Annotated in this window: 48 protein-coding genes and 1 pseudogene (1 of these 49 running past the window's edge); 28 read left to right on the top strand and 21 right to left on the bottom strand. The window is 66.3% G+C overall.

Annotation, left to right across the window (positions count from 1 at the left end; translation table 11 throughout):
* Positions 1-509, bottom strand: the 5' portion of a protein-coding gene (locus tag ABDW31_RS23475; protein ID WP_343699703.1) for a lipocalin family protein. 7 nt of this gene lie to the left of the window's left edge; only the first 509 of its 516 coding nucleotides appear in the window; it begins with the start codon at positions 507-509; its stop codon lies beyond the left edge, outside the window.
* Between the two features lie 54 nt (positions 510-563).
* The gene (locus tag ABDW31_RS23470; RefSeq protein ID WP_343699702.1) at positions 564-1,691 is read right to left on the bottom strand and encodes a ferritin-like domain-containing protein; all 1,128 of its coding nucleotides are present in this window, start codon (positions 1,689-1,691) and stop codon (positions 564-566) included.
* Between the two features lie 152 nt (positions 1,692-1,843).
* Between ABDW31_RS23470 and ABDW31_RS23465 the strand changes: the two genes are divergently transcribed.
* Both ABDW31_RS23465 and ABDW31_RS23460 read left to right on the top strand, forming a co-directional pair.
* On the top strand, positions 1,844-2,548 hold the full coding sequence (locus ABDW31_RS23465) for an NAD-dependent deacylase (protein ID WP_343699701.1): 705 nt from the start codon (positions 1,844-1,846) through the stop codon (positions 2,546-2,548).
* A gap of 25 nt (positions 2,549-2,573) precedes the next feature.
* The gene (locus tag ABDW31_RS23460; RefSeq protein WP_343699700.1) at positions 2,574-3,056 is read left to right on the top strand and encodes a GFA family protein; all 483 of its coding nucleotides are present in this window, start codon (positions 2,574-2,576) and stop codon (positions 3,054-3,056) included.
* Here the strand turns inward: ABDW31_RS23460 and ABDW31_RS23455 are convergent.
* Together ABDW31_RS23455 and ABDW31_RS23450 are read right to left on the bottom strand one after the other, a co-directional pair.
* The gene (locus tag ABDW31_RS23455; RefSeq protein ID WP_343699699.1) at positions 3,053-3,457 is read right to left on the bottom strand and encodes an SWIM zinc finger family protein; all 405 of its coding nucleotides are present in this window, start codon (positions 3,455-3,457) and stop codon (positions 3,053-3,055) included. The genes ABDW31_RS23460 and ABDW31_RS23455 overlap by 4 nt on opposite strands.
* Positions 3,454-3,519: pseudogene (locus ABDW31_RS23450) on the bottom strand (metallopeptidase family protein); the annotation flags it as partial. The pseudogene ABDW31_RS23450 and the gene ABDW31_RS23455, both read right to left, overlap by 4 nt.
* Before the next feature lie 157 nt (positions 3,520-3,676).
* Here ABDW31_RS23450 and ABDW31_RS23445 point away from each other — a divergent pair.
* The 9 genes from ABDW31_RS23445 (at position 3,677) to ABDW31_RS23405 (ending at position 16,206) form a co-directional block, all read left to right on the top strand.
* A complete protein-coding gene (locus ABDW31_RS23445; RefSeq protein WP_184714652.1) occupies positions 3,677-4,810 on the top strand; it encodes a tyrosine-type recombinase/integrase in 1,134 nt (377 codons plus the stop codon).
* 1 nt (position 4,811) lies between these two features.
* Positions 4,812-6,599 (top strand): site-specific integrase, encoded by a 1,788-nt coding sequence (locus tag ABDW31_RS23440; RefSeq protein ID WP_184714650.1) that lies wholly within the window; start codon positions 4,812-4,814, stop codon positions 6,597-6,599.
* A gap of 526 nt (positions 6,600-7,125) precedes the next feature.
* Entirely contained in the window at positions 7,126-8,454 is a 1,329-nt protein-coding gene (locus tag ABDW31_RS23435) for a hypothetical protein (protein WP_221444583.1), read from the top strand.
* A gap of 915 nt (positions 8,455-9,369) precedes the next feature.
* Positions 9,370-10,161 (top strand): DNA-binding response regulator, encoded by a 792-nt coding sequence (locus ABDW31_RS23430; RefSeq protein WP_343699698.1) that lies wholly within the window; start codon positions 9,370-9,372, stop codon positions 10,159-10,161.
* Positions 10,158-10,733, top strand: coding sequence for a hypothetical protein (locus ABDW31_RS23425; RefSeq protein ID WP_343699697.1), 576 nt, complete (start codon positions 10,158-10,160; stop codon positions 10,731-10,733). The genes ABDW31_RS23430 and ABDW31_RS23425 overlap by 4 nt, the downstream gene beginning before the upstream one ends.
* 1 nt (position 10,734) lies before the next feature.
* Complete coding sequence (locus tag ABDW31_RS23420; protein WP_343699696.1) at positions 10,735-14,130, top strand: UvrD-helicase domain-containing protein; 3,396 nt, start codon at positions 10,735-10,737, stop codon at positions 14,128-14,130.
* Positions 14,131-14,217: 87 nt separating this feature from the next.
* Positions 14,218-14,616: a multiubiquitin domain-containing protein gene (locus ABDW31_RS23415; RefSeq protein WP_343699695.1), complete on the top strand. Its 399-nt coding sequence runs from the start codon at positions 14,218-14,220 to the stop codon at positions 14,614-14,616.
* Positions 14,591-15,763: a ThiF family adenylyltransferase gene (locus ABDW31_RS23410; protein WP_343699694.1), complete on the top strand. Its 1,173-nt coding sequence runs from the start codon at positions 14,591-14,593 to the stop codon at positions 15,761-15,763. Before ABDW31_RS23415 ends, ABDW31_RS23410 begins: the two co-directional genes overlap by 26 nt.
* Positions 15,763-16,206 carry a DUF6527 family protein gene (locus tag ABDW31_RS23405; RefSeq protein ID WP_343699693.1) on the top strand — a complete coding sequence of 148 codons (444 nt, stop codon included), beginning with the start codon at positions 15,763-15,765 and terminating at the stop codon, positions 16,204-16,206. Before ABDW31_RS23410 ends, ABDW31_RS23405 begins: the two co-directional genes overlap by 1 nt.
* Before the next feature lie 87 nt (positions 16,207-16,293).
* On the opposite strand, the gene ABDW31_RS23400 is transcribed toward ABDW31_RS23405, so the two are convergent.
* A complete protein-coding gene (locus ABDW31_RS23400) occupies positions 16,294-17,535 on the bottom strand; it encodes a DNA cytosine methyltransferase (RefSeq protein WP_343699692.1) in 1,242 nt (413 codons plus the stop codon).
* 121 nt (positions 17,536-17,656) lie between these two features.
* Between ABDW31_RS23400 and ABDW31_RS23395 the strand changes: the two genes are divergently transcribed.
* Both ABDW31_RS23395 and ABDW31_RS23390 read left to right on the top strand, forming a co-directional pair.
* On the top strand, positions 17,657-18,217 hold the full coding sequence (locus tag ABDW31_RS23395; protein WP_343699691.1) for a hypothetical protein: 561 nt from the start codon (positions 17,657-17,659) through the stop codon (positions 18,215-18,217).
* 10 nt (positions 18,218-18,227) lie between these two features.
* On the top strand, positions 18,228-19,223 hold the full coding sequence (locus ABDW31_RS23390) for a DUF4928 family protein (RefSeq protein WP_343699690.1): 996 nt from the start codon (positions 18,228-18,230) through the stop codon (positions 19,221-19,223).
* On the opposite strand, the gene ABDW31_RS23385 is transcribed toward ABDW31_RS23390, so the two are convergent.
* Positions 19,215-19,685, bottom strand: a complete 471-nt coding sequence (locus ABDW31_RS23385; RefSeq protein ID WP_343699689.1) for a DUF4303 domain-containing protein — start codon at positions 19,683-19,685, stop codon at positions 19,215-19,217. The genes ABDW31_RS23390 and ABDW31_RS23385 overlap by 9 nt on opposite strands.
* Before the next feature lie 397 nt (positions 19,686-20,082).
* Here ABDW31_RS23385 and ABDW31_RS23380 point away from each other — a divergent pair, with 397 nt between their 5' ends.
* Complete coding sequence (locus tag ABDW31_RS23380) at positions 20,083-23,283, top strand: TonB-dependent receptor (protein WP_184721666.1); 3,201 nt, start codon at positions 20,083-20,085, stop codon at positions 23,281-23,283.
* Between the two features lie 181 nt (positions 23,284-23,464).
* Here ABDW31_RS23380 and ABDW31_RS23375 read toward each other — a convergent pair whose 3' ends face one another.
* The 13 genes from ABDW31_RS23375 to ABDW31_RS23315 form a co-directional block, all read right to left on the bottom strand.
* On the bottom strand, positions 23,465-23,938 hold the full coding sequence (locus tag ABDW31_RS23375) for a Rid family hydrolase (protein ID WP_184721664.1): 474 nt from the start codon (positions 23,936-23,938) through the stop codon (positions 23,465-23,467).
* A 100-nt stretch (positions 23,939-24,038) separates the two neighbouring features.
* Positions 24,039-25,931 carry an NAD(P)-binding protein gene (locus tag ABDW31_RS23370; protein ID WP_184721662.1) on the bottom strand — a complete coding sequence of 631 codons (1,893 nt, stop codon included), beginning with the start codon at positions 25,929-25,931 and terminating at the stop codon, positions 24,039-24,041.
* Positions 25,921-26,952 (bottom strand): FecR domain-containing protein, encoded by a 1,032-nt coding sequence (locus ABDW31_RS23365; protein ID WP_184721660.1) that lies wholly within the window; start codon positions 26,950-26,952, stop codon positions 25,921-25,923. The genes ABDW31_RS23370 and ABDW31_RS23365 overlap by 11 nt, the downstream gene beginning before the upstream one ends.
* 2 nt (positions 26,953-26,954) lie before the next feature.
* Positions 26,955-27,467, bottom strand: a complete 513-nt coding sequence (locus tag ABDW31_RS23360; protein WP_184721658.1) for a sigma-70 family RNA polymerase sigma factor — start codon at positions 27,465-27,467, stop codon at positions 26,955-26,957.
* Positions 27,468-27,679: 212 nt separating this feature from the next.
* Complete coding sequence (locus ABDW31_RS23355; RefSeq protein WP_343699688.1) at positions 27,680-28,477, bottom strand: HpcH/HpaI aldolase/citrate lyase family protein; 798 nt, start codon at positions 28,475-28,477, stop codon at positions 27,680-27,682.
* The gene (gene hpaH / locus ABDW31_RS23350) at positions 28,474-29,277 is read right to left on the bottom strand and encodes a 2-oxo-hept-4-ene-1,7-dioate hydratase (protein WP_343699687.1); all 804 of its coding nucleotides are present in this window, start codon (positions 29,275-29,277) and stop codon (positions 28,474-28,476) included. Before hpaH ends, ABDW31_RS23355 begins: the two co-directional genes overlap by 4 nt.
* 11 nt (positions 29,278-29,288) lie before the next feature.
* Entirely contained in the window at positions 29,289-30,773 is a 1,485-nt protein-coding gene (locus ABDW31_RS23345) for an NAD-dependent succinate-semialdehyde dehydrogenase (protein ID WP_343699686.1), read from the bottom strand.
* The gene (locus tag ABDW31_RS23340; protein ID WP_343699685.1) at positions 30,770-31,156 is read right to left on the bottom strand and encodes a 5-carboxymethyl-2-hydroxymuconate Delta-isomerase; all 387 of its coding nucleotides are present in this window, start codon (positions 31,154-31,156) and stop codon (positions 30,770-30,772) included. The genes ABDW31_RS23345 and ABDW31_RS23340 overlap by 4 nt, the downstream gene beginning before the upstream one ends.
* A gap of 1 nt (position 31,157) precedes the next feature.
* Positions 31,158-31,985: an extradiol ring-cleavage dioxygenase gene (locus tag ABDW31_RS23335; protein ID WP_343699684.1), complete on the bottom strand. Its 828-nt coding sequence runs from the start codon at positions 31,983-31,985 to the stop codon at positions 31,158-31,160.
* Positions 31,982-32,308, bottom strand: a complete 327-nt coding sequence (locus ABDW31_RS23330) for an aromatic ring-opening dioxygenase subunit LigA (RefSeq protein ID WP_343699683.1) — start codon at positions 32,306-32,308, stop codon at positions 31,982-31,984. Before ABDW31_RS23330 ends, ABDW31_RS23335 begins: the two co-directional genes overlap by 4 nt.
* A gap of 10 nt (positions 32,309-32,318) precedes the next feature.
* Entirely contained in the window at positions 32,319-33,785 is a 1,467-nt protein-coding gene (gene hpaE / locus ABDW31_RS23325) for a 5-carboxymethyl-2-hydroxymuconate semialdehyde dehydrogenase (RefSeq protein ID WP_343699682.1), read from the bottom strand.
* Positions 33,782-34,543, bottom strand: coding sequence for a fumarylacetoacetate hydrolase family protein (locus ABDW31_RS23320; protein WP_343699681.1), 762 nt, complete (start codon positions 34,541-34,543; stop codon positions 33,782-33,784). The genes hpaE and ABDW31_RS23320 overlap by 4 nt, the downstream gene beginning before the upstream one ends.
* On the bottom strand, positions 34,540-35,274 hold the full coding sequence (locus ABDW31_RS23315; RefSeq protein ID WP_343699680.1) for a fumarylacetoacetate hydrolase family protein: 735 nt from the start codon (positions 35,272-35,274) through the stop codon (positions 34,540-34,542). The genes ABDW31_RS23320 and ABDW31_RS23315 overlap by 4 nt, the downstream gene beginning before the upstream one ends.
* Positions 35,275-35,401: 127 nt before the next feature.
* On the opposite strand from ABDW31_RS23315, the gene hpaR reads away from it, so the two are divergent.
* The gene (gene hpaR / locus ABDW31_RS23310; RefSeq protein WP_343699679.1) at positions 35,402-35,878 is read left to right on the top strand and encodes a homoprotocatechuate degradation operon regulator HpaR; all 477 of its coding nucleotides are present in this window, start codon (positions 35,402-35,404) and stop codon (positions 35,876-35,878) included.
* On the opposite strand, the gene ABDW31_RS23305 is transcribed toward hpaR, so the two are convergent.
* Positions 35,875-36,333 carry a MarR family transcriptional regulator gene (locus ABDW31_RS23305; RefSeq protein ID WP_343699678.1) on the bottom strand — a complete coding sequence of 153 codons (459 nt, stop codon included), beginning with the start codon at positions 36,331-36,333 and terminating at the stop codon, positions 35,875-35,877. The two genes, hpaR and ABDW31_RS23305, sit on opposite strands and share 4 nt — an antisense overlap.
* Before the next feature lie 249 nt (positions 36,334-36,582).
* Here ABDW31_RS23305 and ABDW31_RS23300 point away from each other — a divergent pair, with 249 nt between their 5' ends.
* The 13 genes from ABDW31_RS23300 (at position 36,583) to nhaA (ending at position 57,031) form a co-directional block, all read left to right on the top strand.
* Entirely contained in the window at positions 36,583-37,533 is a 951-nt protein-coding gene (locus ABDW31_RS23300; protein WP_343699677.1) for a PDR/VanB family oxidoreductase, read from the top strand.
* Positions 37,534-37,547: 14 nt separating this feature from the next.
* The gene (locus ABDW31_RS23295) at positions 37,548-38,744 is read left to right on the top strand and encodes an aromatic ring-hydroxylating dioxygenase subunit alpha (RefSeq protein WP_343699676.1); all 1,197 of its coding nucleotides are present in this window, start codon (positions 37,548-37,550) and stop codon (positions 38,742-38,744) included.
* Positions 38,741-40,162 (top strand): aldehyde dehydrogenase family protein, encoded by a 1,422-nt coding sequence (locus tag ABDW31_RS23290; RefSeq protein ID WP_343699675.1) that lies wholly within the window; start codon positions 38,741-38,743, stop codon positions 40,160-40,162. The genes ABDW31_RS23295 and ABDW31_RS23290 overlap by 4 nt, the downstream gene beginning before the upstream one ends.
* 32 nt (positions 40,163-40,194) lie before the next feature.
* A complete protein-coding gene (gene hisC, locus ABDW31_RS23285; protein WP_343699674.1) occupies positions 40,195-41,310 on the top strand; it encodes a histidinol-phosphate transaminase in 1,116 nt (371 codons plus the stop codon).
* 2 nt (positions 41,311-41,312) lie between these two features.
* Positions 41,313-42,473 carry an acetylornithine deacetylase gene (gene argE / locus ABDW31_RS23280; protein WP_343699673.1) on the top strand — a complete coding sequence of 387 codons (1,161 nt, stop codon included), beginning with the start codon at positions 41,313-41,315 and terminating at the stop codon, positions 42,471-42,473.
* 90 nt (positions 42,474-42,563) lie between these two features.
* Complete coding sequence (locus ABDW31_RS23275) at positions 42,564-44,228, top strand: thiamine pyrophosphate-dependent enzyme (RefSeq protein ID WP_343699672.1); 1,665 nt, start codon at positions 42,564-42,566, stop codon at positions 44,226-44,228.
* Between the two features lie 2 nt (positions 44,229-44,230).
* Positions 44,231-45,571 (top strand): MFS transporter, encoded by a 1,341-nt coding sequence (locus ABDW31_RS23270; RefSeq protein ID WP_343699671.1) that lies wholly within the window; start codon positions 44,231-44,233, stop codon positions 45,569-45,571.
* A 23-nt stretch (positions 45,572-45,594) separates the two neighbouring features.
* The gene (locus tag ABDW31_RS23265; RefSeq protein ID WP_343699670.1) at positions 45,595-47,163 is read left to right on the top strand and encodes a peptidase S10; all 1,569 of its coding nucleotides are present in this window, start codon (positions 45,595-45,597) and stop codon (positions 47,161-47,163) included.
* 400 nt (positions 47,164-47,563) lie between these two features.
* On the top strand, positions 47,564-50,038 hold the full coding sequence (locus tag ABDW31_RS23260) for a TonB-dependent receptor (RefSeq protein WP_343699669.1): 2,475 nt from the start codon (positions 47,564-47,566) through the stop codon (positions 50,036-50,038).
* A gap of 68 nt (positions 50,039-50,106) precedes the next feature.
* Positions 50,107-52,185, top strand: coding sequence for a S9 family peptidase (locus ABDW31_RS23255; RefSeq protein ID WP_343699668.1), 2,079 nt, complete (start codon positions 50,107-50,109; stop codon positions 52,183-52,185).
* On the top strand, positions 52,182-53,708 hold the full coding sequence (locus ABDW31_RS23250; RefSeq protein WP_343699667.1) for a peptidase S10: 1,527 nt from the start codon (positions 52,182-52,184) through the stop codon (positions 53,706-53,708). The genes ABDW31_RS23255 and ABDW31_RS23250 overlap by 4 nt, the downstream gene beginning before the upstream one ends.
* On the top strand, positions 53,705-55,006 hold the full coding sequence (locus ABDW31_RS23245) for an amidohydrolase family protein (protein WP_343699666.1): 1,302 nt from the start codon (positions 53,705-53,707) through the stop codon (positions 55,004-55,006). Before ABDW31_RS23250 ends, ABDW31_RS23245 begins: the two co-directional genes overlap by 4 nt.
* A gap of 837 nt (positions 55,007-55,843) precedes the next feature.
* Positions 55,844-57,031: a Na+/H+ antiporter NhaA gene (gene nhaA / locus ABDW31_RS23240; protein WP_184714632.1), complete on the top strand. Its 1,188-nt coding sequence runs from the start codon at positions 55,844-55,846 to the stop codon at positions 57,029-57,031.
* A gap of 114 nt (positions 57,032-57,145) precedes the next feature.
* Here nhaA and ABDW31_RS23235 read toward each other — a convergent pair whose 3' ends face one another.
* Positions 57,146-57,550, bottom strand: a complete 405-nt coding sequence (locus tag ABDW31_RS23235) for a hypothetical protein (RefSeq protein ID WP_343699665.1) — start codon at positions 57,548-57,550, stop codon at positions 57,146-57,148.
* Positions 57,551-57,671: the final 121 nt, after the last annotated feature.

Here is a 57,671-nt window from a genome sequence, read left to right as displayed (position 1 = left end):
GGGTGCTCCGGGTATTCCAGCTTCTGGTAGCCGAGGGCCTTCACGCGCTCGATGGCCACGGCCTTGGTGGCGGCGGGCAGGTCGGGGGTGCGCGACAGCAGCCAGACATAGTTGCCGCCGGGCGTGGCCATGATGCCCCAGCTGTCGTCGGCGGCGCTGTCGAGGATCCAGTATTCCTGCTTCTTCAGCCCGCCCAAGAAGCTCATGGTGAAGCGGTTGTTCTGGCCGCCCGGCAGGATCCGCCCCTTGGTGCTGAACACCTTTTCAGCGCCGCGCGGGGACCCTCGGTGGCAGACCTGACGAACCCTGAAGTTCATGCCTTGGGCGGTAAAACTCGTCGTGGGCGCCTGACAGTTACGCTGGCCCGAGTTGGGTGTGCGCGCGATCTCATACCAGCGGCCAGAGAAGAAGGCGGCAGGAACGGGCTTTGTGGGCGGCTTGGCGGCGGCCCAGGCTGAGCCAGCGACGAGAACCGCCAAGGCGGGCAACACGATGAGGGAGAAGCGCATGGGCGAACCTCTGCTAGGTTCGCCCAAACGCCTGTCGATCAAATGATGTTCCGCCTACTCGGCGGCGATGCTGACTGCGCCGGCCGGTCGGTCCTTGAAGTTGATGGCCTGCAGATAGCGGATGCCGTCCTCGGCGATGTCGTCGCCGACCATGCGCTCGCCCTCGTTCTTCAGCTCGTTGAGGTCGACATACATGGCGTAGAACGCCTTGGTGCGGTCGGTGATGATGCCCGCGTTCAGCAGCGTCTTGACCAGCACCCGGAAGATGTTGGTCTGCTCCTTCATGTTCTCCCGACGCAGGTCGTCGGTCATGATCTTCCCGTACTCCTCGACCACCTTGTCGGGATCCAGGCCGAACTCGGCATAGAGGTCCAGCTGCTGGTGCGGCGAGACCAGGTTGAACAGCAGGGTCTGGAAGCAGTGCGCCGCCCAGTCCTCGATGATCGCGTGCTCTTCGGGCGTCAGCTTGGGCACGGTGCGGTCGGCCCAGATTTTCCCGAACTTGTGGTGGAAGGCCTCGTCGGTCATCACCAGCTGCAGCAGCTTCTTGCCGACTGGATCGTGGATGTTGTTGTAGAAGGTGGCGAAGGCGCCCATGGCCAGGCCTTCCACCAGCATCTGCATGCCGATGATCTTCTTGTAGACCTCGGGCGCGCCGATGATCTCGACCAGCAGGGTCTTCAGCGCCGGGCCGCATTCGACCGGGCGACCCCAGCGGGTGTTGATGTACTTGGCGAAAGCCGTGACGTGGCGGGCTTCCTCGCGGGTCTGGTTGGCGGCGTATTCCTGTGCGCCCTGGTCTTTCAGCACGTGGCACAGGCTGGCCGACAGGTTCAGCGCGCCCTGCTCGCCATGCAGGATCGACGAGAAGCTGCGCAGCACCGACTGGTTGATGAACCGGGTGCGCTGCTTGGGATCGGTCAGGTGGTTCGAGACGTAGTCGGTCGACAGAGCGATCACGAGATCTTCGGGAACCAGCGGCTGGTTCTCCATGTCGAACGGCTCGTCGAAATCGATATAGGTCTTGTCCAGCGGATCCCAGAAGTGGTCGTGGGTCGCGGCGATGATCTTGTCGAAGGCCGACGAGCGGTTGCCGTAGCGGTCGAGTTCGAGCATCGCTTCGAAGTCGTCCGGCGCCACGGCGTCGTACATGGCGTCCTTGGTGATGTTCTTGTCGGTCATGGCGGCGCTCCCTGTCGGCCGGGGGTGCAGGCGGGGCCGTCTGACGCGGCGGTGTCGCCTATCTGAACACTGTCAACTCAACGAACGGCGGTGGTCAAATTAAAAATGACGGCGGCGTCAAGTTTGCTGCAGTGCATTCATCAGGAGGCGGAATGAAGATCTTCGCGCTGACCGGGGCCGGGGTTTCGGCGGAGAGCGGCCTGGGCACCTTCCGCGACAAGGACGGGGTGTGGACGAAGTACGACCTGAGCGAGGTCGCCACGCCCGAGGGTTTCGCGCGCAATCCGGCCCTGGTGCGGGACTTCTACAACGCCCGCCGCGAGAACCTGGCCGGCGCGGTTCCCAATGCGGCGCATGAGGCCCTGGCGCGGCTCGAGGCCGGCCTCGCCGCGCAGGGCGGCGAGCTCTTCCTCTGCACCCAGAACGTCGACGACCTGCACGAGCGGGCCGGCTCGCAGCGCGTGGTGCACATGCACGGCGAACTGGCCGTCAGCCGCTGCCATGCCTGCGAAGCGACATGGCCCGACCCCGCGCCGCTGACGGCCGAGATCGTCTGCCAGGCCTGTGGACGCGAAGGCGTGGCGCGCCCGCACATCGTCTGGTTCGGTGAGATCCCGCTCTACATGGAAGAGATCGAGGACGCCCTGTCCGAGGCCGACCTTTTCGTCTCGATCGGCACCTCCGGCTCGGTCTATCCGGCCGCCGGCTTTGTCGAGATGGCCCGGGCCATGGGCGTGCCGACCTGCGAGATCAATCTGGAGCCGTCGGCCAACGCCTATGTCTTTGACGAGAAGCTGTACGGCCCGGCCAGCGAGGTCGTGCCGCAGTGGGTCGAGCGGGTGCTGACACAAGGCTGACAGCAGCTGCTGTAAAGGAGCCGCCATGGCCAAGACCTTGAAACCGCCCGCCGAGGAAGCCGAGGGATCGTGCGCCTGCGGGGCCGTGCGGATCGCCATCGGCGTGCCGGCCCGCTGGGCGTTCCACGATCACTCGGCCGCCAGCCGCCGCGCCCAGGGCTGCGCCTACGTCACCTATGTCGGCAGCTATCGCAGCCGTTTCCGCTGGCTAGAGGGCGAGGACCTGGTCACCCGCCATGAGCACGAAGGGACGACGCGCAGCTTCTGCAGCCGTTGCGGCGCGCCGCTGGCCATGGAGCGCAAGCGCGCCCCCACCATGATCAACCTGCCCCGCGCCCTGTTCGATGGTCGAACGGGTCGGGAGCCGCGCTATCACACTGCGCTCGATGAGGCGCCGGACTGGGCCTATACCGGCGGCAAGCTGGTTCCGCTGAAAGGCTATCCCGGCGTGATGTGGGAGCGGCCGAAGCCGAAGGTCAAGCGCAAGGCGCTGGACGACTTCCTCTAACGCCCCTCCAGCGCCGCCAGCACGCCGGGCTGGACGCGGGCCAGTTCGGCCAGGCGTTCGATCAGGGCGTCCTTGCTGTCCAGGGCCAGGCCGTCGCGTAGTTTCGCCATCCGCTCGCGGACCTTGGCGAGGTCGGCCGTATTGGCGGCGACGACCACAGCCGCCTGGTGCTTGCAGGCGCCGAACTTCTCGAAGCCCGGGCAGGTGCACGAGCCCTCGCCGGCCGGCGCGCGCAATGTCACCACATAGAGGTCGCCGACGCTGCCGGTGACATGGGCGGTGACCTTCTCGTCCTCGATGGCCACCAGGTCGACCGCGCCGGCCTCGGCCATGGTCGCGCCGGTGTCGAACCAGCGCTCGTCCATGCGTTCGCGCCAGGCTTCCTGATCGAACAGGCTCATTCCTCGTCCTCGATGCGGTGGATGTCGTCGTCCGACAGGCCGAAATGGTGGCCGATCTCGTGTTAGGGACTATCCCAATACCGTCATCGGTGTAATCGGCCCATGGCTTTCCAAAGCTCTTCTATTCGCTCACGCTGGCATTCGCGATCGGCCGTTGCGCGTAGCCCTTGCGCAGCGCAGCGCGGCGGTCGGTCGCGCTCCACCGTCCGGTGAGTTCGCATGGCCGAGCTGCTGTACACAACACGGGATTTCTCTCCACTCGGGCAACCGACAGCCGGCGTGCCGATGTTGCTCGACGGCGAGATGAAACTGATCGAACCGGCGTGCGCTTGGTTGCTGCATATCGCCCTCGTTAGAGGGCGCTCCAGAAGCCCTGAAACTTGGCGTACATATGCCGAGGCTCTGTTCGACTGGTGGCAAACCCTCGAAGCCAACGGCTGGCTTTGGGATGACATCGGCCCGGATGAACTGGCTGCCTATCGGAACGGGATGCTTGAGGGTGGCAGCCAAATAACCGGTCGCGCCTTTGCTCGATCGACTATCAACGCGCGGCTGAGAACGGTGAGCCGCTTCTACCGTTGGTGCGAAGCGGTCAAGTTAATTGATAAGGCGCCTGTGCTGACGGGACTCGGCCCTAGTCGAGGCCGGACCTTTCTGGCCCACGTAGATGCCAGGGGCGGCCGAGGCTCGATCAATGACCTGACATTGCGCACCGGACGACGGTTGCCACGCCCCGCAGAACTTGAGGCAGTTCGAACGATTCTTCGTTCCATGGGGCAACGGGACAGGCTCATCGCCGAATGGGCGCTAACAACCGGCATGCGACGGATGGAAATCGCCAACCTCCGCCTGGCTGAACTCCCAGCGCAATCGATGACCGCCGGAGCTGCGCTGATCCCTGTCGGGCTATCGACCACGAAAGGTGGAAAGCCTCGTCAAGTCTACCCGCCCCTGCCACTCATCGACCGGACCTGGTCGTATGTGAGGGAAGAGCGCGCCGTGGCGATAGAGCGTGCGCGCCGCCGCGGGCGAACGTCTGGGGACCGCGTGTTTCTGACTTCCCGCGCCACGGCTATGTCACCGCGAAGAGTGGGTTCAGTGTTCTATGAAGCGGCCCGGAAGATTGGTGACCCGGTCACATTTCACCGGCTGCGCCACCTCTTCGCGGCTACGATGCTCAGTATCCTGCAAAGGGAGGCGGTGGGGCGGTCCGACATAAAACCGCTACTCGCCCTCCAGACTCTGCTAGGTCACGAGAGCATCGAAACGACGATGATCTACCTCGACGTCATCGCAGCTGACATCGCGCATATCGATGTAACCATGGACGATCTGTTTCGGGATCTTTTCTAAGATGGCCCGCTCCAGAAAAAACTACACGATATCACAAAAGGTGGTGGCGCTTTCCCCGTCGCCTTCGGACCTTATAGTTCGGTTTTCGGCACCGGATGGTGGACCGCCGGAAACATTCGACTTCAACCGTTACGCGGGCAACGGCGATATACGCTGCGCATTCGTCGAAGCTTTTTACGAACACTATTTGTCGGCGGCATCTCAGACCCGCCGTACAGCTTTTTACACGATCAAGTATTTCTTTGATTTTCTTAATTTTCCGCAAAATGCGGCCATTACCGAAACCAAGCTAATAAGTACAGAAACGCTTCACGCATTCATATCCTGGATCGATCACCATCCAGGTTGGACAATTGGCACAAAGAGCGGTGTATGGACGCCGCCGAAGCTCCTTTTGCGATGGATGCAGATTAGACGCCCCGCATGGGTTAGTGACGATCTCGAACTTCCATTCAATCCATTTCCCAATCGCAACCTACATGCAAAGAGGCGCGAGGGTTTATCCAAGGCCGAAATCAAGCGCGTGTTGAATGCTTGTAGGCTTGAAATAAACGAAAGTTGGAATCTGTTCCTGTACGGTCAGTCTGCAATTGCTAGCGGTGAGTGCACCAGCAGAGTTGCGCCCAGAAACCTTGATTTAGCTTGTAGGGCCACTCTGATAAAGGCGCTTCACGATCGCTTTGGCCCAGAAGTGCCCAGTTGGTCGGTGCTCACGAGAAAGGGTGCAGGATTTACGCCCCTCGCTCGCGCTGTTCGGCTCGCCGGTGGTATCAGTTCAATGAGCCGGTACTTTCACATGACGCTGGAAGCGGTGATCCCTTACATGATCGCCATTGGCAGTCAGCTTTTCGCCAACCCTGACGCCCTGAGACTGATCCGCCGCGATTGCTTGTCCGAACACCTTTTTCTTGATGGCAGATCGATAGTTAGCTGGGAAAAGCCGAGGTCGGGACGAACTCAACGTCGGACATTTCTGCGCGACAAGGATATGTCCCCGCCGAGCTTGATCGATCGAGTTCTAGCGATGACCGAGCCGCTACTCGATCGCTGCGAGCCTCGCCATCGGGACCTTTTGTTCATCTATGGCGCGACCGAGCGGCATCGGCAGGTTCAACCGCCGCCAGGCTATCTCATCCTCAACAAACTGGCTGAGTTTGTTCAACGACACGATCTTGTCGATGACGAGGGCGCGCCTCTACGGCTCACGCTGGCCTCCCTCAGAACCACAGGCCTCTCCCTTGCGCATGCCGCGCTTGGCAATGACATCTTAAAGACCCAGGCTCTGGCCAACCACGCGAGCCCTGAGACGACAAGACTGTATGTTGACGCCCCGTCCGCCCGAAATGCCCGGGCTAGCGAGATCGGTAAGCTTCAGGCTCGATTTGTTGACGCGATCAGGGCCGGGCTCTTTGAGGCCCCGCCTGCACCGAGCCACCAAAGCGATGTCGATGCGAGCAGCGCCACCGCCTCTGGTTTCACCTGTTCGGACCCGCTGAACAGCCCCATGCCGGGGCAGCAAAAGGGCAGGCTCTGCACAGCATGGCTTGGTTGCTTTACTTGCCCTCACGCGGTTATTCCGCTGGAATCGCAGACCTTGGCGCGACTGCTCCAGACGCAAATAGCGCTAACGAATGCTAGGCGCACGGTCTCGCCCGATCGCTGGAATGCACTCTACGCTGACAAGTTGGCTATACTTGAGCGAGATATAATACCGCGCTTTCCGGCTGATGCACTTGAGGAAGCGCGCTCGATAATGGCCATGTTGCCACCCACAGTGGAGGTCGAGTGAGGACGTCATGGGCAACCCCTCGTTCGTCCAAAACGGGCTTCAAGCGCCCTTTTCTGCAACGGAGGCGGTCTCGAGCGTCAGCAAATTTGGCGACAACTCGTGGCGGCTAGACATTCCCACGGCCGGCCGGAGGCCCGATCAGTGCGTTATCAACTGGGCTGTGGAGTTGGACGACGGAACACTGCTCACTGACATCTCGCATCGCGCGATCCTAGAGTCGGCAAAAGCGTTCCTCTGGTCTCTTCGCACAAGAACATTGGATGGCCGCAAACGCTGTAGCGCCTCAACCATGTTTTCAAAATCCAGAATATTATTCGTAATAATTCGATGGCTTCTTTCCAATGGAGTTCGTAGATTAAAGGAAATAGAGCCGCATCATATTGATGCCCTCGTTTTGTACCTGAGAGCGAGGGGTGCCGCCTTTAAAAAGCGGGAGGCTCGGCCAACGATCCACAATCGAACTTTAACTACGTATCTTACTGCCGTGAAGGATATGTATAGGTATAGAAAATTTCTTGATGACCACTTGACGTTTGACCCTTTTCCCACAGAGACGACGTATGAAGCAGCGGGGATTACTCGGGAAGATCGAGATTCCATTCCATTTATTCCGGACGAAATTGCGGTCCACATCCTTCAGGATGCAATCAAATGGGTGGAAATCTACAGCGCCACCATTTTCCAGGCACGCTCGATAGCAAGTAACATCTATATCAGGAGCTATAGCAACAGCAAAGAAAGAAAGGCCCTCTCGAAAGCGATAAGGCACAGTAAGTTGCCTGCCGTTCCTGGGTGCGGGAAATACTCGATGAGGGATATTTGCCGATTAGAGCGGCAACTTTACAGCGCGTGCTTTATAGTGATCGCCGGACTCGTTGGAATGCGGGTCAGTGAAGTATTGTCCCTCCAACTCGGCTGCGTAGAACGGCACAAACTCGGCGACACCAGTCAGTCTCAGGCTTACATTAGAGCCATGCTGTTCAAGACCAGTGCGAACGCCACTGGCACGATGCAAACCTGGATTGCCCCCGAACCCGTCGTCGCGGCCGTTGCCGTTTTAGAGCAACTCAGTGGGAACCTGCGTCAAGCTGCTCAATGTCGGGAGCTATTTCTGGTAAAATACAGAGTAGACTCCCCGCCCATAGGCATCACGACAAACCGTATCACCGTTTGGATGGATGATTTTATAGAGGTCTCCGCGCCGCCATTGCACGAAGGGCGCCGGTGGGATTTTTCTACACACCAGTTTCGGAAAACGTTTGCTCGCTTCATCGCTCGGCAAGATCGAGCTCAACTGCTAGGGCTAGCCGAACACTTTAAGCATGCGTCGGTCGCCATGACCGCCAAAGGGTACATTGGCAGCGACTTCGACCTCCTCGCACTGGTGGACGCGGAGCGTCGCGCAGAAACAGCTGTCGCATTGGACGCCATGCTGTCGAACGGCGCCTTGGGAGGGAAGTTGGGCGACCGGATACGAAGCGGAAATTTCGCGTTCCGGGGTCGCGCCGGCGACCAGATACGCCGCGACTACCTGGATTTTGTGCTGCGCGAGACCGATCTCACAGTTCACTCGTGTGAGTATGGCTGGTGCGTCTTCCAGACCGAAACTTCCCGGTGCGACGGAGATGTCGCGCCCAATCCGGTCAATCGGAGCCCTTCGGTCTGCCTTAGCTGCTCCAACTTTGTCGTTGAGGAGCGCCACAGGGCCTATTGGACCGCTCGCCGTGAACGGAACGTCGCCTTGGCGGAAGGCGCTCCGCGCCTAACACAGGCGGTGCTAACGGACGTCATCGCGCAATGCGACACGGTGCTCGCGTCCTTGAACCGATCAGCCGAAGGGCTCGACAATGGGTGATGCGTCAACAAAGCAGGCTTACCTAGACGCGCTCGAGAGACTCCAAAACGCAAGCGGCGTTCACCCCGACCATCTTGGCAGGCTTATCCGGGTGACGCCGACCTCTGTCGCTCGCGAGGCGGGCCTGACCCGGAACCCCCTCTACACGACGCACCGGGATGTGTTGCAGCAGATCACCACATCGGCGACAGCGGATCGCGGCGCGGGACCGGTGACGTCACCATTGTCAGAGCTCAGAGATGAGATTTCGAAGCTCCGAGCAGAAGTCAAATCGCTGAGAGAAGACAGGTCTCGGCTCGCTAGCGAAAATCTATCTTTGCTTCATCGCGCTAGGCTGGCGGAAGGCAGAGCGGGGCGACGCGGTTGAGGTCGGGCCAGGATGTGACAACCGCGCGGAGTGGGGATCTAGGCTGAGGCGCTCCACAGAACCCACCAGCTGAGTTACAGCGTAGGAGATGGCGCTTCCTTGTCAGCGCGCCGCCGCCACAAGAGTTCGAGCCCCTCCGAAGCAATGGGCGGACCGGCGCGAGGCGAAGGCTTTCTAGCGGTTGGAGCCGAGGCGCAGGGGTATTCGAGTCTGCTCATGACTCATCGCTGACGTTGGGAAGGTCTGGTTGTCGCCGGTGGGCCGATCAGCTCAGGAACGTTGTCTGGACCGAGGCCTATCTCGCTTCTAGGCCCCACGTCGTTCGCGACCAGCTCATGAGCCGAGCAGCTAATAGATAAGCAAGGCCAAGACACACCTTGAGCGGGTGGTTCTCCTCCCACTAGTATTTGACGCGAAGCTTACCGGTTGGCCTTGTTGCCGCCGATTACCTCTTGGGATGGCCGACACAGCGGTACCCGACAGTTGAACGACGCCCGCCGTGTTCGCGCGCGGGTGAGGTTGGGAACCTGTAAGAGGCGGAGGATGAATTGATCTCAGCGCTGAGAAAGCAGAAGCCGGACAAGTCGCGATATCGCCGGCCCGCGAAGATCGAGGCATCGCTGCAGACGCTGGAGAGCCTGTCGCGCGACGAGCTTGTTGCTCGCGCCCAGATCCGCGCGCGCGACGATGCCCACTACATCCCGACCGAGTGTTTGGTATATTTCGTACGAGCGAGCCGGGCCGACAATTCGGACGCTTGGTTCGAACGGCTCTATAAGGTCTTGTCCGCGCGCGTGTTGCGCGCGCTGCCGACCGCTGACGCCGCCGACGGAACATCGCGCTTGCTGACGAGGGAGCGTATCCGCGAGAAGGTCTATGAGCGGTTCGTCGAGATGCTGGCGGGCGACCGCCAAGCCTACGATGACCGGCTCGACTTCTTCGAAATTCGGTTCGACATGGCGCTTAAGCGCCTGCGTCAGGACGCGCAGCGGCAAGCATGGCGCGATGAGAATCGCAGCCAGCCGCTCACCTACGACGACGATAACGGCGAGCTGACGCCCGAGATCGAACAGGCAGCGGGAAGCACCAATCCGTTCGAAGGGATGGAAATCGAGAACGCGGCTTTCCGGTTGCGCCTGGACGCAGCGATTGAGGCCCTGCCAACGGAACAAAGCAGGACCATCCAGATGCTTATGCTAGGATATCAAATCCAATCCGAGGATCCGGACGTCATCACGATCTGCAAGGTGCTGAACAAGACGCCCAAGACGATCTGGAACTACCGTGAGCGCGCGTTCAAGACGCTGCGCGAGGTGCTGATCGAAGGGGAAGATCAATGACCGATCCACGCACCAGCCGTCTCGAAGACGTGATTGACGCGTTCGCCATGGAGGAAACCCATGCGAAGGTAACCCTCGATCGCTACCTGACGGCCTATCCGCAGTTCGCGGGCGAGCTGATCGACCTGGCGCGCGAGCTTATGCAAGCCGAGCCTGCGGACGAAGAGCTGTCGGCCGCCGACCTGGCCATGATCGATGCCGGTTGGCTTAAGCACGCCGCCGCCCAGCCAAAAGCCGTGGCGGACCCGTTCGCGGCGCTGTCGCCGACGCGGAGCCGCGAAATCGCGACCGAAATGGGCGTCCCACGCCAGGTCGTGACGTCTTTCCGCGAGCGCCGGATTCAGCCGGCCTCGGTTCCCCGCGGCTTCATGCGGAGGCTCGCGGACGCGGTTTCGATCTCGCCCGACGATCTTTTCGCCTGGCTCTCACCCCCGCCCGCACCCGCCTTCGCCCGCAGTTATCGGGCTGATGCGCAACCGACGGCGGCGACCCAGGTGCCTTTTGAGCGCGTCCTGATCGACGCGGGCGTGTCCGAAGACGATCGGGCGCGGTTGTTAGCGGACGTCGACTGACATGGACGCTGCTGAACTAGGCCGTCGCCGGGCCGCCGATCTTCATGAGCAAGCGGTCTTGACCGGAAAGGATCCGCGGCAGCCCTATGCGTTCGTGCTCGCGGAAGCCAAGCGTCGCGGTCTGGACGTAGAAAAGGCGACTCCAGGGGCTGGGATCCTCGACGGCGGCCGGGCGACGTACGTACCCGCCGATGGCCTGATCATCCACGAGAACATCGGCTCTGACTTCGAGCAGGCGTTCCTCGTCGCGCACGAACTGGGCCACGTCGAGCTCGGTGATGAAACCGGGCCGGTGACTATCACTGAGGTCGACGCCGTGCGGCCGGCCGAGCCGTCCCCGGTCGGATTCGACCGGGTTGTCGACTACGGCCGCCACCAGCGCCGGGAGGTCCAGATGGACCTCTTCGCGCGTGAATTCCTGCTGCCGCGCGCGTTCGTCCGGCGACTTCACGTCGATGAAGGCCTGACCGCGTCGCAAATCGCGGCGCAGATGGGCGCGCCGGTCGATGTTGTCGCTCAGCAGTTGCTCGACTCCCTATTGCTCCCGGTTGAACCTCTGATCCCCGAGAAGCCGCACGTCGAGCGGCCACTCAACCCGCTCCAAGCCGCAGCGGCCCAGCATCGGGGCAAGGCCTATCTGCTCGAGGCGGGCCCCGGGACCGGCAAGACCCAGACGCTGACAGGACGGATCGAGGGCCTGCTCGCGGACGGGGTCGATCCGCGGCGCATCCTCGTCCTGACCTTCTCCAACAAGGCCGCCGGAGAAATGACCGAGCGGATCGCGCGCAAGAACCCTGACGCGGCCGCTGCGATGTGGATGGGCACGTTCCACGCCTTCGGCCTCGACATCGTGCGGCGTTTCGCGCCCCAGCTCGGCTTGCCGAAGGCCCCTCGAATGATGGACCGCACCGAGGCGGTCGAACTGCTCGAGCAGGAGTTTCCCCGCCTTCGCTTGAAGCACTACCAGGACCTCTACGACCCCACCCGCAACATCGCTGACATCCTGTCGGCGATCTCGCGCGCCAAGGACGAGGTGGTCGACGCGAGCGAATACGCCGCCTTGGCTGCGGCGATGCGCGCCAAGGCGGCGACGAGCGACCAGATCGATGAGGCCGATAAGGCGGCGGAAGTCGCCGTGGTCTACGACGCCTACGAACGGCTCAAGCGCCAGGCGCACTGCATCGATTTCGGCGATCTGGTGTCGATGCCGGTGCGGCTTCTCGAAAGCGACCCCGGGGTGCGCGCGAGCATCCAGGGCGCGTACGACCATGTGCTCGTCGACGAGTACCAGGACGTCAACCGGAGCAGTGTGCGCCTGTTGGAGGCGATCTGCCCGACGGGCGAGAATCTCTGGGTCGTCGGCGACGCCAAGCAGTCGATCTACCGGTTTCGAGGCGCTTCGTCGTTCAACACCGCGCGCTTCGGTAAGGACGACTTCCCGGGCGGCGCGCGCGGCCGCCTGGAGCGTAACTACCGGTCATTTAAGGAGGTGGTCGACACCTTTTCGGCTTTCGCGGCGCAGATGAAGGTGTCGGACGGCGACGCTGGGCTCGAGGCCGATCGCGGGGCGCTAGGCACCCCCGTCGAGCTCCACGCGGTCCGGCAAAGCGACGAACAGGTTGTCGCCATCGCCGACGCGATCGAGGCCATGAAAGCCGCCGGCCACAAGTACCGCGACCAGGCGGTGTTGTGCACGGGCAACGAGCGCTTGTCGTCGATCGGGCGGGACCTCGAACGCCTGGGCATTCCGGTGCTCTTCTTGGGCAGTCTGTTTGAACGGCCGGAGGTCAAGGACCTGCTGGCGATGTTGTCGCTGCTGGTCGACGCGCGCGCCATGGGCGTCGTCCGGGTCGGGACCTCGCCTCAGTTTTCGTTATCGCTTGGCGACGTCGCCCTGGTGCTCGGCGCGCTTCGTGACGCTGAAGAAGACGACGTGCCCGGCGGGTGGTCGAAGATCGACCCAGCGATCTTGAGCGAGCCCGGTCAGGCCGCCTGGGGACGCCTCCAGGCCGCGCTCGCGGGGTTCACCGAAGCATCCTCGCCATGGGACGTCCTGGCCGCGGTCCTGCTTGATCGGACGCGGATCGCCGCCGACATCGCCACCGCGACCTCGGTGTCTGATCGGTCGCGTGGGATCGCGATCTGGCAATTCATGAACTTCTTACGCGTCCAGCCGCGCGGGCGCGGGTGGCCTGTAAAGCGCCTGCTCGACCGCGTCCGGCGGCTCGTCCGGATCGGTGACGACCGCGACTTACGCCAGCTGCCGGCCGCCGCACAAACCCTCGACGCGGTTCGGCTCATGACCGTGCATGGGGCCAAGGGCTTGGAGTTCCCGGTGGTCCATCTGCCCGGGCTGAACCAGGACACCTTGCCCGGCAACGCCAAGTCCCCGGCCTGTCTGCCGCCTGACGGCATGGTCGCCGGCGGGGAGGGCGACGCCCTGACGGTGTTCCGCGCCGGCGACGCCGAAGAGCGCGAATGCTTGTTCTACGTCGCCGCCTCACGGGCGCGCGATCGCCTCTTCCTCTACGCGGTCACCCACAAGTCCAACGACGCGGCGCGGCCTTTGTCGCCGTTCCTCGATCGTCTCGGGACCCACCTGGCGCGCCGATCGATTACGCCCACTCGAACCCTTCCGCCCAAGCCCGAGGACGCACCGATCAGCTTGGTGGTCGCCGGCAGGCTCCAGTTCACCGGGTCGCAACTCTCGCTCTATGAGCCATGTCCGCGACGGTTCTTCTACACATATGTGCTTCAGATCGGCGGCCGGCGTTCCGAGACCGTCTACATGCTCATGCACGAGGCCGTGCGCGCGGTGACGCAAGCCGTCGTGGCGGGGACGATCGACATTACGACGGATGCGGACCTGGCCCGCCACGTCGCTCAGGCGTGCATCGACCATTGCCTTGCGGACTGCGGCGTTCTCCCTGAACTTCAAGCCGCCGCGATCGACATGGTCCGCTATTTTCGATCGACGCGGGCGGGCGCGAAGGCCGTGCCATCCACGCCGCTTCGCCTAACTTTGGACGGCGATGAACTGGTGTTTCGCGCTGAAGACGTGGTCACAGCGCCCGACGGGACGTTGGTGTTCCGGCGCGTGCGCACCGGGCGGATGCGCTCGAAGGAGGATTCGGACGTCGGTGCGGCCTCGTTGCTGTTGGCCGCGCAGCAGCATGGGTCTGGCGCCCGCGTCGAACTGGTCCATCTCACCGACCAGGCGATCACGGCCTTGAGCTTGAGCGCCACGGTGCTGCGTAACCGCCAAGAGAAGCTTTCGACCTATCTCGCCAGGATCAGGGCCGGCGCCTTCAGCGCCGTCCCGTCGGAGCGCACGTGCCCTGGGTGCCCGGCGTTTTTCGTCTGCGGCCCGGTCTCGCCCGGCGCCCTGAACATTTAGGTCCGACGCCTTACCGGTTCGCCGCCTTCGTATCGATTGACCCTTTGAAGCCCACGAGGCTGGTCAACAAGCGAAGGAAACCTACTTATGAATACCCCCAACAATGGCGGTGAACCGCCCAACCTCGAGCACGCGCTCGAAGACCTGAAGACGGCGGAGCACGACCTGGCGCTGGCCCACGAGGCCGAGCACCGCGCCGAGGACGAGATCCGCAAGGCCGAGCACGAGATCGAGGACGCCCTCGCGCACCGCGAGACCGAGATCATCGTCAACTCGCGCCCCCGCGAGATCCCTGGCAAGGTCGCCGGGTTCGAACAGGTCGTGCAGCTCGCCTTCCCGGGCGGCGCCGCCGACCAGAACACGGTCTACTCCATGACCTACCGCCACGCAGCGGCGCACCCGCACGCGGGCGAACTCGGCCCCGGCGGCAAGGTCGAAGTGAAGAACGGGACGGTCTTCAATGTCACCCGCACCGTTCGCTCGTAGCGCTGACCTGAAGCAGCTCCGCGAGGACGGTTACCTCGTGCAGATCAAGGGCAATCTCTTGGTCCTGCGCGAGGTGCCGTACCTCAACGCCAAGCAGGAGCTGAAGCGCGGCACCCTGGTCTCCACCCTTAACCTGGCTGGAGACCAGACCCAAGCGCCTGAAACGCATGTGATTCACTGGATCGGCGAGTTCCCGTGCAGCGTGGACGGCCGCTCGATCGAAGCGCTGCGTCACCAGGATAACCCGACGAACCTGGGCCATGGCCTGATCGTCAGTCACGGGTTCTCGAACAAGCCGGAAGGGGGCTACCGCGACTACCACCACAAGATGACGACCTACATCGCGGTGATTTCGGGCCCGGCGACGACCGTGTCGCCAGGCGTCACCGCCCGCGGCAACGCGGTCCCGGAAGAGGAGGAGGCGTCGGTGTTCAACTACACGGACACCGCCACTGGGCGGGCCGGCCTGGGCGCTCTGGCTGAAAAGCTGGCGCAGGAGACGGTCGCTATCATCGGCGTCGGCGGGACGGGCGGCTACATCCTCGACCTGGTGGCCAAAACGCCTGCGCCGGAGATCCGCCTGTTCGACGCGGACGACTTCATGTCGCACAACGCCTTCCGGGCACCCGGTGCGGCGTCCCTGGAGGACCTGCGTGAACTGCCGCTCAAGGTCGATTACTGGGCCCAAATCTATTCGCGCATGCGCAAAGGGATCGTGCCGCATCCGGTCGCCATCGACGCCACCAACGCCCACCTGTTGGACGGCGTGACCTTCGCCTTCATCTGCATCGACGATGGCCCGTCGAAAAAGGCGGTGATCGACAAGCTCGAGGCGATCGGCGCCTCGTTCATCGACGTCGGCATGGGCCTGCAGCTCGACGATGGCTCGCTCGGCGGCATCCTGCGCATCACCGCCAGCACGCCGGCCAAGCGCGACCACATCCATGCTGGCCGCATTGATTTCAGCGACGACAAGGGTGAGGACCTATACGCCACCAACATCCAGGTCGCCGACCTCAACGCCCTGAATGCGGTCATGGCCGTGATCAAGTGGAAGAAGCTGCGCGGCTTCTACCGGGACCTAGAAGGCGAGCACCACAGCACCTACACGACCGACGGCAACCTGCTGCTGAACGGGGATCAATAATGCTGAAGCACAAGCACCTGGATCATCAGTTTGTCCGGCACATGCCGGACAAGCTGAGCCCCGGCATCCTTTATATCTCGATGGAGTACGCCACGGCCTCGCACCTGTGCTGCTGCGGCTGCGGCGAGGAGGTGGTGACTCCGTTCGCGCCGGCGCAATGGAAAATGACCTTCGACGGCGACGCGGTCTCGCTGCATCCGTCGGTCGGCAACTGGCTGTTGAAGTGCCGGTCACACTACGTCCTGCGCGAAGGGCGAGTTGTGGATGCGGGATCGTGGTCAGATGCGGAAATCGCGGCTGGCATTCTGCGCGATGGGCGTGCGCGGGCTGAAATGTTTGATCCGCCGGCGCGAATGGTTGCCCACGCACCCGCGCCTGCCAATGCTTCGACCCAAAAGAGGAGCGCGTGGGCCCGCTTCACCGCTTGGCTCTCAGGGAGGTAGATCAGAGTCCAGAGCAGCATCGCGGTCGGTCGTACAGGTGCCAATGAGATCGATGAGGATCGAATAGCTGCTGTCGGCCGATGCAATCTATTCCGCGGCGAGTAGCACTCGCGCGGAATCGTCGAAGTCTAGGATCGGCTCCACCAAAGCGGAGGCAAGGTGGCTGACCACCGGCACTACAACGCCATCGCCGGCGACGTGATAGGCATCATTGTAGCGTGCGGGTAGCTTGTAGTCGTCATCCAGGCCCATCAGCCGGGCAGCTTCGCGCCCGGAAAGAAGGCGGGAGCGAACCTTGTTGCCGTCGACGACAAGAATGATTTGTCTTGAGCTTCCGCCGGCGGGCGTACGCAGGCAGCCGGCGACTTCATCGAACCGGACCTCGGCGCGTTGCACCTTCATTCCGCGGCTGTCGAGCCGCGTGCGCCGATAGACGCCGCCGACCATCCGGCGCCCCGCCTTTTTCGCCGCTTCGACCTTGGCGTGATTAACGGGGCTCATCATCGCCAGCAGCTTTGCGGTCTCAGCGCGCGTGTGCCAATCGACATCACCAGGGTGGTCCTCGATGAGCTCGGAGAACCGCGTCGGGGCGCCTTCCGGTTCGGGGAGAGCCCACCAGATGGCCTTTGAGCGCGTGGCCTCTGGCAGGGCGTCGTAGGCGGCGACAAGTCGTGGCGGCGACCAGGCCTGAGAAGGTTGATCCGAAACGAGCTCGGCGGGGACCGCAACCTCTTCGCGCACCGCGACGATGAAGAGGCGAGGGCGCGATTGAGCGACAAAGCGCTTAGCGTCGACCACCATGGCGCCGAACCGATAGCCGGCGTCGGCCAGCACCTGGCAGATCGCCGCAAAATCGCGGCCCTGATTGGAGGTGATGGCGCCGTAGACGTTCTCCAGGATCAGGGTCCGCGGCGCGCGTCCCTCGCCCCGGAGCGCTTCAAGCAGCGACCAGAACGGCCAGAAGGTGCCCGAGCGCGTGTGCTGCTCGGCATCGGCCGAGCCCAGCCCCCTGATCGTGCCGGCAAGCGAGAGGTCCTGGCAGGGGAAAGAGCCCCACACCAGATCAGCCTTGCCCGGCAGCTGCTCGGTTGTGACCTTTGCCACGTCGCCGCAGACCAAATGGTCGCCGCCCCAGTTGTCGCGGTAGACGGCCGCTTTCATCGGGTCGAAGTCGTTGGCGAAGGCGCAGCGCCACTGTTGCAGACCAGCGCGGGCCATGCCGCCGCCAGCAAAGAATTCGTAGAAAACGCGCGCGTCAGCGTCGGTCTGCGGCGCTTGGAGCGCCTCAACAGGGTGAGCCTGGTTCCTCGACGCGATGGATCGCTTCATGCCGGGTCCCTCTCAGATTCGTCGCAACGGCTAGACTAGTTCCACTTACGTTCCATTAACGTCAATAACCTTTAAGCACGAATCGTTGCAAAAATGCCCGCTCAGCGAGTTATGTTGCGATATGAAGCTGTTCGACATCGAGCCGGGGCAGGACATTGATCCTGCAAGGCTCTATCGACCTCACCGCTCAGAGGTCCAAGGCGAGGACGCCGCGCCCGGCGGCAATCAGCACTATCAAGACCTGCGCGCTTTTCGCTGGCCGGATGTCGCAAATGCGATCGCCGTTGAGGCTGGCCTGATCGCCCGGATCGAGGCGGCCGCCCAGCCTACGCAGGAAGAGGCACTGATCGTTGAGGAGCTCTGCCGCCTTGAAGACCTGTCGCCTGATCAAGCCTTGTATGGGCTCGACATTGGTGTTGGCTCCGCAGTGCTCACGGTTTCGGCCGCCGGTGCGACGCCGATCGCCAGCTGCAATGGCGGCGCGTTTGGTCACTTCCACCATGGGGCCAATCCGTTCGTGGCGTTCTACGCGCTGCCGCGGCGGATCCTGCCGATCATGCGATGGGCGCGACAGGCCGGGCTTCGGCTAGAGATCAACCCCGACGGCGTGGCTGTTCTGCATGCTCGCCACATCGCCGATTTCCTCGCATTTGCTAGAAGTGCGCTCGCAGAGCAGCAGTGAGGCCTAAAGGGTGACGGACGAGATTACCGCCAAGGGTTTTGAGATCGTCGAGGAGCCTCAAGCGCCCGCGACGCTCGAAGACGCGCTCTTGGCCTTTGCCGAGCAGCACGGCGTGCGCACCAAGGGGACCCTGTGTCTGCCCCTGGTGGTGACCGACCACGCGCGCTCCATGGGCATGCCGCTTGATCCGGCCAAGCTGCGCACCGGTCGAGAAGGCCAGGTTCTGGGTCTTGGGAAGGCCAAGGTGCAGACCATCCTCGGGCGTCACGGCATCACGCGGGTCCTGGCCGAGGAGGGCGGCCGCACCACGCGCGGATCGCTGGGCATGATGAGCGCCTATGTGAGTTTCCTAAACGCTCTGGCTGAAGGCGAGGCGTTTGACTTGGACCGCGTTGAGGCCTTCTGGATCGGTCGGGTTCGGCAATTCTTTGCGGCCAAACCGTTTGCGTTTCGCGTCGACCCGACGCTGAGCATCAGGTCCGCGCTGAGGCATTTGTTTGCTCAGGCCGAAGCGCGCCAGAAGGAGTTGCCCGGCACGATGGTGTTGGGCGCTATTCTGCAGCATCTCGTCGGGGCCAAGCTGGCTGGCGATTACGGCAAGCTTGTTGCGCACCATTCGGTCTCCACCAAAGACGAAGGCCAGGCGCGGCCGGGTGACTTTGATCTAGGGGATCTGGCGATCCACGTTTCTACGGCGCCAGGCGAGGCCCTCATCCGCAAATGCCAGGCCAACTTAGCCTCGGGCCAGCGGCCAATCATCTTCACGGTCGGGCGCGGCGTTGCGCTCGCCACAGGCCTTGCGGAGAACGCCGCGATCGGTGAACGCCTCGATGTGTTCGACATCGAGCAATGGCTCGCCGCTGACATCCTGTCGCGCCAGGGCGCGAGCAATGGTGAGCGCCTGGAGGTCATCCAGGCGCTGCTTGCCCGCTACAACGAGATCATCGATGCGGTGGAGACCGATCCTTCGCTGCGCATCGAGCTTGCGACTTTGAGCTCAAGATAGCCCTAGACGCTGCGGCGAAGGCGGTCGTGGTGGCCCGTGTAAAGTCACAGCTTCGAGCGCCTGTGCCCGCTCTGCCCGCAGATGGGCCAACGCGTCGATCATCGCGTGTATGAGATGGTCGAAATAGACGGCGAAATCATCGTGCGAAGTGGCGCTTGCCGCAGTGAGGTCGCGATTGATGTCCGCGAAAAACTCGTCGCCGGGCCCTTCGTATCCCCACTCGGCGGGCGCCCAGCGCAGATAGGCCGCGTAGTCAGAGCTCATGTTTTCGACCTTGGCCTCGGAGGCGTGCTTCTCGGCGTAGCTTTCCTCGGTATTGGCGCAGAAACCGACGCTCATGCCGTCATCCGCTGTCTGGAGACAGATCGCATAGAGCCGTCGCCCTTCGAGCGCGGAACTCAACATGTCGACGGCCGCGACCGCCGCCGCGCGAAGCTCTCCTGCTATTGCGGTCCAATCCACGCCAGCTGCCTTTCGGTCCAGGGAAGGCTAACATCCTAGTTCCCTCCGACAAGCTATCTCCCAAGGGGCAAGGGTTAGGAGGCGGAGACGGTCTCCCTATCCTAGGTGTTGAACGTCCGGTTCCTGGCGGTGCGACAACGGCAGAAACTGGCGCGTTGCTGCCTAGTGAAATCACTTTGGGACGTGGTGAAGCTCAGCCTACGGCCGCTCTGTTGCGAAGGAGGCGGTTCGCCCTGCGCTGATCGGCTCGAACGCTGGCGGCGCCCGCGCGATGGGCGAGGCGATCCGATTTGTATCGGATGTCGGCGCGAGTGAAACTTTTTTGGCGGGATTGTGACGGAGTTGCGTCCCCCGAAGTTGAAAAGGCCGCGAGCCTGTCAGCTATCGGGGATGCAACATGCGTAACAAGCTTTCGATCTATGGCGGCTGTTCGGCGACGGTGATCGCCCTGTCCATGGCCGCCACCTCGGTCGCAGCGGCGGAACAGGCGCGGGACTTCAACATCGCGCCGGGCGAGCTGGGCGGCGCCTTGAGCAGCTTCGCGCGCCAAGCCAACCAGGAGATGATGGTCCCAACAACGTTGGTGACTGGTCGCCGCACGGCCGGCGTGAAGGGCCGCCTGGAGCCTCGCGCGGCGCTGACCGCCTTGCTTAAGGGCACCGGATTGCGGGTCGGCTCGCAAGGCGCGATCCTGACCCTGGGGCAGGAGGTCTCCGCGGGCGAAAGCGCTCCGCCCGTCGTCACCGCGCGCAACGCGCCGTCGCTGCTGGAGAAGATCAGTTACGGCCAGGCTGGTGCGACAGCGCAGATCACGGCCGATCCCGCGCCCGAAGCCAGTGCGGCGCCGGCGCTGGTCGAGGAGGTGATGGTCACCGGCTCGCGGATCGTTCGCGACGGCTATCAGGCGCCGACTCCCACGACGGTGTTGGGCGCCGAGGCGCTGGAGCGCCGGGCGCCGACCAATGTCGCCGACTACATCAATCAGCTGCCGCAGATGGGCCAGCCGACCTCGCCGCGCACGACGACGCTGAGCGCCGGCACCACCGGCGGCGGCGCCAATCTGCTCAACGCCCGTAACCTGGGTCCAACGCGGACGCTCGTGCTGCTGGATGGTCGCCGCGTGGTGTCTGCCGGCCTCAACTCGGCCGTCGATATCAACCTCCTGCCGACCAACCTGCTGCAGCGGGTGGATATCGTCACTGGCGGCGCCTCGGCGGCCTATGGCTCCGACGCCGTGGCCGGGGTCGTCAATTTCGTCCTCGACACCAAGTTCACCGGCTTCAAGGGCTCGGCTAGCGCCGGCGTCACCGAGCAAGGTGACGCGGAGACCTACACGGCGGACATGGCGTTCGGCGCCAAGTTCGCCGGCGGGCGGGGTCATGTGCTGGTCAGCGCCAACTATTTCGAGGGCAAGGGCGTCGACTCCGTCATGAGCCGCGACTGGTATCAGCCCGGCTATCGGATGATCGCCAACCCGGCCTGGACCGCCACCAATGGTCAGCCGGGCCGCATCGTGCGCAACGACATCGGCTATGGCCGTGCGACCCCAGGCGGCCTGATCACCAGCGGCCCGTTGCGTGGCGTGATGTTCGGCGAGAACGCGCAGATCGGCCAGTTCACCTTCGGGCCGCTCCAGAGCGGCGACTACCAGGCCGGCGGCACGGTCGAGGACATCGCCCGTATCTGGCCGCTGTTGCCACCGGTCGAGAACTGGTCGGTCTATGGCCGGGCCAGCTACGAGCTGACCGACACCATAACCGCCGTCTTCGAGGCGTCGCGCGGCGGCTCCGACGCCTCCAACTGGTCGTCGCAGTACAACCGGATGGCCAACATCAATGTCAGCATCGACAACCCCTTCATCCCCACCACCATCCGTCAGGCGATGGTCGCCCAGAACCTGACTGGCTTCACCATGGGGCGCCTGAACTACGACCTGGTGACGCCCGGCGGTCACGGCGGGGAGGCCGGCTACTATCGTCGGCAGAACCGCTACCTCGCCGCCCTGGAAGGCCGCTTCCTGGAGACGGGCAAGTGGAGCGCCTACTACCAGCGCGGTGACAGCGACGTCTGGTACACGCGCGACAACAACCCGATCGTCGCGCGCTACAACCAGGCCATCGACGTCATCGCCAACCCGGCGACCGGCGGCGTGGCCGGCGTCGCGGCGGGACAAGCCATCTGTCGTTCGCAGCTGACCAACGCCGCCAATGGCTGCGTGCCGCTGAACATCTTCGGCATCGGCGCGCCGGGGCAGAACGCGGTCCGCTGGGTGCTGGGCGTCGATGAGGGCCTGCAGGCCCGTCAGGACCTCGATATCCAGCAGGACGTCTGGGCCGTCGACGCGCAGTACGAGCCCTTCTCGACCTGGGCGGGGCCGGTCTCGATCGCCGCCGGCTTCGAGTATCGCAAGGAGCAGTTCACCGCGAGCGCCGATCCGCTGTCGCTGCAATCGGCCTGGTTCACTGGCAATTTCAGCGCCTCGCGCGGCAGCTTCGACGTCAAGGAGGCCTTTGCCGAAACGCTGATCCCGCTGATCAAGGACGCGCCGTTCTTCAAGAGCGTGGACTTCAACGGCGCGATCCGCCGCACCGACTATTCGACCAGCGGCGCGGTCACGACCTGGAAGGGCGGCTTGACCTGGGAGGTCAATGACGACCTGCGTCTGCGCGGCACGCGCTCGCGCGACATCCGCGCCCCGAACCTCAGCGATCTGTATGCCGCCGGCACCGCCTTCCAGAACACCTTCGTCGACGCCAGCCGGCCGGGCGGTCCGACGGTCTCGACCTATACGATCAGCGGCGGCAACCCGAACCTGGTGCCGGAAGTGGCCAAGACCTGGACCGCGGGCCTGGTCTACCGGCCGGGCTGGCTGCCTGGCTTCAGCGCCTCGGTCGATTGGTACAAGATCGAGATCGGCAACGCGATCGTCGCCATCGGGGCTCAGCAACTGATCAACCAGTGCTACGGCGCTGGCGTGCAGCAAGATCCGGCGTCCTGCGCCTCAATCGTTCGTGTGCCGGGCAGCCAGGGCATTGAAGGCGCGACCATCTATATCGGCGGCGTCAACGCCCAGAAGCAGGCGGTGGAAGGCGTCGACTACGAAGTCTCGTACCAGGCCGACCTTTCCCGCTTCAGCGACAGCCTGAAGGGGGCGGTGGACCTGCGCCTTTTGGCCTCCAACACCCTGACCAACGAGACCGCCTTGGCCGGGACCCTGACCGACCAACTGGGCCTGCCCGGCACGATGAAGTGGAACGGTCTGCTGACCGGCACCTACAGCTATGGGCCCAGCCGCACGACGGTCTCGGTGCGCTATCTGGGCGGTGGCCGTCTCAGCAACTTCCCGACCACCAATGCTCAAGGTGTGGCCGAGGCTATCAACCACTTCGGCTCGGCCGCCTATGTCGAGCTGGCCCAGAACTACGACCTGAAGATCGCGGGGCGGACTGTCACCGTGTTCGGGGTGGTGGAAAACCTGCTGGATCGCGACCCCAATCCGATCCCCGGCCTATTCAGCGTCGCCTATGCCTTCGGCACGACCAGCCAGTACGACCTGCTGGGCCGGGCCTATCGCGTGGGGGCTCGCTTCCGGTTCTAGTCTTCCGTCGTCGTCTGCTTCCGGTGGAAACGCCGGAAGCAGACATGCCGTGTTTGTTTCCATGCGTTGGAGCGCGATAGAGCCCAGCCCCTCAGACTCGGTCCTGGCGCTCCGTTGGAAACAAAAAGATCGCCGCCCTGAAAAGGGCGGCGATCGCATATCTGGTCGTCGGTGAGGGGGCTTAGCGCGCCGCCCAGCCCTCGATCTCGACATAGAGGTCGGGGCTCTGCAGCGCCTTGATCTCCAGGGCGGTGCGGGCGACCGTGTTGGGGTTTGCCGGGGTCTGGAAGAATTCCTTGAAGCCGGCGTTGACGCCCGCGTAGTCGGCCTTGCCCAGCGCCGGGTCGGCCACGACGAAGATGTTCATCTTGACCATGTCGGACATCTTGTAGCCGTGCTTCTCCAGCACGCCCTGCATCTTCTTCAGGGTGCTGATGGTCTGGGTCTTGGTGTCGCCATAGCCCTTGGAGCGGTCGTTCGGGTCGAGCGGGGCGGCCGCGTAGCCGCCGATGATCAGCGTCTTGGCGCCTGCGCCCAGTTCGACGCTCTCCAGCAGCATCGAGCCTTCGCGGCCGTGCCGGACGACTTCCTGAGCCGAAACGGATGACGCCGCGCCCAGCAGGGCCAGGGCGGTGAGGGAAGCGGCGATGCGCATGGTCTGGTCTCTCCGATGAAGTGCGAGGGATGAAAGCAAACCGCCGCGTGCGAGCGCACGCGGCGGTGAAAGGATCAGGCGAGGGGAGGGGCGCGGCGGCTCACGTCAGGGCCGCGGCTTCCTTGGCGGCGCGGGCGCCGTGCTCGAAGGCGCCGCGCGCGTTCTGGGCGCCGTTCAGCTCTGAGTGGGCGATGATCACCCGGCCATAGCCCTTGGCGACGACCTTCAGCGGGCTGGGCTTGCCATCCTTGCCCAAGAAGAAGCCGGGCGGCTGAACGACGCGTGCGTGGCCCCAGCGGTTGATGACGATGCCGGCGATGTCCTTGGCGGGGTCGAAGCGGGTTCCAGCCAGGATCGTGGCCAACTGCTGGCGGATGATCCGCTCGTAGGTGGCGTAGGGCGTGCCCAACAGCTTGATGCGACTGGCGACCGTCTGGGCCCGAGCGTCGGTCCCCTCGGCCGGGTAGACGCCCATGTACATCGTGAAGATGGCAGGCTTATCCGGGTCCAGCGGTGGCGTCATGCCGTCCACCAGCATCGGCGTGCGGATGTTGCCGCTGAAGCCCAGCATGTTGACGTCGTCGAACCAGCGCAGCGCCGTGACGCCCTTGTCGTACATCGCGCGCCAATTGGTCAGGGCGACGTTCACGACCAGCGCCGGCCCGTGGATGAACTCTCCATAGGCAGTTTGGATGTCGTCGGGCATGTCGGTCAGCACCCGGCGGTTCACCCAGCCGCCGCTGGCCATCACCACGGCCTTGGCGCGCACCTGGTGCAGGCGGCCATCCTTCTCGTAGACCACCAGCACGCCATCTTCCTGGCCAGCCTGGCCGGTATGGCTGACGCGCACGACCGTCGCGCCGTGCCGAAGCCGGGTCGGCTGGCCGGGGCGGTCGAAGGCGGCGAAGTTGATCGGCTTGCTTTGAATGTCTGCGAAGGTGTTCTCGCCACCGATCGCGGCCGGGAACATCTTCTTGACCAGCGGCCGGATCAGGCCGCTGTTGCCGCCTGGGAAGGACATGGTCTGGCGGGCGTTGTTGGTCACGTAGCGGCTGGCCGCCAGGGCCGACACCGCGCCCATGCCCAGGCCGGTGAGCAGGGCGATGGGGGGACGCGCCACGCGTGTGACCACCGGATCGTAGCCCTTCACCACCTCGAGATAGTGGGCATAGCTCATGGCGTCCATCTGCTCGGGCGTCAGGCCCGAGGTCCCGCCAGCGTTGGACCGCCAGGCCAGGAGCTGGCGTCGCAGGTCCGGGGAGAACGGGGTGCGCGCTAGATCGTCGTCCCAGATGTTGCGCTCGAAGCGCGGCGCGGCGGCGCCGTCGAGGGCGTTGAAGTGGTAGCCGATGTCGACCAGGCGTTCGCCGAAGCCGTCCATGTTGGTGTAGTTGTCCCAGGCGAAGCGCAGCGGCTTGAACTTGGGATCGAAGCTGGCGAACTGGTATTCACGCGGCAGGTCCAGATCGTCGAACACCCGGTCCATGATCGCCCCCGAACCCTTGGCCGGCACGCCGAAGTCGTTGGCCGCCTGAGGACCGGTCAGGCGCACGCCATTGACCATGAAGTCATTCTGCTTGGACGCCCCGCCGAAGACCGGATGGTTCTCCAGGATCAGGCTGGTCTTCTTGCCGCCGGTCAGGTTGGCGTAGTCGAAGGCGGTCAGCAGGCCGGCCGGGCCGCCGCCGACGATCACTAGGTCGACCTGTTCGCTATCGTCGGCCTTGGGCAGCTCATCGAAGGTCATGTCGCGCACGCGGTGCGCGGCGTTGATCACCGCCTGGGTGTTGCCGTTCGACAGGGCATAGTCGCCCACGCCGCCGCGCCCGGTGAACGCATCGACCACGGGGCCTGCCGCCTCGGCCGCGTCCGCGTTCGTGGCGCAACCGCCCATCAACAGTGCGCCGCTGCCGGCCAGCATGCCGTTGACGACATCGCGCCGACTGATCGCGGCGGACATCCCCAGCCGCTTGTCTTCCGTCCTATTGCTCACCTGCGTCCCCGATGGCTGGTTCCTGAGCGGCGCCTGGCCGTCTCGTGACAAAAAGCTGGCCGCGTTCATCCGATCGGACGTCGACGGGCAGGGTGGTTTGAAGCGCGCCGACGAAGCCGGTCTGGTTGCCGGCCCGGAACATGCCGTTGATCCGCAGGTTGGCCACGGCGGGGCCGACGACGATCTTCAGGCGCGAGTAGCGGTTCATCTCGTCGGCGGCCTGGGCCAGCGTTTCGCCCTCGAAATAGATTTGGCCATCCACCCAGCCGATGGCCTTTTCGGGATCGACGGTCCGGATCACGCCACCGGTGGCGCGAGAGCTCTGCACGAACTCCTGGCGGGGCTTGAGCTCACGCGCCGCGGCGCCGGCTTGGGTCGAGCCAATGGCGACACGTCCCTCCAGAAGCGTGACGCGCAGGCTTTTCTGCCCCAGGCCGACATCGAAGATCGTGCCCAAGGCGGTCACCGTGCGGTCGCGGGCCCGCACCACGAAGGGGCGTTCGCGGTCCTTGGCGACGTGGAAGAGGGCGCGCCCCGACAGCAGCGTGACGTCGCGCCGCTTGGAACCGATACGGACCGCCAGATGGGTGTCGGAATCGAGCGTCACCGCCGAGCCGTCGGCGAGGACCACCTGGGTGCGTTCGTTGAGGGCGGTGCTGTAGATCTTCGCGCCCTGGACCAACGCCCAGGTTTCCGGACCGCGTGGAAGGTTCAGGGTCAGGCCAACCGCGAGCAGGAGCGTGGCCGCCAGGGCGCAGCCGCCGAAGGCCAGTCTGCGCCGAGCCGTGCGTCGTGCGCTGTGGCGCGCCGCGTCACGCAAGGCGCTCAATTCGGGAAGGTCGGCCTGGCCGCGAAGCGCCGACAGGGCCGCCTGCAATCGCTCGTCGGCCTGGCGATGGGCCTCGTCCTTGCCGAGCCAAGCCTGGAAGGCGGCATAGTCGCGATCGACAGCGTCACCGCGTCGAAGGCGCGCGTCCCACGCCGCTGCGGCGGCTTCGATCCTCTCGATGTCCGGGTGCATCTTCAAAGGACCTTCCTCAGGCGTTTGAGGAGATGGGCATTGGCCTTGGCCATCTGCTTCTCGACGGTGCTCAGGGACAGGCCCATGCGCCTGGCGATCTCAACCTGCGAGACGCCGTCGAAGTGGTATTGGCTGAAGACGTTGCGCACGCCGGGCGGCAGCTCGTAGAGCGCGGCGATCAGGGCCTGCAACGTTTCACGGCTTTGCAGAACCCGCTCGGGTGAGAAGCCGGCCGTGTCCTCAATGTCGAAATCCATCGGCCGTTGAATAATGAAGCCTCGGGTGTTGGCCCGACGCGCTTGATCGCGCAGCACATTGGCGGCGATCTGGAAGACGTAGCCTTGGACGTTTTCGACCGTCGCCAGGTCCTGGCGGGCCAGGCGTCCGAAGACTTCCTGCACCAGATCGTCCACCTCCTCGGTCGCGCGAACGCGGCGCTGGAAGAAGCGCTTGAGCGGACCGGAATATTCGAGCACGACCTGCTCGAGGGGTGTTTGCATGACCAACGCTGGCATGGAGGAGCCTCCCGCTGCGTAGGACGCAACAACGCCTCGATGCCGTAAGGTTTTTCTTCCTCAGCGCGCGATGCTGATCGCAATCGGCGCGATTGCCTCAAAGTTCGACAGCGGCCGTCCCGGCGCGTGTCGCCAGCGTCAAGGATCGAGGAGCGTGAAGCGGGCAGTGAACGTCGCGTTCCTGGAGCGATCGAAACGTCAGCTACTGGCGCTTAGTAGACCGCCCCCCTGTTATCTGTGGCTTCACCGCTGAAGCGGAAAGCGCCCAGCAGGTCGTCGGTGGCCTTGACGAATAGGCCGACATCGCTGCCCACCGCCACGAAGGTGAAGCCCATCTCGATATAGCTTTTCGCCAGCGCGCGGTCGGCGGTCAGGATGCCGGCCGCCTTGCCGGCCGCGCGCACCTTGTGGAACGCGTCCGCGATGGCGGCCTGCACTTCGGGCGCGCCCGGCTTGCCCAGGAATCCCATGGCGCCGGAGAGGTCGGCCGGACCGATGAACACGCCGTCGACACCTTCGGTGTTGGCGATGGCGTCCAGGTTCTTCAGGCCCTCCAGCGTCTCGACCTGGACCAGTACGCAGACCTGCTCGTCGGCCTTGGCGAGGTAGGCGGGCGTGCGGTTGAAGGCCGAGGCGCGGACGATGCCGCTGCCGACGCCGCGCGTCCCGTGGGGCGGATAGCGGCAGGCGCGAATCACCTGGGCCGCCTGCTCGGCGGTGTCGACCATTGGGACCAGCAGGGTGGTGAAGCCGATGTCGAGGTACTGCTTGATGATCCAAGTCTCGCCGACCGGCACGCGGCCGACGGCGTGGACATTGTGGCCCGAGATCGCCTGCAGCTGGGCAAGCTGGCTGGTGATGGTGTTGGGGCCGTGCTCGCCGTCCAATAGCAGCCAGTCGAAGCCGGCGCCGGCGCACAGCTCAGCGACTAGGGGGCTGGCCAGGGCTTGCCAGAAGCCCAGCTGCAGCTGGCCTTCGCGCAGGGTGGCCTTGAACGGATTGGGGGTCACGAGAACCTCACGCTGATCGCGCCCATCGGGCCGTAGTCGGCATGGAAGGTGTCGCCGGCACGGGCGGGCACCGGGGCGGTGAACGAGCCGCCAAGGATGATTTCGCCGGCCTCCAACCGCTCGCCGTGCGGGGCCAGCTTGCGGGCCAGCCAGGCCGGGCCGTTCCAGGGGTTGTTCAGCACCGCCACCGCGACGCCCGACTCTTCGACGACGCCGTTGCGATAAAGGGCGGCCGAAACCCGGCTGAGGTCGAAGTCCATCGGGCGCACCGCGCGGCCGCCCATGATCACCGCCGCGTTGGCGGCGTTGTCGGAGATGGTGTCGAACACCTTGCGGGTGGTCTTGGTGGCCGGATCGACCTGCTGGATGCGGGCGTCGATCAGCTCCAGGGCCGGCACCACGTAGTCGGTGGCGTCCATGACGTCGAAGATCGAGCAGTTGGGGCCTTCCAGCGGCTTGCCCAGGATGAAGGCCAGCTCGACCTCGATGCGCGGAACGATGAAGCGGCTGGCCGGGGTCTCGGACCCGTCGTCGATAAACATGTCGTCTAGCAGCACGCCGAAGTCGGGCTCGCTGATATTGGACGAGCGCTGCATGGCCTTGGAGGTCAGGCCGATCTTGTGGCCCTTCACCGTGCGGCCGCGCGCCAGCTTCTGGGCGACCCAGGCCTTCTGGATGGCGTAGGCGTCGTCGAACGTGATGTCCGGCTCGGCCATGGAGATCTGCGGAATCTGCTGGCCGCTGGTTTCCGCCGCGTCCAGGCGGCGGGCGTAGTCTTCGATTAGGGTCTGGCTGAGCACGGCGGTCTCTCTCAGGCGAGTCCGCCGAAGCAGACATATTTGACGGACTGGTATTCGGCGAGGCCCTCGGCGGCGCCTTCGCGGCCGTAGCCGGACTGCTTGACGCCGCCGAACGGCGCGGCCTCGCTGGAGATCGCGCCCTCGTTGACGCCGACCATGCCGACCTCAAGACCTTCGGCCATGCGCCACATGCGGGCGTGGTCCTGGGTGCAGACATAGGCGGCCAAGCCGTAGTCGGTGTCGTTGGCCAGCCGCAGGGCCTCGGCCTCGTCGGCGAAAGTCTGTAGCGCCACGACGGGGCCGAAGATCTCTTCGCGCGCGATGGCCATGGACGGGCGCACGGCCTCGACCAGGGTGGGCGGATAGAAGCAGCCGGGACGGTCCAGTCGCTGGCCGCCCAGCAGCACGCGCGCGCCCTCGGCGACGGCGTCGGCCACCAGGCTCTCGACCTTCTCCAGGGCGCGGGCGTTGATCAGCGGGCCGATGTCGGCGGGACCCTCGGCCGGCGCGCCGACGGTCATGGCTGCGAGGGCGAGGATCAGGCGCTGGGTCAGCGCCTCGCGCACGCCGGCCTGGACATAGACGCGGTTGGCGGCGACGCAGGCCTGGCCAGCGTTGCGGAACTTGGCCTTCATCAGCGCACGGACGGCCTGGTCCAGGTCGGCGTCGTCGAAGACGATGAACGGCGCATCGCCGCCCAGCTCCAGCGAGACCCGCTTTAGCGAGGCGGAGGCGCGGTGAGCCAGCAGGCGGCCGACCTGGGTCGAGCCGGTGAACGAGATCTTGCGCACCCGGCGGTCGTCCATCCACGCCTGGCTCAGCGCCGGGGTGCTGCTCCGCGAGGCCGGGGTGACGTTCAGGACGCCCGGCGGCAGGCCTGCCCTCAGCGCCAGGGCCGCGGCGGCCAGGGTAGTCAGCGGCGTGTCCTCGGCCGGCTTGGCCACCACCGTGCAGCCGGCGGCGAGGGCAGGGGCGGCCTTGCGGGCGATCATCGCGAACGGGAAGTTCCACGGCGTGACGAGGGCCACGACCCCAACCGGTTCGCGCGTCGTCACCGCCTTGCGGTCGGCTGTGGCGGGGGTCAGCACGTCGCCGGAGGGGCGCTTGATCTCCTCAGCGTACCACTCGATGTACGACGCGCCGTAGGCGATCTCGTCGCGGGCTTCCTGCAGCGGCTTGCCGCTTTCCCAGGCGATGATCTTCGCCAGGTCCTCGCGCTGGGCGAGGATGGTGTCGAACCAGGCGCGCAGCAGGGCCGAGCGTCGGCGCGGCGGCGTCGTGCGCCAGGCCTGGAACGCGGCCTCGGCGGCGTCGACGGCGGCGCGGGCGGTGTGGGGATCTACGTCGGAGACCTCGCCGGCGGGCAGGCCCGTGGCCGGATCGGTGGGCGCGAAGGTCGCCGCGGTGTCGACCCGCTGACCGCCGATCAGCGCGCGACCGTCCAGCAGTTCGGGGCGGTCCAGCTTCAGGAGGCCGCCAAGCAGTATGGTGCTCATCGCCCGAACCGCTTGTGGATGGTGTTGTGGCGATAGGCGCCTTGCTCGTCGACCTCCTCGACGTACATCGACAGGGCCGTGCCGCGCTCGTCGAAGACCGGCGCCAGGTGGTCCTTCGCGATGTCGAAGAAGGCGTCGAAGAACGCCTTGCGGAATTCCGCCGGGCGACCCTCGCCGATCTTCACCGTGATATGGACGAAGGCGTCGTCGGCCGCGCCGTCGGCGATCACATACTCGTCCAGGCGGATGGCGCGCACGCGGATGGCGCCGATCGGGAACACCCCGTCGCTGTCGCGGAACTTGGCCGCCAGCTTGGCCAGCAGGCCGGGGATGTCGCCGCGGGCGTCCAGGTTGCGGGTGTATTCGACGGTGCAGTGGGGCATGTCAGGGCTCGACGATGTCCATGACGCCCACGGTGCAGCCGACCGCGAACTGCGGGATCGGGCCGTAGAACTGCACGTCGCCTTGGCCGCCGGCGCAGGCCGCCAGGGCGATGAAGGTGCGGATCTCGAAACCGCCCTGGCCGCCGTCGCGATAGGTCTCGGCGTCGGTATAGGCGGTCAGGGCCGCGCGGTCGTTGCGCGCCCAGCGATCCAGGAAGTCGCGGTCCCAGGCCTCGTTGATCTTCCCGGAGTCCGGGGTGGCGGGCCAGTGCGAGATGCCGCCGGTGGCGATCACCGCGATGCGCTCGGGGACCTTGTCGCAGGCGCGGCGCAGGGCCTCGCCGAACGCCCAGGCGCGGTGCAGCGGCGTCAGGGGCGGGCCCTGGCAGTTGATGTTCACCGGAATGATCTTCAGCCCGTAGTCGGGCGTCAGGAAGTGCAGCGGCACGGAGATGCCGTGGTCGAAGCGCCACTCTTCGGCGAAGGCCACGTCGACCGTCTGCATCATCTCGGTGATCAGCCGCTTGGAGAGGTCGGCGTCGCCTGGGATGTCGTCGCGGCGCTTGATCTTCAGCCAGGCCTCGTCCTCGATCGGCCCCTCATAGACATCGGCCATGCCCATGGCGAAGGCCGGCATGTTGTTCATGAAGAAGTTGGCGAAGTGCTCGGCGGCGATCACCAACAGGGCGTCGGGCTTGGACGCCTCCAGCTGCTCGCGCATGCTTCCCAGCGCCGCGAAGAAGGCGTCGCGCACCACCGGATCGGCGGTTTCGGGGCGGGCGGTGATGCCCGGGCCGTGGCTGGTCACGCCGGCGAAGACAAGGCTCATAGTCCGGCGACCTTTTCGTCGAGAGAACTGGTCATGGCGTAGACGCCGGCCCGCACGGGGCCGTGGCGGCGTACGCCCTCGCGCATGGCTTCCAGATAGTCGGGCCAGGCGAAACCGCAGAAGGCGGCGAAGTGCATCAGGATCTGGCCGTTGACGCCCAGCACGTACAGCAGGCCGACGTCGTGAGCCGTCATCGCCTGACGCTCCTCGTCGGTCAGGCGATAGCCATCCAGCACCGGCGCCGGATCGGCCTTGAACGCCGCTTGCAACGCCGGATCGCGGTTGAGGGTGAACAGCAGCTTCTGCAGGGCGTACAGGCTCATGGCGGGATCCTTAGACGCCCCACTTCGGGATCGGGTGCGAGCCCAGCGAAACGCAGACGTTCTTGATCTCACAGAAGGTCTCGAAGCTGTACTCGCCGCCCTCGCGGGCGACGCCGGAGTCCTTCACGCCGCCGAACGGCTGGCGCAGGTCGCGGACGTTCTGGCTGTTGATGAACACCATGCCAGCCTGGATGCCGGCGGCTAGGCGGTGGGCTCGGCCGATGTCCTGGGTCCAGATGTATGAGGCCAGGCCGTAGCGGACGTCGTTGGCCAGGCGCAGGCCATCGGCCTCGTCCTTGAACGGGATCAGGCAGACCGCCGGGCCGAAGATCTCCTCCTGGGCCACGCGCATGGCGTTGTCGACGTCGGCGAAGACGGTTGGCTGGATGAAGTTGCCGTTGGCGACGCGGTCGGGCAGGCCGGCCGGGCGGTCCAGGCCGCCGGCGACGATGCGCGCGCCTTCCTGCTCGGCCAGGGCGATGTAGCCGGTGACCTTCTCCCAGTGCTGGCGGGTGATCATCGCGCCGACCTGGGTGTGATGATCCTGCGGGTCGCCGACGCGGATCTTCTTGGCCCGTTCGGCGAACTCGGCGACGAACTTGTCGTAGATGGTCTCCTGGATGAAGATCCGCGAACCGGCCGTGCAGCGCTCGCCGTTCAGCGAGAAGATCGTGAACAGGGCCGCGTCCAGCGCCCGCTCCAGGTCGGCGTCGTCGAAGATCAGCACGGGCGACTTGCCGCCCAGTTCCAGCGACAGCTTCTTCATGCCCGCCGTCTCGGCGATGCGGTAGCCGGTCGAGGTGCCGCCGGTGAACGACAGGGTGCGGATGTCCTTGTGCCGGACCAGCGCCTCGCCGGCCGTGCGGCCATAGCCGTGCACCAGGTTGAACACGCCCTTGGGCACGCCGGCTTCCAGCAGGATCTGGCCCAGGCGGTCGGCGGTGAGCGGCGACAGCTCGCTCATCTTCATCACCGCGGTGTTGCCCAGCGCCAGGCAGGGGGCGGTCTTCCAGGTGGCCGTCATGAACGGCACGTTCCAGGGCGAGATCAGGCCGCACACGCCGACGGGCTGGTACAGCGTGTAGTTCAGCATCTGGTTGTCGACGGGATAGCTGCGCCCGTCCATCCGCGTGGCCACCTCGGCGAAGAAGTGGAAGTTGTCGGCCGCCCGCGGGATCAGCTGGGCGCTGGTCTGGTGGATCGGCAGGCCGGTGTCTTCGGTCTCCAGCCGCGCCAACTCGTCGATATTGGCCGTGATCAGGTCGCCGACCCTGCGCATGATCGCCGCGCGCTGCTTGGCGGGCGTGCCGGCCCACTTGGGGAAGGCTTCCTTGGCGGCCTCGACCGCCTGGGCGATCTCGGCGGCGTCGCCGGCGGCGACCTCGGCGATCGCCTCCTGGGTGGCGGGGTTGTAGGTGACGAAGCGCTCGGCGCTCTCGACGGCCTTGCCGTCGATCAGGTGCTTGATCGTGCTCATGGGTTCTTCTGGTCTTCGGCGACGAGGGTGTTGGTGAGGGCGCCCACGCCCTCGATGTCGGTGGTCACCGTGTCGCCGGGTTGCAGGTAGACGACGCCGTGCGGCGTGCCGGTGAGGATCAGGTCGCCGGGATTGAGCGTCATGAAGCCGCTCAGGAAGGCGATCAGCTGGGGGATGCCGAAGATCATGTCGGCGGTGTTGCCGTGCTGGACCTCGACGCCGTTGACCAAGGTCCGCAGCGCCAGGTTCATCGGGTCGGCGACGTCGTCGCGGTCGACCATCCAGGGCCCGATCGGCGTGCAGCCGTCACGGTTCTTCACCCGCAGATTGGGCCGGTAGTAGTTCTCCAGATATTCCCGGATCGCGTAGTCGTTGGCCACGGTGTAGCCGGCGACGTGGTCATAGGCGTCCTCGGCCCGGATGGACCGGCCGCCGCGACCGATCACGACCGCCAGCTCGCACTCGTAGTGCATCTGATTGGCGTCGGCGGGCCGGCGCGTCGTGGCGTTGTGGCCGATCAGGGCGTTGGGGCCCTTCAGGAAGACCAGCGGCTCGGTCGGCGGCTTGAAGGCCAGCTCAGCGGCGTGGTCGGCATAGTTCAGGCCCAGGGCGAAGATGGTCTTCGGCTCGACCGGCGGCAGCCAGGTGACGGCCTCGGCGGCGACCTCGCGGCGGTCGGCCAGGCGCAGGCTCTGGGCGTCGGCGCTGACGACGGCCTCGTGGACGCCGCCGTTCCAGGCGATGCGGGCGCGCCTCATTGGGCCTCTCCCTGGAGGGTGACTTCGAGGGCGCCCAGGCCCTCGACCGAGGCGGTGACGACATCGCCGGCCCGTACGAAGGCGGGCTCGGGATTGAGGCCGACCAGCAGGGCGTCGCCGGCGGCGAAGGTCATGAAGCGGCTGATCTCGGCGACCAGTTCAAACACCGGCCGCTTCAGGTCGGCCAGCGACCAGCGGGCGGCCTCGGCGCCGTTGACGGTAGTGACGATCTCCGCCGCGTCTGGATCGGCCAGCGGCGCGATCCACGGACCGACTGGCAGGAAGCCGTCGCGGCAGCGGGCGGTGATGGCCGGGCGGTGCAGATTCTCGTGCGGCACGCAGATGTCGAGCGCGATGGCGTAGCCGCGGATCGCGCCGGCGACATCAGCCGCCGCAGCGTTGGCGACCGTGCGTTCGAACACCACGGCCAGGGTGGCGTTGGCCTCCAGCGACTCGACGTCGGCCGGGATCTCGACCACGCCGCCGCTGCGGTTGAAGGTATTGACGGGCTTTATGTAGAGCACCGGCGCAACCGGCGGCTTGGCGTAGGGCGCTTGCTCGAGGCCGGCGCCCAGGCGCTGCAGGTGACGGCGCGAATTCAGCGCCACGCCGTAGACAGTCCCGTCCAGCGGGCAGGCGAGGCGGCCCTGGGCGGCCAGTTCGGCGGCCTGCGACGCGGCCAGCCACTCCAGATTCCGACTTCCTTCGCGGACCGCGAAAACCCTGTGCATTCCTCGCCCCTGTGTTCGTCAGGAACGATTGTTTAACATGATAAATAAGTCAACCTCTTGTCATGACAATTATTCGCGTGACAAGGAGGGAGGCGGCGCAATACGCGCGATGCGTTCGGAGCGTCGTTTGACGGACGAGATCACCCGGTCGGCCATTGGGCTCGGGCCCTACACCCAGTCGCTGGCGTTGGCGCTGTTGCGCACGCGCGAAAGCGTCATGTCGCGCTTCCGCCCCATCCTGCGCGAGCACGATGTCACCGAGCAGCAGTGGCGGGTCCTGCGCACCCTGGCCGAGGTCGGCGAGATCGAGGTCACGGCGCTGGCCGAGCGCATCTGCCTGCTGCCGTCCAGCCTGTCGCGAATCCTCAAGGACCTGGTGGCGCGCGGCCTGATCCAGCGCCGCTCGGTGGTCGAGGATCTGCGCCGGGGCCTGGTCAGCATCCAGCCGGCCGGCATCGCGCTGATCCTGGAGGTCGTGCCGCACAGCAAGCGCGCCAACGCCGAGATCGAGGAAGCCTTCGGCGTGGCGCGCATCGCGGCCCTGAAGACCGAGCTGAACGCCTTGGCCGAAGCGCTGAACGGCCCGCCGATCTTCGAGGACTAGTCCAGCGCGCCCGGATTGAGCGCGCGCAGCAGCTCTTCCAGTTCGTGGGTCAGGCGGGCCAGGTTCTCCGCGTCCAGGCGCGTGGCCAGGTCGGTGTAGATCGGGTCGAAGTTCGGGGCGACCTCGTCGATCAGGGCTGCGCCCTTGGGCGTCAGTTCGTGGAAGGCGCGGCGGGCGTCCTCCGGATCGGGGCGGCGCAGGATCAGGCCGCGCTCGGCCAGGCTGCGCAGGATCCGCGTCAGGCTGGGTCCTAGCAGGAACGATCGGCGGCCCAGGTCGGAGATGTCCGACGACGGGTCGCTGCGGATCAGCAGCAGGATCCGCCACTGCTGGTCGGTCAGGTCGTGTTCCTGGAAGACGTCGCGGAAGCGCACCGAGAACGCTTCGCGCGCACGGTGCAGCAGGACCGGGAGGCGCCGCAGGTCGGACGGTCTGTCTTCGAGTAGGCCTGCCACCCGTTCGCTCCTCGTCGTCATTCTTTTCCGTCGCAGTCTAAGGGCCGCGGCGCAGCCCGCCATCCTTGGGCGTCTCGCGGTTCTAGGCAAGACGGCCTTTCGGGAAGCCGATCTTGCCGCTGTTTCGGAGCGCTTGCACAAAGAAATATAACACGTTAAGTAACTCGGGGCGTCATGCGAACGTCATGGTCAGAAAGCGGTCTGCGGGGAGGCAGAGTGGCTGTCGGCGCAATACAAAACACGGACTCGATGAGCGGCTCGCCCGACGCAGCGGCGCGCGATGTCCTGGTCCGCGCCGTGCGGCTGGAGAGCGAAGGCGTGCTGTCCTTCGTGCTGGAGGCCTGCGACGGCCAACCGCTGCCGCCCTTCGAGCCCGGCGCCCACATCGACCTGCATCTGCCGATGGGCGTTCGTCAGTACTCGCTGATCAATGACGGCGCGGCGGGGGTCTATGAGATCGCCGTGGGCCTGGACCGCGCCGGGCGCGGCGGCTCGACGTGGCTGCACAAGGAGCTTCGGCCGGGTATGGTCCTGAAGGCCAGTTCGCCGCGAAACACCTTTCCGCTGGACGAGACCGCGCCCTACACCGCGCTGTTCGCCGGCGGCGTCGGGGTAACGCCGATCCGGGCCATGGCCGTGCGCCTGGCCGCCCAGGGGCGGCCGTTCTCGCTGCTGTACGCGGCCCGCTCCAAGGCCAGCGCCGCCTTCGCCGCCGAGCTGGCGGGCTTGAAGGGCGCGAAGCTGCATTTCGACGCCGAGGCCGGCGGGCCGGCCGATCTGGCCGCCGCCATCGCCGCCGTGCCGGCCGGGGCCAAGCTCTATTGCTGCGGCCCGGCCTCGATGATCGAGGCCTTCACCGCCGCGACCCAGGGCCGTCCCGAGCATCTGGTCAGCGTCGAGCGCTTCGGCGCGGCGCCCATCCAGGGCGAGGCCGGCGGCTTCGTCGTCGAACTGGCCCGCTCGGGTCGGTCGATCGAGGTCGGGCCGACGCAGACCATTCTCGACGCGCTGGCGGCAGCCGGGATCGCCGCGCCGTCGTCGTGCCGCAACGGGGTTTGCGGGACCTGCGAGACCACCGTGCTGGCCGGCGAGCCCGACCACCGGGACATGATCCTCAGCGAGGCCGAACGCGCGGTGGGCGGCTCGATGATGATCTGCTGCTCGCGGGCCAAGAGCCCGAAACTGACACTGGATCTGTAAGGGAGGGGGAGACAATGAGCTCGAACACCGTGGACGCGCCGACCGCCTACGGTCGCCCGGAGCCGACGTTCTTCGAGGAGCTGACCCGCGTGGGTCAGGGGACCCCGATGGGCGAGCTGCTGCGTCGCTACTGGCATCCCATCGGCCTGACCGCCGACGCCGGAGACAAGCCGCGCCAGGTGCGCGTGCTGGGCGAGGACCTGATCCTGTTCCGCGATGGCCAGGGGACCCCCGGCCTGCTGCATCCCCGCTGCGCCCATCGCGGCGCCTCGCTGTACTATGGCCGGGTCGAGGAAGACGGCCTGCGCTGCTGCTATCACGGCTGGAAGTTCGCCGCCGACGGTCGCTGCCTGGAGCAGCCCTGCGAGCCGGACCTGGGCGCGGCCACCTGCGACAAGGTTCGCCAGCCGCACTATCCGGTCGAGGAGCGCTACGGCCTGATCTTCGCCTATCTGGGTCCGGCGCACCTGAAGCCGGCCCTGCCGCGCTACGACGTGCTGGAAACCCTGGGCGCCGGCGAGTTCATCGAGGCCGACGACAGCAGCATCGGCAGCGGCGGCCCGGTCGTGGTGCCCTGCAACTGGCTGCAGCACTTCGAGAACGTCATGGACCCGTTCCACGTGCCGATCCTGCACGGCTCGTTCAGCGGCAACCAGTTCATCGCCAAGATGGCGCTGATGCCCAAGGTGACCTTCGAATATACCGAGCGCGGCGTTCGTTCGGTCCAGCTGCGTGACCTCGATCACGGCACGCATCGCCGCATCACCGAGGCCGTCCTGCCGACCGTCCGCGCCGTGGCCAGCCCGCGCGCCGAAACGGACGGTCCGTGCTCGCTGCTGGGCTGGGTGCTGCCGATCGACGACACCAGCTTCCGCATCTATTCGGCCGGCCGCGTCACCGAAGTGGGGGCGCTGTCCAAGATCCGCTCGCACTTCAATGGCAAGCTCTGGCACGAGCTGACCGAGGAAGAGCATCAGGCCTTCCCCGGCGACTACGAGGCCCAGGTCAGCCAGGGCGCGATCACCTATCACTCGGAGGAGAACCTGACCTCCACCGATCAGGGCCTGGCCATGCTGCGCCGGGTGTATCGCCGACAGCTGGCCGAGGTCGCCGCCGGCCGCAATCCGATGGGCGTGGCCTTCGACGAGGAAAGCGCCCTGGTGCGCCTGGACGCCGGCACCGCCGTCGTCGCCAAGGGGGCCGTGGCGTGACGCAAGGTCGGCAGCATTTCATCAACGGCGCCTGGACGCCGGCCCGCGCTCCGGACGCCCTGGTGGCGATCAATCCGGCCGACGGCCAGCGCGTGGCCCGCTTCGCCCAGGCCGAGACCGGCGAGGTCGACGCCGCGGTCATGGCGGCTCGCGCCGCTTTTCCGGGCTGGGTCGAGACCGCGCTCGAGGAGCGCCTGGCGCTGCTGAAACGCGTCGCCGACGGGATCGCGGCCGCCGGCGACGAGCTGGCGGCGCTGATCACGGCCCAGATGGGCTGTCCGACCAGCTTCTGCCGCGCCGCTCAGATCGGCCTGCCAATCGGCGACATCCACACCACCATCGCCGCCGCCGAGCGGCTGCATGACGAGACCCTGGGCCGCTCGCTGGTCCAGAAGGATCCGATCGGCGTGGTCGTGGCCATCACGCCCTGGAACTTCCCGCTGCACCAGATCATGGCCAAGGTCGGTCCGGCCCTGGCCGCCGGCTGCACCGTGGTGCTCAAGCCCAGCGAGGTCACGCCCCTGGATGCGGCCGTCATGGCCCGGATCTTCGACGATGCGGGCGCGCCGGCCGGTGTGTTCAACGTCGTGTTCGGCGGTCGCGAGACCGGCGAGGCGCTGGTCAGCCATCCCGAGGTCGACATGATCTCGTTCACCGGCTCGACCCGTGGCGGGCGCGCCGTGGCCGCCGCCGCGGCCGGCGACCTGAAGAAGCTGTCGCTGGAACTGGGCGGCAAGTCGGCCAACCTGATCCTGGACGACGCCGACCTGGAGACGGTGGTGCCCGCCGCCCTGGGCCAGGCCTTCATCAATTCCGGCCAGGTCTGCGCGGCCCTGTCGCGCCTGATCGTGCCGGCCAGTCAGAAGGCGCAGGTCGAGGCGATCGCCGCCGAGGCCGCCAAGGGCTGGACCCTGGGCGATCCCGCCGATCCGGCCACGCGCCTGGGTCCGCTGGCCACCCACGCCCAGCAGGCGGGCGTGCGCCAGGCCGTGAAGGACGCGATCGGGCAGGGCGCCCGGGTCGTCGCCGGCGGCCTGGACATTCCGGCCGAGCTCGCCGCCGGGGCCTATGTCGCCGCCACGGTGCTGAGCGATGTCACGTCCGACGCGCCGATCGCCCAGCACGAGACCTTCGGCCCCGTGCTGACCATCCTGACCTATGCCGACGAAGCCGAGGCCGTGCGCATCGCCAACGACACCCGCTATGGCCTGTCGGGCGGGGTGTGGTCGGCCGATGAGGCCCGCGCCGTCGCGCTGGCCCGCCGCCTGCGCACGGGCCAGGTCGTCATCAACGGCGCTGGCCTGGACCTGGCCGCGCCGTTCGGCGGCGTCAAGCAATCGGGCCTGGGTCGCGAGAACGGGGCCTATGGCCTGGAAGAGTTCGTCGCGCCCAAGGCCATCACCCGTCCGCAGGCCTGAAGGCCGCCCCGCTCTAGTCGAAGGTAGTTCCCATGTCCGACGCGTTCGCCAACACCGCTCTGGCCCATGTCGCCGCTATCCCGCCGTATCCGCCCGGCCGTCCGATCTCGGCAGTGGCGCGCGAGTTCGGGCTGGACCCGGCCAAGATCGTCAAGCTGGCCTCCAACGAGAACCCGATGGGCTGTTCGCCCAAGGCCCTGGAGGCGATCGCCCAGTGCGCCGCCGACACCCGCTTCTATCCGGACTTCGACAACTACAGCCTGCGCGAGGCGCTGGCGGCGGCCAACGGCGTCAGCTTCGACCAGGTGCTGCCGGGCGCAGGCTCCAGCGACCTGATCCTGCAGGTCTCGCGCGGCTGGCTGGACGCCACCCGCCACGCCATCGTCCCGCAATATTCGTTCGCCGCCTATGAGAGCACCGCCGCCGCGCAAGGCGCCAATACCGTGGTCGTGCCGGCCAAGGGCTGGGACCACGACCTGGACGCCCTGGCCGCCAAGGTCACCGACGAGACGGCGGTGATCTTCCTGGCCACGCCGAACAATCCGATCGGCACCGCCGTCGCGCCCGCCGACCTGGAAGCCTTCCTGGCCGCCGTGCCCGCCCATGTGCTGGTGGTGCTGGACGAGGCCTATCGCGAGTTCCTGCCCGCCGCCGAGCAGCCCGACCTCAAGCGCCTGATGGCGATCCGCGAGAACCTGCTGGTCCTGCGCACCTTCTCCAAGATCCACGGCCTGGCCGCCCTGCGCGTCGGCTACGGCATTGCGCGTCCGGAAATCCTCAGCATCCTCAAGCGCCTGCAGATGCCTTTTGCAGTGTCGAGCGCGGGTCAGGCCGCTGCCGAGGCCGCCCTGGCCGACACCGACTTCGCCCAGGCCTATCACGACCTGAACGCTCGCGAGCGCGACCGTCTGCAGGCCGCCTTCGCCAGCTTCGGCCTGGCCTATGTGCCGTCCAAGGCCAACTTCATCCTGTTCGAGGTCGGCGACGGTCCGGCCGTGGCCCAGGCCCTGATGCGCCGCGGCGTCATCACCCGTCCGGTCGCCAACTATGGCTTGAAGACCTGGCTGCGGGTGTCGATCGGCCTGCCGGAAGAGAACGGCATCTTCCTGTCGAACCTGGGCGAAGTCCTGGCCCAGCGGGCCGCCTGATCATGCTGGAAGGCGATACGCTCTCGATCCTCGAACAGCTGATCGCCTTCCAGACGGTCAGCCGCGACAGCAATCTGGACCTGATCGACGCGGCCGAGGCCTATCTAACGGGCGTCGGCGCGCGCTGCCGGCGCACCTATGACGCCGGCGGCCGCAAGGCCAACCTGCTGGCCTCGTTCGGTGACGGGGAGGGCGGGATCGTCTTCTCCGGCCACACCGACGTGGTGCCGATCGACGGCCAGGACTGGGCGACCGATCCCTTCGTCATGACGATCGACGGCGATCGCGCCTATGGCCGCGGCGTCGCCGACATGAAGGGCTTCATCGCCGTGGTGCTGGCCGCTGCGCCGGGCATGGCCAACAGCGGTCGGCCGTTCCACATCGCGCTGTCCTATGACGAGGAGGTCGGGTGCCTGGGCGCGCCGGCCCTGGTCGCCGATCTGGTGGCGGCGGGCCTGAAGCCCTCGGGCTGCGTGATCGGCGAGCCGACCGGCATGCGTCCGATCGTCGGCCACAAGGGCGCGGCCGCCTATGCCGTCGAGGTGCGCGGTCTGGCCGTCCACTCGTCCCTGGCCCCGCAAGGCGTCAACGCGATCTATTACGCCGCTCGGGTGCTGGAGCGCCTGCGCCAGATGGGCGAGGCCCTGAAGGCCGAGGAGCCGCGCGACGACGGCTACGACGTGCCGTACTCGACCATCAGCCCCGGCGTGATCACCGGCGGGGCGGCGACCAACATCGTGCCCGAGCACTGCACATTCCGCTTCGACCTGCGTCACCTGCCGGGCACCCGGCCCGAGACCCTGGTCGAGGAACTGAGGCGCTGGAGCCGTGACACGCTCGAACCGGAGATGCGCGAGGTCTCGGCCCAGCCGGGGATCACGATCCGGCGGCTGGGCGTGGTCCCGGCCTTCCAGGCCGACCGCAGCGACCCGTTCATCCGCCGGGTCGAACGCGCGTGCGCCAGCAACGGCGCGCCCGCCTATGTCGCGTTTGGCACCGAGGCGGGGATTTTCCAGGAGGCCGGTGTGCCGACGATCGTCTGCGGGCCGGGCCATATCGAACAGGCTCACAAGCCCGATGAGTTCGTCGATCTGAACCAGCTGACGCTTTGCGAGGCTTTCGTCGCCCACTTGATCGGCGCCGAGGAAAATACCGGCGCCTGAGCTTCAAAAAAGCTCTAGCGCTTGATAATTAACGAGTTAAGTTGTTTTCGAAGCGGTCGTTGGAGGCCGCCACAGGGGGAGTATCAGAGTATGGCCGTCACCGGAGGGCAAGCGCTCGTCGAACAGCTGAAGCGCGAAGGCGTCGAGGTGATCTTCGGCATCCCCGGCGTGCAACTGGATTGGGCAGTCGACGCCCTGTGCGACGCCGTCGACGACATCGAGTTCATCGTGCCGCGCCACGAACAGGCGACCTCGTACATGGCCGACGGCTATGCGCGCGCCACCGGCAAGGAGGGCGTCTGCATGATGGTCCCCGGGCCGGGCATGCTGAACGCCCTGGCGGGCTTGTCGACCGCCCTGGCCTGCAACTCGCGCGTCCTGTTCATCAGCGGCCAGATCCCGTCGGCGACGATCGGCAAGGGTCACGGCATGCTGCACGAGATCCCCGACCAGACCGGCATCCTGAAGTCGCTGACCAAGTGGAGCGGCATCGCGATGCGTCCCGAGGAGGTCCCGGCCCTGGTGCACGAGGCCTTTGTCCAGCTGCGCTCGGGCCGCCCGCGCCCGGTGGCCATCGAGGTGCCGCCGGACGTGCTGCAGACCACGATGGACGCGGTCGCCTATTTCGACGCCGCGCCCTATGCGCCGGACGCCGTGGACGCGACCCTCGTCGCCAAGGCGGCCGAGCTTCTGGCCGGCGCGCGCTTCCCGGTGATCTGCGCCGGCGGCGGCGTGGGCGCGGCCGATGCGGGCGAGGCCCTGCGTGAGCTGGCTGAAGCCCTGCAGGCCCCGATCGTGATGACCGAAGGCGCGCGCGGCGCGGTCGCGGCCGACCATGACCTGGCCCTGACCACCTTGGGCGGCCGCTGCGTGCTGCCGCATGCCGACGTCGTGCTGGTGGCCGGCTCGCGCTTCCTGAACGCCCTGGCCCAGCCGACCCACGCGGCCGAGGGCTGCCAGTACATCTATCTGAACATCGACGAGGCCGCCCTGGGCGCGCCGCGCAAGCCGGGCGTCGCGATCAAGGGCGACGTCACCGTCGGTCTCGCGGCGATCAAGGCGGCGCTGCCGGCCCAGTCCCGCGCCTCGCGCGCCGCTGACGTGGCGAAGGTGAAGGCCTGGGAAGCCGCGCAGTTCGACGAGATCAAGCCTCAGGCCGACTATCTGGCTGTCCTGCGCGACCATATCGGCGACAAGGGCGTGCTGGTCGGCGAGCTGACCCAGGTCGGCTACTTCGCCAGCGTCGCCTATCCGGTCCGCGCGCCGCGCACCTATCTGACGCCGGGCTATCAGGGCACGCTGGGCTACGGCTTCCCCACGGCCCTGGGCGTCGCGGTCGGCAACCCGCACGAGCGTACCGTTTCGATCACCGGCGACGGCGGCTTCGGCTGGGGGCTGAACGACCTGGCGACCGCCGCCAAGTACGGCCTGAACCTGACGACCGTGGTCTTCGCCGACAACCGCTTCGGCAACGTCCAGCGCATCCAGCGCCGCACGTTCGGCCGCGAGTTCGCCGTCGAACTGCACAATCCCGACTTCGACCTGCTGGCCAAGGCGTTCGGCGTCCGCGCCGCCCGGGTCAGCGATCCGCAAGGTCTGGCCAAGGCGCTGGAAGAGGCCAAGGCCGCCGGCGGTCCGGCCCTGATCGAGGTGCAGGTCTCGGAAATGCCCAGCCCCTGGGCGCTGATCCACCCGTTCGTGCCGCCGGCCTCGCCGCCGCCCGCCAACCCGCTTGGCGACCCGAAGGTCATCTGATCATGAGCAACGACGTCAAACCCGCTTCCGGCTCCCCCAGCTGGTACCCCTGGTACGTCACCGGGGTCCTGATGGTCGCCTATGTGCTGTCGTTCCTGGACCGGCAGATCCTGTATCTGATGGTCGAGCCGATCAAAGCCGACCTGAAGATCAGCGACTTCCAGTTCTCGCTGCTGACCGGCGGCGCCTTCGGGATCTTCTACACCCTGATGGGCCTGCCGATCGGCTGGCTGGCCGACCGCTATAACCGCAAGAAGCTGATCGCCGCCGGCATTGCCGCCTGGAGCGTGATGACCGCCTTCTGCGGCCTGTCGCGCAGCTATATCGAGCTGTTCCTGGCTCGCGTGGGCGTCGGGGTAGGGGAGGCGACCTTGTCGCCCTCGGCCTATTCGATGCTGTCGGACTCGTTCGACAAGGCCCGTCTGCCCAAGGCGATGAGCTTCTACACCTTCGGCATCTTCATCGGCTCGGGCCTGGCCATGATCATCGGCGGTCAGGTGATCGCCGCGGTCGCCGCCAAGCCTGACATCGTGCTGCCGATCTTCGGCGCGATGCGCTCGTGGCACATGGTGTTCATCATCGTCGGTCTGCCGGGTCTGCTGGTCAGCCTGTGGATGCTGACCCTGAAGGAGCCGGCCCGCACCGGCGTGGTCGTCAAGAAGGCAAAGGCGGCGTTCCCGTTCGCCGAGGTGCTGGGCTTCATCCGCAGCCATCCGCTGATGTCGGTGTCGATGTTCCTGGGCTCGGCCTTCTTCTCGGTCCTGGCCTATGCCGACAGCTGGTATCCGGAACTGTTCATCCGCCTGTGGGGCTGGGACGTCGGGGCCAGCGGTCGCATCAACGGCGCCTCGTCGCTGATCGGCGGTCCGCTGGGCCTGCTGTTCGCCGGCTGGTGCTCCAGCCGCTGGCTGGCCCAGGGCAAGACCGACGCCTGCCTGCGCCTGACGGCCCTGGCGGCGGTCGGGATCACCATCCCCGCCGTGGCCCTTCCGCTGATGCCCAACGCCCAGGCGATGGCCTTCATGCTGTTCCCGTTCAAGTTCTTCATCGGCTTCACGCCGGTGCTGATCCCCTCGGCTCTGCAGATGGTCGCGCCCAATCACCTGCGCGCCCAGCTCGGCGCCGTCTTCCTGTTCACCACCGGCATCATCGGCATCAGCATGGGCCCGATCCTGCCGGCCTTCCTCAGCGACTTCGTGTTCCAGGGCTCCCGCGCCCTGCCGCACGCCCTGGCCTCGGCCGCCCTGGTCATTGGACCGCTGACCTTCGCCCTCCTGTGGGTGGGTCTGCGCCAGTACCGGGAGCGCTTCGCGCAAGCCGCCGCCGAAACCACGACCGCCTAGCGCCCGCGACAAGGACAACGACAATGCGCATCAACATCGCCGCCGCCGCTCTCTGTCTCCTGATGGCCTCGGCCGCTCCGGCCGCCCTGGCCCAGGAGGCGCTCAAGGCTCCGCCCAAGGGCGCCGCCGCCCAGGACCCCATGTCGGGCCGCGCCACCTCGGAAGAGCTGTCTAGCGTCACCCGCCACAGCACCGTCATCAACGGCGCCAAGATCAACTACACGGCCACGGCCGGCACGCTGACGATCCAGAGCCATGAGGGCGACCCCAGCGCCAGCATGTTCTACGTCGCCTATGTCGCCGACCGTCCGGCCGGCGCCCCGCCACGTCCGGTGACCTTCCTGTTCAACGGCGGTCCGGGTTCGGCCAGCCACTGGCTGAACATCGGCGGCATCGGTCCCGTCCAGGCCGTGGTCCATGCGCCTAAGGCCACGGGCCCCGCGCCCTACGTCCTGCAGAACAGCCCCGGCAGCATCCTGGACAAGAGCGACCTGGTCTTCGTGGACGCGGTCGGCACCGGCTATTCGCGCCCGATCGGCGATACCCCGACCAAGACCTTCTGGGGCACCGAGCAGGACATGGACAGCTTTGCGCGGTTCATCACTCGCTACGTGACCGTCAACGAGCGCTGGGGTTCGCCCAAGTACCTTTTCGGCGAGTCCTACGGCACCACCCGCGCCGCCGGCCTGGTCTATCGCCTGCAGAACCAGGGCATGCAGTTCAACGGCGTCGTGCTGCTGTCGCTGGTCGTCAACGGCGACGGCGGTCAGGACAACGACTACGCCGTGCTGGTCCCGACCTATGCCGCGACCGCCTGGTACCACAACCGCCTGCAGAACCGTCCGGCCGACCTCAAGGCCTACATGGCCGAGGTGCGCGAGTTCGCGCGTGGTCCCTACACCCTGGCCCTGGGCCGCGGTCACGCCCTGCCGCTGGAGGAAAAGCGCAAGGTCGCCGAACAGTTGTCGGCCTATGTCGGCCTGCCGGTCGACTATCTGATGAGCCGCAACCTGCGGGTCGATCTGGAGTCCTACCGCCGCGAGCTGCTGCGCGCCGACGCCAAGATCACCGGCCGCTTCGACGCCCGCTTCACCGCGCCCCACGCCTACGGGGCGATGAGCGGCTCGTTCGACCCGGCCACCGACGACCCGGCGACCGCCGGCGTCTCCAGCGCCTATCTGTCGACCTATCGCGACTATCTGAGCCGCGACCTGAAGTGGCGTTCGCCGATGAACTTCCGCTCGCTGAACAACATGGAGATCGCGGCGGCCTGGGATCATCGCCACCGCGCGCCGGGCAATCGGATGCTGAACTCGCCCAATGTGGCCCTCGACCTGGCCGCGGCCATGCGCAGCAATCCGCAGCTGCAAGTCCTGGCGATGAGCGGCTACTACGACATGTCGACGCCGTTCTTCTCGGGCGAATACGGCATGGACCACATGCTGCTGGAGCCCAGCCTGATCGGCAACGTGGACTACAAGATCTACGAGACCGGCCACATGGCCTTCAACGACAAGCTGGCGCTGGAGAAGATGAAGCGCGACCTGGATGCCTTCTACGACCGCTCGTCCAAGCCCTCGCAGCCTCAGTAGGCCGATCGCCGCCGGTCGGGGGTATCCCGGCCGGCGGGCGCATTCGAAGTATTGCAGAGTAAGTCGAAGTGTAGACGCCGCCCCGGGCCTTGCCGCCCGTGGGCGCGTTTTCATGTCTGGGGCAGGCGGTACCGACAGTGGGTAAGGATCGAAAGCGTTGTTGCGAGAGCACGCAAGTTCAAATTTCTTGCAAGGTATCAAATATCTGAAATTGCGAGAGTTTTGCGGGATTCTTGGGACGTGTAAGCCGGACTTCGCTCCCTTTTTCATCATGTCGCGGAAAACAAATTAACTTGACAAATTTCTCTCCGCGCAAAACACATAACATGTGAAATAAATAGCACGTCCCCGGGAAACACCCTTCCTGGAATGGCCGGCCCAAGAACAAGGGGGAATAAAAATGCGTCAGAGTCTCAAGCTCGTCCTGTTGGCCTCGTCCATCGCCACGCCGGCCTTCGCTCAGAGCGCCGCGCAGCCGGAGTCGACGATCGAGGAGATCATCGTCACGGCGACCCGTCAGGCGACCTCGATCAACCGCACGCCGCTCAGCATCACCGCCGTCACCCAGGAAAGCCTGGACCGTCAGGGCATCGAAGACGCCGCCGACCTGGCGCGTAGCGTGCCGGGCCTCAGCGTCAGCAACGTCGGCTCCAACAGCGCGGTCCAGACCATCTCCATTCGCGGCGTCGTGCCCCAGGCCGGCGCGGCCACCACCGGCGTCTATCTGGACGACAGCCCGCTGACCAAGCGCGGCGGCCCTGCCGGCAGCGGCACGCCGATCCCGCTGCTGTTCGACCTGGAGCGCGTCGAAGTGCTGCGCGGCCCGCAAGGCACGTTGTACGGCGGCGGTTCGCAGGGCGGCACGGTCCGCTTCATCACCCCCAAGCCCAGCCTGACGACGATGTCGGGCCACGCTCGCACCAACGTCTCGAAGACCAAGTCGGGCGACTGGAACTATGATGGCGGCATCGCCATGGGCGGCCCGATCGTCGAGGACAAGCTGGGCTTCCGCGCCAGCGTCATCGGTCGCCACACCGGTGGCTATATCGACTATGTCGATCGTCTGAGCGGCAAGACCTTCAAGAAGGACGCCAACTCGTCCGACGCCGCCGCGGCCCGCATCTCGTTCCTCTGGCAGGCCAACGACAAGCTGACGATCAATCCGTCGCTGTACTGGTCGATGCAGAAGACCCGCCAGGACGACTACTACTGGCGCAATGTCGCCCAGCACACCACGCCGGGCAGCGCCACCAACCCGTCGCGCACCTACGGCCCGTACAATTACTACGGCAAGGGCAACTACACCTCGGGCGACGTCTGCAACGTCGGCGACGACTTCGCCGGCCAGTTCGGCAACTGCATGCCCAAGGTCGGCGTGCGCAACGAGCTGCTGCTGCCCTCGGTCTCGGCCGAGTACGAGTTCGAGCACATGACCGTGCTGGGCGTCCTGACCTATGTGAAGGACAACAGCCGCGGCAACATGAACTTCTCCTACCAGGAGCCGCAGAACCACCAGGGCGGCTACCCGTTCATCGCCAAGCTGCCGATCTACGAGTCGTATCCCTGGTACGACAACAAGCGCGACGGCTTCACCGGCGAACTGCGCTTCTCCTCGGCCAATCCGGACTCGCGTCTGAGCTGGGTGGCGGGCGTCTACTACAGCGACATCACCATCAAGGCGCTGACCGAGTACCGCGCCAACGTCGCCGACCTGACCCAGGCGGTGTACGGCCTGCCGCCGGAGCGCATCTTTGGCGTGCCGCTGCTGCCGGGCAATCTCGAGTACTATCGCGACCACGACATGACCGACAACGAAGTGGCCGCCTATGGCGAGGCCACCTTCAGCGTCACCGACAAGTTCAAGCTAATCGGCGGCCTACGTCTGTCGCGTACGGATCTCGACTACTCGCAGATCACGGCCGGTCCGATCTCGGGCATCAGCGTCCCGACCGTCGCCAATGGCGGGATCATCCTGGGCCAGATCGCCGAAAAGCAGGTCTCGCCCAAGGTCGGCTTCCAGTACTTCTACGACGGTTCCAACTCGATCTTCGGCACCATCTCCAGCGGCTATCGCGTCGGCGGCGTCAACCAGCGTCCGCCCGTGCGTTGCGCCGCGGACCTGGCCTCGCTGGGCATCACCGGCACGCCGGACACCTATGACAGCGACACGGTCTGGAACTACGAGCTGGGCGCCAAGGTCAATCTGTTCGGGGCGCAGATCAACGGCAGCGTCTATCGCCTGGAATGGGATCAGACCCAGACCAACTATGGCCTGCCGACCTGCGGCTTTACCTATACCGTCAACGCCGGCAAGGCGATCAGCCAGGGTGTCGACCTGGACATCAAGGCCAATCTGGGCGCGGGTTTCACCGTCAACGCCGCCATCGGCTACAGCGACGCCGAATATGTCGAGGGCGTGGTCGGCCCGGCGCCGAACAACACGGTCTACCTGAAGAAGGGCGACCCGCTGCCGGTGCCGGACTGGAAGCTGGCCCTGGGCCTGCAGTACGCCTTCAGCCTGGGCGGTCGCGAGGGCTACATCCGCGCCGACTACCAGTACGCCTCGTCCTACTGGAGCGGCGTGACCTTCGGCTCGGCGGGCTACTCGCCCGACGTCAACGGCCAGCGCGAGGCGACCCACTTCGTCACCGCCCGCGCCGGCCTGGACCTGACCGACAAGGTCGAACTGGCCCTGTTCGCCGACAACCTGTTCAACTCGCAGGACGTCCTGGCGGTCCACAACTCCAACGGCCGCTCGGGCTGCGTGGCCAGCTCGGGTCCGTCGTGCTCGGTCTACCGCCAGTTCAACCCGGTCTATCGCGAGGTCACGTTCCGGCCGCGCACGGTCGGGGTCTCGGCCAGCTACCGCTTCTAAGCGGACTTTCCGCGGGCCCGGCCACTGGTCGGGCCCGCTTCTTTTTCCAAGTCATATCGGGAGCCGAGATGGACCGCCCGCATCGCCGCCTGCGCCTTGGCGCGGCCCTGGCTGCTCTGACCCTGGCCGCCGCGCCGGCCGCCTTCGCTCAAGTCCCTTCCGCCAAATTTGCGGCCATGGACGTCTTCAAGCTGGAGAGCGCGAACGATCCGCAGCTCTCGCCGGACGGCGGGCAGATCGCCTATGTCCGCCGCGCGGCCGACGTCATGATCGACCGCTATCGCTCGTCGATCTGGTTGATCGACGCCAAGACCGGCGAGCAGCGCGCCCTGGTCGCCGGAGCTGCCTCGGCCTCGGCCCCGCGCTGGTCGCCCGACGGCCGGCGGCTGCTCTACAGCGCCGGTCCGGAACTGCGTGTGCTGGACCTAGCGACCCGCGCCGACTGGTCGCTGGGCAAGCTGGGCGGCGGCGCGCGCGGGGCGATTTGGTCGCCCGATGGGGCCAGCATCGCCTATCTCCGCTTCGTCGAGGCCAAGCCGCCCAGCTTCGCGACGCCGCGGGCCCCGCCGCAGGGCGCCGAATGGGGCCCGCCGGCCAAGATCTACGATCGTCTGGACGTCCACGCCGACGGCGCGGGGTTCCTCAAGCCCGGTGCGACGCAGATCTTCGTCCTGCCTGTCGAAGGCGGTACCGAGCGCCAGGTCACCCAAGGGACCGTCAGCTACGGCGACATCGCCTGGCTGGGGCAGGGGGCTCTGGTCGCCAGCGCCAACGCCAATCCGGACGCCGACCTCGATCCGCGCGAGAGCGATCTTTTCCGTATCGACCTCTTCACCGGCCAGGCCACGGCCCTGACCTCGCGCAAGGGCCCCGACGCCCAGCCGGCCGTGTCGCCGGACGGCCGTCGCATCGCCTATGTTGGCTATGACGACCGCAAGGTCTCGTGGCAGACCAACCAGCTCTACGTGATGAACGCCGACGGCTCGGGCGCGCGCAGCGTGAGCGCCGGCCTGGACCGCTCGCTGTCTTCCCCGACCTTCACGCCCGATGGCGCGGCGATCCTGGTCACGGCGATGTCCGAAGGCCGCATCGAGCTGCTGCGCGTCACGTTGGATGGCAAGATCACCACCCTGGCCACGGACCTCAACGAGGGCGCGGGCGGCCGGCCCTATGTCGGGGGATCCTACAGCGTGGCCAAGCGCAAGGATGGCGGCCTGTCGATCGCCTACACGCAAGGCCGCGCCGACCGTCCGTCGGATATCGCCCTGATGGCCTCGGGCGCGAGCGCCAAGCGGCTGACCGACCTCAACCAGGACGCCCTGGGCGGCGTGGCCATGGCTCAGGTCCGCAAGCTGCCGGTGAAGAGCAGCGCCGACAGCCGGGCGATCGATGCCTGGATGCTGCTGCCGCCTGACTACCAGCCCGGCAAGCGCTATCCGACCATCCTGGAGATTCATGGCGGCCCGGCGATCATGTACGGCCCGGCCTTCGCCGCCGAGCTGCAGCGCTTCGCCGCCGAGGGTTTCGTCGTGCTGTTCGCCAACCAGCGCGGCTCGCTGGGTTATGGCGAGGACTTCGCCCTGACCATCGACCGCACCTATCCCGGCCAGGATGATCTGGCCGACCTGATGAGCGTGGTCGACGCCGCCGTGGCGGCCGAGGTCGCCGATCCCCAGCGGCTGTTCGTCACTGGCGGTTCGGCCGGCGGGGCGATGACGGCCTGGATCGTCGGCAACACCGATCGCTTCGCCGCCGCCGTGGTGGTCAATCCAGTGATCAATTGGGTCAGCACCATGCTGGCGGGCGACACCGCCGCCCACGTGGCCCGCCACCAGATCCGCGCCATGCCGTGGGATGATTTGGATCTCTTCTGGAAGCTGTCGCCGCTGTCCCGCGCCGGCCACGTCAAGACGCCCACCATGGTGATGGTCGGCGAGGAGGACTGGCGCACGCCGCCGGCCGAGGCCGAGCAGTTCTACACCGCCCTGAAGCTGCGCGGCGTCGACAGCGCCCTGGCCCGCATCCCGGGCTCGGGCCACAACATCGGCGCGCGGCCCACCCAGTTCATCGCCAAGACCGACAACATCATCGGCTGGTTCCGCGCCCACGATCCTGCGCGGCCCCAGCAAGGAGCCGCCAAGCCATGACCCGCAACGCTTTCCGCCTGGCTGCTGTGGCGGTCGGGGTTCTGGCCCTGTCGACCGCCGCTCAGGCTGCCGATGCACCGCCGGCCAAGCCGCCCGCCGCGGCTTCCGCCGCCGGTCCGACCAGCGTCATGCGCGGCGCGGTGACCATCGAAGGCAAGAAGCTCGCCTACACCGCCAAGGCCGGCCGCCTGACCCTGACCAGCGGCGACAACAAGCCGGCCGCCTACATGTTCTACGTCGCCTATGTCGCCGACCGCGTGCCGGGCGCGCCCGAGCGGCCGGTGACCTTCGTCTACAACGGCGGTCCGGGCTCCTCGACGGTGTGGCTGCACATGGGCGGCCTGTCGCCGGTCTATGCCCGCACCGACAGCCCGGCCCCGACCCGGCCTTCGGGCAACCCTCTGGTCGAGAACGACCAGTCGATCCTGGACCGCACCGACCTCGTCTTCCTGGACGCCATCGGCACCGGCTATTCGCGCCTGGCCTCGCCGGACCTGGCCAAGGAGTTCTACGGCATCGACAAGGACGCCGCCGCCTTCGCCCAGGCGATCCGGCGCTACGTCGCCGAGAACCAGCGCTGGGACGCGCCGAAATACGTGCTGGGCGAGTCCTACGGCTCCCCGCGTTCGGCGGTGCTGGCCCACAAGCTGGCGTCCAGCAACATCAACCTGAACGGCGTCGTGCTGATGTCGTCGATCCTGAACTTCGGCCAGCATGCCTCGGGCCTGGATCGCGAGCCGGTCAACCTGATCCCGACCTATGCCGCCTCGGCCTGGTACCACCAGCGGGTGCCGCGCGGGGAGGGGCTGGAGGCCCACGTCCAGCAGGCCCGCGACTTCGCGCTCGGCCCCTACGCCGCCGCCCTGTCCAAGGGCCACAAGCTGCCGGCCGCCGAGCGCGCCGCCACGGCCCAGCGGCTGGAAGCCCTGACCGGCGTCTCGGCCCAGTACTGGGACCGCGCCAACCTGCGGGTGCTGGCGCCGCGCTTCACTGCCGAGCTGCTGCGCGACCAGGGCAAGATCATCGGCTCGTCGGACACCCGCTTCACCGGCACGCCCGGCGACGGCGTGCAGGAGCGGGCGGGGGCTGACCCGGCGGGCGGCATCGGCGCGGCCTATGTCTCCGGCTTCAACCGCCACGTGGCCGGAACGCTGAAATACGCGCCGGAGATGGACTACATCGTCGTCGACGGGGCGATGATGGACCGCTGGACCTGGAGCCACCAGCCGCCCGGCGGTGCGCCGTTCCAGTACTCGGGCGCCAACACCACCGTCGACCTGGCCGTGGCCATGCGCGCCAACCCGCACCTGAAGGTGCTGTCGCTGAGCGGCTACTACGACCTGACCACGCCGTTCTTCGCCACCGAGTGGGACCTGGCGCACATGAACCTGCCGCCGGCCCTGGCGGCCAACATCACCGAGCGTTACCTGCCCGGTGGCCACATGCCCTATCTGGACCAGCCGGGCCTGCAGGCCATGCGCCGCGAGCTGGTCAGCTTCTACGACCAGGCAGCCGGCCGATGATCGCGCGCGCCGCAAGCCTGGCCGTCCTGGCCCTGGTCGCGTTCGGCAGAGCCCAGGCCGCCGAGCGGACCTATGTCCACGCCGGCAAGCTGCTGGCCGATCCGGCCACCGGCAAGGTTACGACCAACCAGACCCTGGTTATCGAGGACGGTCGCGTGGTCGAGGTCCGCGACGGTTTCGTGGGCGAGGGCAGTGTGGTCGACCTGCGCCAGCGCTTCGTGCTGCCGGGCCTGATCGACAGTCACGTGCACCTGACCAACCAGCCGGGCCCCGACAGCCGCTACAACAAGTTCGCTCGCAGCGACTCCGCCGCCGCCATCCAAGGCGCGAGCAACGCGAAGAAGACACTGGAGGCGGGCTTTACCACCGTCGCCGACCTGGGCGCGCCCAGCGATGCGATCGTGGCCCTGCGCAACGGCATCGCCTCAGGCCAGGTCAGCGGGCCGCGGATTATCGCCTCGGCGGGAATGATCTCGCCGCACGGCGGCCATGGCGACGTCAATGGCGTCAAGTCGGACCTGATCCCGCACATGCGCTCCGGCGGGGTCTGCTCGGGTCCTGACGATTGCCGCCGAGCGGTGCGCGAGCGCATCCAGGCCGGGGCCGACATCATCAAGATCACCGCCACCGGCGGGGTTACCTCCGACGCCAACACCGGCCTTGGCCAGCACTTCTCGAAGGGCGAGCTGGAGGCCATCGTCGAGACGGCGCACTTCATGAACCGCACGGTCACCGGCCACGCCCACGGCACGGACGGGATCAACAGCTTTCTGGCGGCCGGCGGCGACAGCGTCGAGCATGGCACCTTCCAGAACGACGAATCCGTGCGGCTATTCGTCCAGACCAGGGCCTGGTTCATCCCGACCCTGCTGGTCGGCGACTACGTGGCGCGCCAGGCCGAGAAGGCCGATTCCGGCATGACCGACAACCAGCGGGCCAAGTCGCGCTCGTCGGGCCACGACATGAAGGCCATCGTCCGCCGCGCCCACAAGGCCGGGGTGCGTATCGCCTTCGGCACCGACACCGGGGTGTCGCCACATGGCGAGAACGCCCGCGAGTTCGCGCTACTGGTGCAATCGGGCCTGACCCCACTGGAAGCCATCCGCACCGCCACGGTCAACGCCGCCGAGCACTTCCGCATGGACAAGGAGATCGGTCGCCTGACGCCGGGATTTGCAGCTGACCTCATCGCCGTTGAGGGGGATCCACTGACAGACGTGACGGAGCTTGAACGGCCGATCTATGTGATGAAGGAAGGCCGCGCGGCGAGCGCCGGACGTCTGTTGTCCGGAGGCTAGTCAGCGCGTCAAGAACATGCTGGCGATGACGCAGTCGGTTATCGTGCAAACGTTAAGGCGTGCTGGCTCTCTCGAAGAGGCGACCGAAACATTTGCAGGCGCGCCTACTAGCGATGGCTGCCGCCAACGATCTTCTGGTTAATCGGCGCTGGGCGGGCGCATCGCTCCGCGTGCTTCTTGTTCGAACCCTGACGCCATTCGGTGTCGGCCCGGGGCGCCAGGTCGAACTGATTGGTCCTGACGTTGTGATTCCTGCGCATAATGCGACATCGCTAGCTCTCGGCATCCACGAGATGGCGACGAATGCCGCGAAGTACGGTGCGTTCACGCGCGAAGACGGCATCGTGCGCATCGGCTGGGCGATCAGCGACGTCGCTGCGCGCCCGCGCTTGCGCCTGATCTGGCCTAGAGCGGCGGCCCCGAAGTCTCTCCGCCGAAGCGCACGGGGTTCGGGACCCGCTTTATCGAGCGCGTTCTCGCCGGGAAGACCGGCGGCAAGGCCAAGATCGACTACCAGCCAACGGGCGTTGTCTTGCTGGTTGAAATCCCGCTGGCGCCCGGCGAGTGAGGCGAGGCGTTCCAACCCAAGGATGCTCACGCCGACGGTCCAGCCTTTTGCAGACGGGGCGACCCAACACGCTAAGCTGAATGGCGCATTCCTGGAAGGGTGTCAGAGTCCGCTTGTGGCGCATATGGTCCCGAAGACGCCGCCGCCGCCCGACGAAGTCAGCGCCGGTTGATCTGTCGTCCTGCTGGTGCGATAGCGGGGCCGGGTGCCCGGTCGTGTCGGCCGGTCAGGTTTTTCGTTGGTCGGGCCGCCAGCGCGGAGACCTGTGCATGCATGCCAAGACCCGCAAACCTTCCGTTCTTCGTGAGTTCCTCGACAGCGGCGCGGCCGGCGGCCTGCTGCTGATGGCGGCGGCCATTCTGGCGCTCTTCGTCGCCAATTCTCCCCTGGCGGAAGGTTACTTCGCCGCTCTGCACCTTCCGCTGGCCGGTCTCGACCTTCTTCACTGGATCAATGACGGCCTGATGGCGGTCTTCTTCCTGTTCGTGGGTTTGGAGATCAAGCGCGAGTTCCTGGACGGCCAGCTATCGACCTGGTCCAACCGCGCGCTGCCCTGCATCGCCGCGGCCGGCGGCGTCATCGTTCCAGGCCTGATCTACGCGGCCCTGAATGCGAGCAGCCCCCAGACCCTTCGCGGTTGGGCGATACCGACCGCCACCGACATCGCCTTCGCACTCGGCGTGCTGTCGCTGCTGGGATCTCGTGTTCCGACCAGCCTCAAGGTCTTCCTGGCGACGCTGGCCATTGTCGATGACCTTGTCGCGGTGCTCGTCATCGCCGTTTTCTATACGGCGGACATCAACCTTGCGGCCTTGATCGGCGCGGCGATCGCGGCTCTGTCGCTGCTGGCTCTCAATCGCCTAAAGGTCACCCGGCTGGCCCCTTATCTGATGCTCGGCGTGGCCTTGTGGGGACTCGTCCTGCTCTCAGGCGTACACGCCACCATCGCCGGCGTGGTCCTGGCGCTGACGATCCCTCTGCATGCGTCCAAGGGGGCGCCGGACGACGCCAATTCGCCGCTGCATCGCCTGGAGCACGCCCTGTCGCCCTGGGTGTCGTTCGTCATCGTCCCCGTATTCGGGTTCGCCAATGCGGGCGTCTCGTTCGCCGGCATGACGCCATCGGTCATCGCCGAGCCCGTCACCCTCGGAGTCGCCGCAGGCCTCTTCCTGGGGAAGCAGGCCGGCGTCTTCGCAGCGTCCTGGCTGGCGATCCGCCTCGGGATCGCCCGCCTGCCTGTCGCCGCATCCTGGGGGCAGCTCTACGGCGTCAGCCTGCTGTGCGGCATTGGCTTCACGATGAGCCTCTTCATCGGCCTGCTGGCCTTCGCCGATCCCGCGCTGCAGAACGAGGTCAAGGTCGGGGTGCTGGCCGGATCGCTCATCTCCGCGCTCGTCGGGGCCGCCTTGCTAAGCCTGGTCAAGCGTCGCCTGCCACCGCCACGGGACGAGGCTTGACGGCGCCGCCGCCCTAAAGCCCTTTCCGATCTGATCGAAACGATCGGTCGGATAAAAGGGCTTCAAATCAAAGGCCTGGAGCATTTTACCGATCCATTCGGATCGGAAAATGCTCTAGCGACTGCGCCAGCGTTCGAGATGGCCCAGGACGTCGGCGACCAGCTGCTCCTGGGTAAAGCCGGTGACGTCACGGGCGCGCGTGGCGTCATCCGAGGACGCCGACAGCCGCCACTCCATCTTCCGGCTGCGCTCGGGAACTTCCAGCGCGGTCAGCGCCGGGCGAGGCCGTTCGCGGGCGTCCAGCCGATAGTGGAAGTCCCGTCCATGCGTCGTGGGAGCGGTGAGGATGAGGCCGGCGCCCTCCCGCTCAACCTGAGCCACGAGGCCTTCGGCGTGCAAGGCTGCGCGCACGGTCTCGAGGGCCGGAAGGCCGGCGCGGTCGATCTGACGCTCGATTTCCTTTCGGCTCGCCGGCGCCAGGATCCGCTTGAGTTGCTCCGCCAGAGGCGGGGTTGTCAAACGGCGTTGAAAATTGACCCCCTATCGGCGTCCAAAATTGACCCCTCTGTTGGTTGTCCTGGGCTGGCGGCGAGGCGCGTAGCCATCAGCTAGCGCAGCGCGTCGCCGCCGGGTGAGCCGC

This window comes from Caulobacter sp., from assembly GCF_039596335.1.
Lineage (GTDB): Bacteria > Pseudomonadota > Alphaproteobacteria > Caulobacterales > Caulobacteraceae > Caulobacter.
The sequence above is the reverse complement of the archived record's forward strand: the minus strand, read 5'-3'. Positions and strand labels throughout refer to the sequence as shown.

Excerpts from the sequence above, each read along its gene's own strand:
- ABDW31_RS23265 (WP_343699670.1), top strand. The coding sequence starts at position 45,595 with ATGCGCATCAACATCGCCGCCGCCGCTCTCTGTCTCCTGATGGCCTCG.
- ABDW31_RS23425 (WP_343699697.1), top strand. The coding sequence starts at position 10,158 with ATGACCGATCCACGCACCAGCCGTCTCGAAGACGTGATTGACGCGTTC.
- ABDW31_RS23365 (WP_184721660.1), bottom strand. The coding sequence starts at position 26,952 with ATGCACCCGGACATCGAGAGGATCGAAGCCGCCGCAGCGGCGTGGGAC.
- nhaA (WP_184714632.1), top strand. The coding sequence starts at position 55,844 with ATGCATGCCAAGACCCGCAAACCTTCCGTTCTTCGTGAGTTCCTCGAC.
- ABDW31_RS23315 (WP_343699680.1), bottom strand. The coding sequence starts at position 35,274 with ATGCACAGGGTTTTCGCGGTCCGCGAAGGAAGTCGGAATCTGGAGTGG.
- ABDW31_RS23405 (WP_343699693.1), top strand. The coding sequence starts at position 15,763 with ATGCTGAAGCACAAGCACCTGGATCATCAGTTTGTCCGGCACATGCCG.
- argE (WP_343699673.1), top strand. The coding sequence starts at position 41,313 with ATGCTGGAAGGCGATACGCTCTCGATCCTCGAACAGCTGATCGCCTTC.
- ABDW31_RS23295 (WP_343699676.1), top strand. The coding sequence starts at position 37,548 with ATGAGCTCGAACACCGTGGACGCGCCGACCGCCTACGGTCGCCCGGAG.
- ABDW31_RS23360 (WP_184721658.1), bottom strand. The coding sequence starts at position 27,467 with ATGCCAGCGTTGGTCATGCAAACACCCCTCGAGCAGGTCGTGCTCGAA.
- ABDW31_RS23245 (WP_343699666.1), top strand. The coding sequence starts at position 53,705 with ATGATCGCGCGCGCCGCAAGCCTGGCCGTCCTGGCCCTGGTCGCGTTC.
- ABDW31_RS23470 (WP_343699702.1), bottom strand. The coding sequence starts at position 1,691 with ATGACCGACAAGAACATCACCAAGGACGCCATGTACGACGCCGTGGCG.
- ABDW31_RS23420 (WP_343699696.1), top strand. The coding sequence starts at position 10,735 with ATGGACGCTGCTGAACTAGGCCGTCGCCGGGCCGCCGATCTTCATGAG.
- ABDW31_RS23375 (WP_184721664.1), bottom strand. The coding sequence starts at position 23,938 with ATGCGCATCGCCGCTTCCCTCACCGCCCTGGCCCTGCTGGGCGCGGCG.
- ABDW31_RS23255 (WP_343699668.1), top strand. The coding sequence starts at position 50,107 with ATGGACCGCCCGCATCGCCGCCTGCGCCTTGGCGCGGCCCTGGCTGCT.
- ABDW31_RS23440 (WP_184714650.1), top strand. The coding sequence starts at position 4,812 with ATGGCCCGCTCCAGAAAAAACTACACGATATCACAAAAGGTGGTGGCG.
- ABDW31_RS23335 (WP_343699684.1), bottom strand. The coding sequence starts at position 31,985 with ATGAGCCTTGTCTTCGCCGGCGTGACCAGCCACGGCCCGGGCATCACC.
- ABDW31_RS23270 (WP_343699671.1), top strand. The coding sequence starts at position 44,231 with ATGAGCAACGACGTCAAACCCGCTTCCGGCTCCCCCAGCTGGTACCCC.
- ABDW31_RS23395 (WP_343699691.1), top strand. The coding sequence starts at position 17,657 with ATGAAGCTGTTCGACATCGAGCCGGGGCAGGACATTGATCCTGCAAGG.
- hpaE (WP_343699682.1), bottom strand. The coding sequence starts at position 33,785 with ATGAGCACGATCAAGCACCTGATCGACGGCAAGGCCGTCGAGAGCGCC.
- ABDW31_RS23320 (WP_343699681.1), bottom strand. The coding sequence starts at position 34,543 with ATGAGGCGCGCCCGCATCGCCTGGAACGGCGGCGTCCACGAGGCCGTC.
- ABDW31_RS23455 (WP_343699699.1), bottom strand. The coding sequence starts at position 3,457 with ATGAGCCTGTTCGATCAGGAAGCCTGGCGCGAACGCATGGACGAGCGC.
- ABDW31_RS23410 (WP_343699694.1), top strand. The coding sequence starts at position 14,591 with ATGTCACCCGCACCGTTCGCTCGTAGCGCTGACCTGAAGCAGCTCCGC.
- ABDW31_RS23415 (WP_343699695.1), top strand. The coding sequence starts at position 14,218 with ATGAATACCCCCAACAATGGCGGTGAACCGCCCAACCTCGAGCACGCG.
- ABDW31_RS23260 (WP_343699669.1), top strand. The coding sequence starts at position 47,564 with ATGCGTCAGAGTCTCAAGCTCGTCCTGTTGGCCTCGTCCATCGCCACG.
- ABDW31_RS23250 (WP_343699667.1), top strand. The coding sequence starts at position 52,182 with ATGACCCGCAACGCTTTCCGCCTGGCTGCTGTGGCGGTCGGGGTTCTG.
- ABDW31_RS23345 (WP_343699686.1), bottom strand. The coding sequence starts at position 30,773 with ATGAGCACCATACTGCTTGGCGGCCTCCTGAAGCTGGACCGCCCCGAA.
- ABDW31_RS23460 (WP_343699700.1), top strand. The coding sequence starts at position 2,574 with ATGGCCAAGACCTTGAAACCGCCCGCCGAGGAAGCCGAGGGATCGTGC.
- ABDW31_RS23465 (WP_343699701.1), top strand. The coding sequence starts at position 1,844 with ATGAAGATCTTCGCGCTGACCGGGGCCGGGGTTTCGGCGGAGAGCGGC.
- ABDW31_RS23275 (WP_343699672.1), top strand. The coding sequence starts at position 42,564 with ATGGCCGTCACCGGAGGGCAAGCGCTCGTCGAACAGCTGAAGCGCGAA.
- ABDW31_RS23300 (WP_343699677.1), top strand. The coding sequence starts at position 36,583 with ATGAGCGGCTCGCCCGACGCAGCGGCGCGCGATGTCCTGGTCCGCGCC.
- ABDW31_RS23340 (WP_343699685.1), bottom strand. The coding sequence starts at position 31,156 with ATGCCCCACTGCACCGTCGAATACACCCGCAACCTGGACGCCCGCGGC.
- ABDW31_RS23445 (WP_184714652.1), top strand. The coding sequence starts at position 3,677 with ATGGCCGAGCTGCTGTACACAACACGGGATTTCTCTCCACTCGGGCAA.
- ABDW31_RS23380 (WP_184721666.1), top strand. The coding sequence starts at position 20,083 with ATGCGTAACAAGCTTTCGATCTATGGCGGCTGTTCGGCGACGGTGATC.
- hisC (WP_343699674.1), top strand. The coding sequence starts at position 40,195 with ATGTCCGACGCGTTCGCCAACACCGCTCTGGCCCATGTCGCCGCTATC.
- ABDW31_RS23330 (WP_343699683.1), bottom strand. The coding sequence starts at position 32,308 with ATGAGCCTGTACGCCCTGCAGAAGCTGCTGTTCACCCTCAACCGCGAT.
- ABDW31_RS23400 (WP_343699692.1), bottom strand. The coding sequence starts at position 17,535 with ATGAAGCGATCCATCGCGTCGAGGAACCAGGCTCACCCTGTTGAGGCG.